The sequence below is a fragment of the Shewanella sp. WE21 genome (assembly GCF_002966515.1).
In the GTDB taxonomy this organism is placed as follows: domain Bacteria; phylum Pseudomonadota; class Gammaproteobacteria; order Enterobacterales; family Shewanellaceae; genus Shewanella; species Shewanella oncorhynchi.
This window is the reverse complement of sequence record NZ_CP023019.1, coordinates 3748644-3806314: the sequence shown is the minus strand read 5'-3', so window position 1 is coordinate 3806314 and position 57671 is coordinate 3748644. Positions and strand designations below refer to the sequence as shown.

Genomic DNA, 57671 nt, shown 5'->3' with positions numbered 1-57671 from the left:
CCGAGTCGAGAAACCATGGAAAAGATCAAAGCAGTATTTGTCCAACAAGGGATTAACGCGATTTATTAATCCACAGTAACAAAAGAGCCAAAAGGGATAACCGCGGCAACAGCCTAAAGTTCTTCCCAATAACTGGCATCTAAACGCTCAAAGGCTATTTTTAAAATCAGTGCCATATCGAGGTAACAGGCTTTAGCGCCTAACGTGTGGCAATTGATACCCATGGATGACAACTTCGCACTCAACTGGTTAATCCAGTCGAACAGCGTTAACGGTAATGGATGGCGAGCTCGCCAGCCTAACCACAGCAGCCCCTGTAACGGTAAGCTGATGAAAAATAAACCGAGAGTGACAGCTTGGGGCAGAAATGCCCAACCGTGAATATACAGCTGGCTCATGCTCACAAAAATCGCCAGCACTGGCATCACCAGTATGGCGAGCTGAGTCGCTCGGACGACCCGATACTCAGGAAAATAAAAACCCAGTTGTCTAACCATAGGCCAAGTCTTCATATACTGATGACCATCACCTAAGGTTTTGAGGATCTTAATGCTCAATCTTAGACACCAACTACAATGGAATACTGCTCTTACCATAGCACAATCTGGCGAATCGCCCCAAGACTGATATGGTAAAAACACCGCAGTTCCTCATTATTTTGAATCGTTATATTAAACACAATGGCAAAGGGTTTACACATGTCAAATAAACTGGTTTTAGTTCTCAATTGCGGTAGCTCTTCTCTCAAATTTGCCGTCATTGACGCGCAAACAGGTGACGACCAAATTTCTGGCTTAGCCGAATGTTTTGGTTTAGAAGACTCTCGCATTAAATGGAAAATCAACGGCGAAAAACATGAAGCAGCCTTAGGTGCATTTACGGCTCACCGTGAAGCAGTTGAATACATTGTTAATAAAATTCTTGCGGAACAACCTGAATTAGCAGCAAAAATTCAAGCCGTTGGCCATCGTATCGTTCACGGTGGTGAGAAATTCACTCGCTCAGTGATCATCGATGAGAGCGTGATCAAAGGCATCGAAGACTGTGCTTCATTAGCTCCACTGCACAATCCTGCTCACCTTATCGGCATCCGCGCGGCAATGGCCTCTTTCCCTAAATTGCCACAGGTTGCTGTATTTGATACCGCTTTCCACCAAAGCATGCCAGACAGAGCTTATGTCTACGCCCTGCCTTACAAGTTATACCGTGAGCACGGTATCCGCCGTTATGGCATGCATGGCACGAGTCATTTATTCGTTAGCCGTGAAGCGGCAAAAATGCTCAACAAGCCAATTGAAGAAACGAATGTAATCTGTGCTCACTTAGGCAACGGCGCGTCAGTCACCGCCATCAAAGGCGGCAAAAGTGTCGACACTTCTATGGGCTTAACCCCATTAGAAGGTTTGGTCATGGGCACACGTTGTGGCGATATTGACCCTTCAATCATCTACCACTTAGTTCATCAACTGGGTTACACCTTAGAAGAAGTGAATAACCTGATGAACAAGCAAAGTGGTCTGCTGGGTATTTCCGAGCTGACCAACGATTGCCGTGGCATAGAAGAAGGTTACGCCGAGGGCCATAAAGGCGCGACCTTAGCCTTAGAAATCTTCTGCTACCGCTTAGCCAAGTACATCGCCTCTTACACTGTGCCACTGGGCCGTTTAGATGCAGTCGTCTTCACCGGCGGCATTGGCGAAAACTCAGATTTAATCCGTGAAAAAGTGCTCAACATGCTGGAAATATTCAATTTCCATGTCGATAGTGAGCGCAACAAAGCGGCGCGTTTCGGTAAGAAAGGTATCATCACCCAAGATAAAGGCACGATTGCCATGGTGATCCCAACGAACGAAGAATGGGTTATCGCCGAAGATTCCATTAAACTTATCAACAAATAAAAAGGCCTAAGCCGTTTGCTCACCCAAACGGCTTTATACCTTACGTAGCCGTACTCACAAGCAAATTTGCAGAAACTATTCTGCCAAAAACCATCGAAACTAGAGGTTTTTATGTCTCGTAATATTATGTTAATCCCCATAGGTACCGGAGTCGGCCTGACCTCCTTAAGCCTTGGGATGGTGCGCGCACTGGAGCGCCACGGGGTTAAGGTTCAGTTCTTTAAGCCTATTTCTCAGCTTCGTCCAAACGATAATGGCCCAGAACGCTCGACCACTATTCTGAGCAAATCGCCAACAGTCAATCCCTTAGAGCCCTTCGACATGGCCCATGCCGAAGCCTTAATTCGCGCCGACCAAATCGACGTCTTAATGGAGCAAATCATCGCCCGTGCGGCCGATTGCGCTAGCAACACAGAGACCTTAATTGTCGAAGGTTTAGTGCCAACACGTAATCATCCCTTCGCCGATGATGTGAACTATGCCATCGCTAAAGCCATGGATGCCGACGTAATTTTTATTGCCACACCAGGCAGTGATACGGCTACAGGGCTAATGAATCGCCTCGAAATCGCCTATAACTCTTGGGGCGGAAAAAAGAACAAACGCCTGATTGGTGCTGTGATCAACAAGATTGGTGCCCCCGTTGACGACGAAGGTCGCGCGCGCCCTGATCTATCTGAAGTCTTTGATCACCAAGGTGTTCAACGCTCAGATGCGGCCAGCATGTTCCAACTGCCGGGTAAGAGCCCACTGCGTATTTTAGGCAGCGTGCCCTACAATCTTGATCTTGTTGCACCTCGTGCATCGGATTTAGCGAAACATTTAAGTGCACGCATTCTGAATGCTGGCGAAATGCATACCCGCCGCCTGCGTAAAGTAACGTTTTGTGCCCGCAGTATCCCGAACATGGTCACTCATATTAAGACTGACTCCTTGCTTGTAACCTCAGGCGACCGCTCAGATGTGATCGTATCAGCCTGTCTTGCGGCCATGAACGGCGTGAAAATTGGTGCCCTGTTATTAACTGGTAGCTACGAGCCAGAGCCGGAAATCCTTAAGCTGTGTGAACAGGCCTTTGAAACTGGTTTACCTGTGTTCTTGATCGACAGTAACACTTGGCAAACCTCGCTCAACATTCAACGTTTCGACCATGAAGTACCCGTCGATGACGCGGTTCGTATCGATCTGGTGCAGGATTATGTGGCCAGCCACATCGACCAAACGTGGATTGAAAGCGTGACTAAAAACTCACCCCGTGAGCATCGCCTGTCACCACCGGCTTTCCGTTACAAACTCACGGAACTGGCGCGCGCCGCCCACAAGACTGTGGTGCTGCCTGAAGGTGATGAGCCGCGTACCATTAAAGCGGCGGCCATTTGTGCCGAGCGCGGTATCGCGCGCTGTGTACTTTTAGGTAAAAAAGATGAAATCCTGCGTATCGCCGCACAGCAAGATGTGGTGCTTGGCGAAGGCGTGATCATTATCGATCCAGAAGAGGTGCGCGATCGTTACGTAGAACCTATGTTGGAACTGCGTCGCAGCAAAGGCTTAACTGAAGTCGTTGCCCGTGAACAGTTAGAAGACAACATGGTGCTCGGCACTATGATGTTGGCGCAAAACGAAGTCGACGGTATCGTTTCTGGCGCGGTTAACACCACAGCCAATACCATTCGCCCACCACTACAATTGATCAAAACGGCACCGGGCTCAAGCTTAGTTTCATCCATCTTCTTTATGCTGATGCCAGATCAAGTGCTTGTTTACGGTGACTGTGCGATTAACCCAGATCCCAATGCTGAGCAGTTAGCAGATATCGCCATCCAATCGGCGGAATCAGCAAAAGCCTTCGGTATCGAGCCAAGAGTGGCGATGATCAGCTACTCAACTGGCAACTCAGGTACAGGTTCTGATGTGGATAAAGTGCGTGAAGCAACCCGTATTGCCAAAGAAAAACGCCCAGATCTGATTATTGATGGTCCATTGCAATACGATGCGGCGGTTATGCCAAACGTTGCACGCTCTAAGGCGCCTAATAGCCCTGTCGCTGGTCAAGCTACCGTTTTCGTGTTCCCAGACCTTAATACAGGCAACACGACTTACAAGGCCGTACAGCGAAGCGCCGATCTGATCAGTATTGGTCCTATGCTGCAAGGTATGCGCAAACCTGTGAACGACTTGTCTCGCGGCGCGTTAGTCGATGACATCGTCTACACTATCGCACTAACGGCAATTCAAGCCGCACAAAACGACGCAGCGAAAGGCTAACAGCATTAAATCTGCATAGCGTTACGCACAAAAAAAGCACTGGTTATTACCGGTGCTTTTTTATGCTCAAATTTAGCGTAAACCATACAGTTGATCGCAAGAATCGCTTAATGGATGAGTCGAAATTGCAAAAGATGAAGAAAAAACGAGAAATATCAAATTATGCAGTGTGAATAAGCTCGGCAAATTGCGAAAAATATCCACAAGTAGAAGTGGAACATAATGGAAAGCAGAAAAGCGTCACTTTTTAACCAGCAAATAAAGCAAGACAATATCAGTGACTTACAAAGTATCACTGAAGTCTTCAACATAGTTTTCCACAGTTTCTGTGGATAACCTTTTTATATGACTCCTAACTATATGCCACACACATGAGGTTTGAGTCAATGCTTTTCACAATAGACAGCGAATCACGACAAGACTTGTACATTACAGCTAAAATCGCGATACTCGGAACAAATTTCAATAACTAAAACTTATGCGAACTCTATTTTTTTTCTCTCTCCTGTTCCTCTTCGGTTGTGGCGATCCCTCAACGCAAGAGCAACGCCAGTTATCACCGGAAGAAGTGAGCTTAGGCTTTTTTAAAGCGATTTATGTTGATCGTAATGTTGAACAAGCCAAGCAATACGTCGACGATCCCATTAAACAAGTGCTCACCCATTACCACATTGCCGCAGCCGTACAGCGTAATATGCTCGGCCTATCTATGACCAATGTTGAAATGGAAATTGATGATATCGATATCGACTTCTTCCGCAAATTTACCAAAGACGTCATTGTTGTGGTCAAAATGAAAGGCCTTAAAGGTGGTCAACCATGGATTGATGACAGGACCATACGCCTACACAAAATTGGTAGCCAATGGATTATCGTCGAACTTCTGCCTGAAAAGCGCAAAGTTAACGGTTAACCCCCTTTCTTGCCTGCTTTCACCGCGCATACCTTGTCATACAATCATCCTGCTTACTTTCAGCCAAAAAAATAGCAACCCTAAGGTTGCTATTTTTTTGTGCTTGTTCTGTTATTTCCGACTCATAAGTACCGTCAGTTTAATCGTTATCGATTAAGCCTGGATCACTTCTTCTTCGCTTTCAGCAGGTAAAGACGTTAGTACATCGTCTTTCACTTGATAATAAGCATTTTCGTATTCATGAACTTCCATAACAACTCCTGCTTGATTGGGTAAGGTCGCAGAGGCTTGCCATTCTATGCTGACATTTTGCCTATGAGGAAAGGGATACATTCCGTGGGCTGGAGTATAACAAAGCAAAAGCCACAATTACAGAAAACTTTCAGTTTTGTATTACCAAGCATAGCATTTAAGGCTGGTTATCATTTAAATAGCTCACAATCAGTGATTCGACATGAAAGACTTTCACTTTCTACGAGGATATTGAGGCCATGCTGACGCCATTTCATCATTCGCTTTATACACAAAAGCGATTAACAGAAATCGCTTACATAAAATGAATCTAGGGAATGCCATTAGATGTTCAGGGCAGGCTTTATGGTGAAATTTCCACCCTCAAACACTTAGACCAACATCAAGTAAGTAAAGTGATTGAAACCTATGGGCGATCGCAGCTATCAGAGCGATTAAGCTACTGAAGAATAAGTGCTGTGTAATAAGCGACAGTGTAGAAAGCTAAACACTCAACCTAAGCCGACAAAAAAGGCCAGTTAAGCTAAATCAGGCCTAGGCTTGAGTCGATAAGCGGTAGCGAAGCACCTTAAGTGACTTCTCTTCCGACACATCCATAAAGGCTAGCGGATTGGCTAAGCGCTCTATGTATTCGAGTGCAGGTGCTGCTTCCGCTACCTGTTGACGCAGGAAAGCGGTATCGAGTTCAGGTGCATTTAGACACAGTAATACTTCGCCATTCTCGGCAAGCAACTCAGGTAACCGCCTAATTAAACGCACATAATCCTTAGTCGCAACAAAACTGCCCTTCTGATTGCTCGGTGGATCGGCAACAACAATGTCGTAGGGACCGAGCTTTTTCAGTTTGCCCCAAGATTTAAAAATATCATGGCCTAAAAAACGGGCTCCCGCGCTAAAGCCATTCAGCAAATGGTTCTGCTTACCTATGCCTAATGCACCTTTGCTCATGTCCATATTCACAACTTCATCGGCGCCCCCTTGTAATGCCGCGACCGAGAAACCACAGGTATAAGCGAACAAATTAAGCACCTTTTTATAACGGGCGTTTGCTCTAACCCACTCGCGGCCATTGGCCATATCGAGAAAGAGTCCGTGATTTTGTCCGCGCATTAGATGCACCTGAAACCGTGCGCCATTTTCGCTAACAATATGCGGCTCAGGCAATTCACCTTGCAATAATTGGGTAAACGTCTCCCCCGCACTACGGTATTGGTAGACTAAATTCAATTGGCTATCTGGCCGAATAGCTTGCCAGCGCGCTGCAATCGCCTGTTGGCAAAGGGTTAAATCCGTATCCTCCAAGGGAGTAAAGCTGGTCAGCAATAGTACGGGTGCAAACCAATCTAAACATAGGTGCTCACAACCCACGTAATGCCCACCGCGACCGTGGAATAACCGCACCGCATCATCACCTAACTCAATTGTCGCTAGCGCTTGTATAAAACTTTGCATCTTCTACTACTTACTCTCAGTTGCACTTGTATTGGCTTCATCGCCATTGGGAATTGAATTTTCCGTGTTACTGGCCAAGTACTTATCTTCGATATCGTCCGATAATAAAATGGCTAACCAATTACCACTCTTACTCGATTCGAGGGCAATTTTAACCACCATAGTCAATGGCACTGACAGCAACATGCCCACAGAACCTAATAACCAGCCCCAGAAAATTAATGATAAAAATACCACTAAGGTCGATAACCCCAGGCCGCGCCCCATAAATTTAGGCTCAATGATATTGCCCATCACCATGTTGGCACCCACGTACAAAAGTGCAGTCCCCCCCGCAGCCGCAGGGCCAAGCTGAATAAAGGCCAACAACACCGCTGGAATGGCGGCAATGATAGAACCAATATTGGGAATGTAATTAAACAGGAAAGCAATCACCGCCCATAACATGGCGTAATCCACGCCGATGAAGGTCAATCCCACACCGACGATGATCCCAGTAGCCAAACTCACTAAGGTCTTGATCACCATGTACTGATTCACAGATTGTAAAAAGCGGTCAATCTGCTTTAAGCGCATATCGGGATCGTCCAATGCCAGATGCAATTTCTTTGGCAGCGACTGAGCTTCAAACAACATAAAGACGATAGTGAGGATGATCAGAAATAAATTCGCCATCACATTGCCGACACCCGATAGCATATTCGTGGTCATGGACAAGGCCATACCTGGGTCAAAATAGGCTAATACCTGATCCTTCGAAATCTGAATATTTAATGCCTGTAATTTATGGATAATCCACGAAAACTGCTCCACCAGCTGATCGCGATATTGGGGCAATTGTTTAGAAAACTCATTGACAGAACTGCCGACGACCGAGGCTAACCATAGGCCCATCAAAACAATAAAACCCATCAAGAGGATCACTGCCAGCCATTTAGGCACACGGAACTTTGTCATCAAACCGATTGCAGGATTACAAATCACCGCAAGAAAACTGGACAGCACAAACGGCACCACAATCGGGCTCGCCGCCTTAATCCCTGCCAAAATAATCACTACAAAGGCCATAACCGCAAAGCCACGATAAGCAGCAGAGGGCGCATTAGGTCGAGTCATTTATTAAAAATCCTTCTTGATCTTAGATAAAATTGTTAGGCTAACCCTTGAAACCACTTAACCTCAGAAACTTTAGCTTAAGATAGCCATTTGTCATTATGAAACCAGAAACCGCGATTATACGCATTAAAAACTTAAGACTTCGTACTTTTATTGGCATTAAAGACGATGAAATCCAAAATCGCCAAGACGTGATCATTAATGTCGTGATCCATTATTGTGCCGAACGTGCCCGCAACAGTGACAATGTCGAGGATGCGCTCAATTACCGCACAATCACCAAAAAGATCATTGAACTGATTGAGAATAACCGTTTCTCATTACTCGAAAATCTCACCAGCCAAACGCTGGCCATCGCCAGTGAGCATCCTTGGGTTGAATTTGCCAGTGTCGAAATAGACAAACCCCATGCACTACGCTTTGCCGATTCAGTCTCGATGGAGTTATGTTATCAAAAATAATCTGGCTAAAAATACTCCGACTAAGTGATCGTTGCACACCGCATTTTGGTATATATCCGCAGAGCTTAACCAATTAAGAGAGGTTCCATGAATATACTGATCACCGGCGCAAGCGGCTTTATTGGTCGCCAATTAGTCGAACGACTGGCGCCATATCATCAACTGACGTTATTAACTCGCTCAGTGCAACAAACACAAAAAGTGCTCGGCAATCAGCACCATTACCTCGAGAGTCTCGATGTGCTAAGCAACTTAAATCACATTGATGCCATCGTAAATCTTGCGGTGAACCCATAGTCGCTAAACGTTGGAGTAAAAATCAGAAGCAACGCATTTGTGATAGTCGCTGGGATATTACGGCAAGATTAACTCAGCTAATACAACAGAGTAGCACTCCTCCTCAGATCATGGTGAGTGGTTCGGCAGTCGGTTATTACGGGCGGCACGATGATAAATTACTCGATGAGTCTAGTGGTGCCCATGTTGAGTTTAGCCATGACATCTGTCGAAAATGGGAGCAAGAAGCGCTAAATGCAACCTCAGAGCACACACGAGTCTGCATTATCCGTATTGGTATCGTGCTAGGTAAAGGTGGTGCCTTAGAGAAAATGTTACCGCCATTTAAACTCGGACTCGGTGGCCCAATTGGCCATGGACGCCAAGGTATGAGCTGGATCCATGTGCAGGATCTCATTTCCCTTATTGATTTTTTACTCACTCAACAACACTGTAAAGGCATATTTAATGCCACAGCACCCAATCCAGTGAGTAACGCTGTGTTTACCAAAGCGCTCGGAAAAGCACTTAATCGCCCAGCGTTAATCACGACCCCACCGCTTGCATTACGCTTAGCGATGGGCGAAATGTCGGAGCTGCTGACGGAAGGGCAATTTGTTTACCCCAAACGTGCCCTCGAAGCGGGTTTTCAGTTTCAATTCAGTGATCTCGATAACGCCTTAACAAACGTGTTAGCCAAATAGGCTAGCACGCTAGCGCCTAAACTCAGCTTTAATATGCTGATAAAATCAGTGGCTAATGCAGGTGGATCTTAGTACTCAAATCCGCTCAACAGCTAGGTATATTGTAACGTCAATCTTGCCATTATTTTAGCAACACTAGAAAAACAAGAATGTAACATCATGATTTATATTATGATTTAGCGACAATCCGTCCATTTTCTGCTAAACTCGCCTCCATTCGGTCATAGGAGGCACGCATTAACCGCCTCAGCCTTGACCACAGATAGACTCAGCAACACCTCATAAATAGACAGTTATTTATGCTCAGGAACAGGCTATTTAATCTGCTGTTCTTGGTCTGTAGACCATAAAACGATACACACTCGCGCCTACTCATCCTTTAAATTTTTTATCGGATTGACACTGATCTGTCCTCGACATCAAGCGCTTAACATCCAGCATTAGCAGGTACTTAATAACAAGATGGGTTACTTCTCATTGGACATTGTGCCCAATGAAATGCCCGCACTAAGACAGTTTGTAAGGAATTTTCATGCACATGACCTATATGATTGGCGAGCTAGAATCATTTTTAATTGCCATTTTCGTGCTGTTTATCGGCCACTCTATCAATCGCCATGTACGTGTCTTCAGGCAATATAATATCCCCGAACCCATAGTGGGTGGCCTTGTTGTCGCCGCGGGAGTCACATTTCTTCACTTTCAAAATATCAGTCTCGACTTCAGCCTATCACTGCAAAATACCTTAATGCTGATGTTTTTTAGCACCATTGGCCTCTCGGCAAACTACAAGCTATTGCTCAGCGGTGGTAAAAAAGTCTTCATCTTTTTAGGTGTAGCCTCAATGTATATTGTGATTCAAAATGCCGTCGGCGTCAGTTTAGCCAGCCTATTGGGGCTCGATCCCATCATGGGACTTATCGCAGGATCAATTACCCTGTCGGGCGGCCATGGTACCGGCGTTGCTTGGTCACAAACCTTTGCTGAGCGCTACGGTATCAACACCTTAGAGTTTGCTATGGCCGCGGCAACTTTTGGTTTGATCATGGGTGGGATCATCGGTGGCCCCGTCGCGCAGCGATTAATCGGTAAGCATAATCTTGTTTCTCGCTATGGGGTTGGCCGCAAGCATCACAGTGAACATCCGCATTTAGTCACTTATGATCACTTAGAAGAAGACCAAGTCACCGCCAAAACCATATTAGAAACTCTGTTTGTGCTGTTGTTGTGTGTTGCAGGATCAAAATGGCTCACGCTGTGGATCAGCCAATCGGGTATTGCATGGCTAAAGATGCCCGACTTTGTATATGCTCTTTTTCTTGGCGTGCTCATCGCTAATCTCACAGAACTCACCCGCGGTTACAAACCCCATACCGAAAGCATCGATGTGATAGGGACTGTCGCGCTGTCACTCTTCCTCTCAATGGCCTTAATGACTTTAAAATTATGGGAAATTTTTGATTTAGCGATCCCGCTACTGGTGATTTTACTGGTACAAACCGCAGTGTTGGCCATTTTTGCCTATTTCGTGACGTTCAAAGTCATGGGCAGTAATTACGATGCTGCGGTGATCACCGGTGGCCACTGCGGCTTTGGTATGGGTGCAACCCCAACAGCGGTAATGAATATGGGCGCGCTAGTATCACGCACAGGGCCATCACCCCAAGCCTTTATGGTAGTACCTATCGTCGGTGCCTTCTTCATCGACATAGTTAACTTAATTGTCTTACAGGGCTATCTGAGCTTTATGAAGTAGTTGTTTATAACTCAATCACTTAAAAAATAGGGCGCCGACTTTGGCGCCCTATTTCATGGTTCAAAATAGTTAAGACTAGAATTCACGCATTAAGCGTTCAGGCCGAGGCAGGTAATAATCATCATAATCAAGGGAGAAAACGACTGAACTTGAACGGCCAACAATCTCATCACGGGGCACGAAGCCAATAACCCGAGAGTCTGCGCTGTTATCACGATTATCACCCAGTGCTAAATAATGCGCATCCGGCACTGTGACAGGTCCAAAATTGGCAAGCCTTGAGGGTACTGGGTTAAGGCGAATACTGTGGACCATACCGAGTAAATTTTCCTGCATTTCTGTCACATCAGCGGGAGCATAAGCACTCAATGCTTGGGATGTGTAGCTAAGCAGTTCGCCGTTTAAATACAAGCGATTATCCAGCATCATCACAGTATCGCCTGGCACAGCTATTACCCGCTTGATCAGTTTTTTATCGGCCTTTTTCGAGTCAAATACCACAATATCGCCGCGAGCAGGATCTGCCAGTTTAACTAATGCAATATGCGTAAATGGCACCCTAAGATCATAAGCCATCTTATTAACAAGAATGCGATCACCCTCGACGATAGTCGGCAGCATAGAACCCGATGGCACAGTATTCCAATCGGCCACAGCGCTCCTGAACACTAACATTAAGCTGATAAACAGAAAAAAGGAGCGATTATCCTTAAGCAGTTTTGTTATTCCTTTGAACATAATATTCCCTCTATGGCATATATAAGCTAGTCGCTGTTCTCAGTTAGATAGACCCATTGCGTTGCACTAAGTTCTGTTGCTACCTGCTTAAGCACAGATCAATTTGTAAGCCGATGTAAAAAGCATATTCAATTCAAGTGCAGCAGAATCAACCCCATAACAAAAAAGCACTGAGCTTATGTCGCATCAGTGCTTTTAATGTTGGCTCAGCTTGTTGTCTTAATAAGCTTTATGTTTTAGCCCATCAACAGAGTTCACAAACCGCCCTAGCTCCCAGCCTTTAATAGCTCAGAGCAAGATTGGCTGAGCAATTGTCGACAACGCCAAACCCCTAGTAAGGCGACGATTAAGGCTCCAGAAACAGGGGCAATACCCCACCAAGGCCAGTGCATGTATACATTAAGTTCAAATACTTGCGTCTTAAGTAGATATAACGCAAATTCGGCCACAATTACGGCTAACACACCCGCAATACCGCCAAGTAAGGCGAACTCTAAACCCGTTGCACTGCGCAATAACCATCCTGAAGCACCAAAGGTACGTAACACCGCCAGTTCACGTTGCCGAGTTGCCATGCCAGCCTCAGTCTGTGCAATCAAGACTAAGGCACTGGCTAATAACACTAAGGCCAGCACTAAAGACAAGGACAGCGACACTTGCTCAATTATCTGCCGCAACTGCCCCACCATAGCGCCAACATCTATGATAGATATGGTCGGAAATTGCTGAATAAGCGCAAGGATCACTGCATCCTTAGGCGTACCATCAGCATTAATAGTCTTATCGTTAGTCGCCTGATCATTCAAATAAAAACTCGCCATCGAGGTATACGCAAAAGGCGCGAGCGCTTCTTGGGTGAAAATCATAAAGAAGTTCGGTTGCAGTGTTTCCCAATGCACGGCACGAATACTGGCAACTTTAACTGTGAGCTCTTGATTATCAATCACGTAAGTCAGCTTATCGCCAAGACCAATACCTAGACGCTCCGCCACGCCGGACTCCACCGACACTTCATCGGCGGCTTGATTAAAATGCCCCTCTAACAGTTCGTTGTTAGCAGGTAGTGTATTGCGCCACGTTAGGTTTAACTCGCGCGAAATGCCCACTCTTCCCTTTTCACCCGCTTCTGACTGTTCATTCGAAATCAGCGCTTCACCGTTAATTTGAGTTAATCGGCCACGGATCACCGGATAAATGTCTGTCGCCACTATCCCCTTCACCGTCATGAAATCATTCAAGGGCTTTGCATCATCAGGCGCAATATTGACAAGGAAATAATTAGGCGCATTTTCGGGCAACTGTTTTTGCCATTCGTTAAGTAAATCTTGTCTTAGCGCCAAAATCGTCAATAACAGTACCAGTGCAGCGCTAAAGCCAACCAATTGCACCGCATTTTGCCGCGCACGACGCCTTAGCCCCGCCAGTGCTAATTGCAAAGGATTGGTAGTCTTCATACCAACACTGTGTCCTGCTCGTATCATCACAAATCCAAGCAGACTTAATAGCACAGCCAGCAATAGCACAGCCGCGACCACAGTCAGAGTCAAAGTCCAACTTTGGGAATACAAATAGCCCAGTAGCGCCATAGCCCCTAGACTCAGTAGCAAATGCAGCCACATACCAAGCTGTAAGCCTTCTAACTGGCGCTGCAACACCCGCAGTGGCGGAATAGCCAGTAAACGCATCAATGGATAAGCCGAAAACATAAAGGCGCTGATGAGCCCAGTGCTGATACCGAGTAATAATGGCCGTGTGAGTGGCGGTGAATAGGCCGCAATTTCGGGTGGCAATAGATAACTGATCCCAAAATCGAGTAACCCTCCCCCAATTAGACCTAGACCAATTCCCAGTAGCGTTACCAACAATAAATGAGTACCAAACAACAGGCGAATTTGCTTTGCCGAGGCGCCAAAGGTTTTCAGCATGGCAACCACATCGTAATGGCGCTGACAATAACGCTGGGCGGCAATACCTATCGCCGCGCAGGCCAATGCAATGCCCATCAAACTTGCCAGCAGTAAGAAGCGCTCCGCTCGCTTAACCGCTCCCGCAATCGGTGAATCACCGGATTGCACATCGACCCAACGTTGGGTGCTATTGAGAAGCGGTTTAACACTTTGCTCAAAGGCCGTAAGCGAGGCTTCATCGCCAGCAAATTGATACAGATAAGTCACGCGGCTGCCTGGTTGAATAACACCTGTTTTGGCGACATCCTCCATCCGCATCAATACCACAGGCGATGAAGCAAAAGGATTAAAACCTGCGTCGGGTAAGCGGCTGATCTCATTGCTGAGCACAAATTCGCTGTTACCTAGTTCGATGGATTTGGGATAACCCAAAAGTCCGCCTAAACGAGTCTCAAACCAGATTTCGCCCGCTTGAGGTAACGCCTTTGTTTTACCGCTGGTGAGTTCAATATCCCCCTTAAGCGGGTAACCCGACTCTACGGCGCGTACAGTGACTAACTGAAACTTATCTCCCGAATAGACCATGGAATTAAATTGCATGTTAGTCACATGCTTAAGCCCAAGCGCTTCGGCTTTGGATAAAATCGCCGCATCAATTTTAACCGGCGAATCGATAATACGGTCGGCCGCAATAAACTGTGAAGCTTGACCACTAATTGCCACTTGCAGACGTTCACTCACCCGCGCCAAGCCACTCACAGACAAAACTGCGAGCGTAATAGCGAGGATAATCAATAACAATTGTCCTTGCTGTAACTCGCGTTTAAACAGGCGCCATGCCAGACTTAACTCCATTATTAAGCCTCCTTAACATCAGCTAGCAGTTCTGTTTGAGTGATATCTTCCTGTAAATGGCCGTTATCCATCACTAGTTGACGCTCACACCGCTTGGCCAGCAGCAGATCATGGGTAACAAGGACTAAGGTTGTATGGCTTTCTTGATTAAGCTCAAACAACATATCGGCAATCTTATGGCCGTTGACGCTGTCTAAATTGCCTGTTGGTTCATCGGCAAACAAAACTGTAGGTTCACAGATAAAAGCGCGGGCAATCGCCACCCTTTGCTGTTCACCACCCGAAAGCTGTTTGGGTAAATGGGTCAAGCGATGGGATAAACCAACACGCACCAACATGGCCTGCGCTTTTTCCTTGGCATTGCTCACGCCCGCAAGCTCGGCGGGTAACATGACGTTCTCGAGTGCAGTTAAGGTATCCACTAACATAAAGGATTGAAAAATAAAGCTGACCTTCTGTTTACGCAGTGCCGCTTTTTGCTCTTCATTCAGTGGTGATAATGCCACACCATCGAGCCAAATCTCCCCCGACGTAGGCGTATCAAGCGCCGCAAGCAATCCCAATAAGGTGGATTTGCCTGAACCTGATGGGCCGAGAATAGCCACACTCTCACCTTGCTTGACATCTAAGTTAATGCCCTTGAGGATAGTGAGCGTTCCTTCCTGAGTAATCACTGATTTTTCGAGGTTAACAACATTAATGGCACTGTTTTTTAAGATGACGTTAGACATAGGATCCTTCTTATATAAATCGTTCTGGTATCAATCGCTAAGATTAAAATCAATGGCGAAGACCCTAGGGGCATTCATCCTACTGAGTGTACTCATGGTCACGCCCGCTCACGCGGCAAAGATACTGATCCTCGGCGATAGCTTAGGCGCTAGCTACGGCATGGCAGAACAGTCAGGCTGGGTAGCACTACTGCAAAAAAATCTGCCCGAACATCAGTTTACCAATGGCTCAGTGAGCGGCGAAACCACAGCGGGCGGCCTACGCCGATTACCCGCCTTGCTCGATTCTGTTGCTCCCGATCTTGTGGTCGTTGAGCTAGGAGGTAATGATGGTTTACGTGGATTCCCCCCAACGCAACTCGAAAATAATCTAATCCAAATCATTACCCTAGCCAAAGATAGCGGCGCAAAAGTGCTGCTGACCGAGATCATGGTACCGCCTAACTATGGCCCTCGCTATACCCAAAAGTTCACCCAAGTGTATCAAGACATATCTAAAACCCAGGATATAGTGTTGATCCCCTTCTTTATGCAGGATATCGCGCCCCATCCAGAATTAATGCAAAGGGATGGCATTCATCCCAACGAAAAGGCGCAAGCTCAGATTGCGGCTTGGATGCAACCATGGATAGAAAATGCGTTAACCCAATAAAATAGCTGCTATTTTAAGCTAACGAACCGCTTACTTAGCTAAACTCATGTTCAACGGATAAAAACGTGTTCTAACGCAAGATTCACCCTATAGATAAACAGTAAAATTCGTGTTAGCAAATGGTTAACTCAAACAAGGAGTCAATATGTCCCTTAGCCATCAGCAAAAAGTGTACATACCCAAGGAAGCCCGTACCAATCAATACATCACAGCCGAAATCAAGGTGACGGATGAGCTACTCAATCAATATCCCGATTATCAAAGCTGTTATCAAACGTTAAGCCGTTTGATATTTAATTTGGCAGAACAACACGATCTCCGTAATGTTCACGTGATCACTAACGATAAACTGCCAGTAGTGCGTTACCATACCGAAGCATATTGCTTCCAAACCACTGAACAAATTCTATTTTTTTATAACCCAGCCTACCACGAAGCCCAAAACTTATTCTCGCAAGAAAACTATCGCGCCCGCAAACTGCGCATTGTGTTTCTTGCCACAGGTGACGATATTCGCAGTAATTCCGCCAGTTTCCATATCAAGGTGCGTGAGTTGCTCACTGAATTAATGCCCTTAATGCCAATAAGCGATCTTAAGGTTAAGGTCCGCGACCATCAGCATTTATCCTATGATCTGTTCGCAAAAGCTAAGGGCTATAAAGAAACCTATGGTTATAAACTGCGCGCCATCGGCCCAAGATATAAAGCCAGAAAATGTGAGTTACAAGAAAACGTTAGCTCTCTTACCTATGTGACGGTGAGCTTGCCGCTGAGTCGCAAACTCAAACAGGGTTTATTACCTGACTCAGCCACTGACTTTACGCCTTTATATCAGCATCTTGAAGACTGCTTCCTCAAAGCGGCAGCTAATAGACAGCTGACACGCCTTGCTATGATAGCGAACGGCTTAACACCGCTTGTGCGTAACAGTAAGTTTGAAAAGCTCGACAGCAAAGCCGAAGTACAAATGATAGGGTTCGATCCTAATGCGACTGAGCAACAAGTGATCCGTCGTTGGGATGCCGATAACTTGGTCGAAGCCGCGCACTTTACCATAGTGGCAGGTACTAAGGACTGTGACGATTCGGGTTTCGGTCGCTTTATGAACAATGTTGAAACAGCCCTGAAGGCCTTTGCTGCGGACATAGGTGTCGATCCGGAGCGTGAAGATCTCATCGTACGCTTCCATCAACATATCAGCTATCAAATCTAACCCACTTCGGTATTAGCCGCGAAAGCTAAGCAAATGAAAACGCCTGCAAATGCAGGCGTTTTTACTTTTATTCACCAATAGACAGAATTACATAGGACGATTTTTTTCTATGAGGCGATTGAAAATAGCGTTCACAGACAAAGAAGCACCGTGGGCAATTTTATCGGCAAGTTTCTTTCTCACCTGATAACGTATCTTGTACACAGTACGCTCTGTGGCGAGTGACATTATCACATCATCGCTGGTCGAAATCGCATCAACTAAACCTAATTCAATAGCTTGCTGACCGTACCAATGCTCGCCAGTAGCGACTTTCACTAAATCCAACTCAGGGCGATACTTACCAACAAACGCTTTAAATAAGACGTGGGTTTCTTCGAGTTCTTCTTGAAACTTCTGTCTTCCCTCATCGGAGTTTTCACCAAATACTGTCAAGGTGCGTTTAAAATTACCGGCGGTATGTTGCTCATAATCAATTTCATGCTTTTTCAGCAGGCGATTAAAGTTAGGCAGTTGAGCAACAACACCAATAGAACCGACAATGGCAAAAGGTGCAGCATAAATTTTATTCGCTACACAGGCCATCATATAGCCACCACTGGCGGCGACTTTATCAACACAGACAGTCAATGGAATATCAGCTTGGCGTAAGCGATCTAACTGGCTGGAGGCTAAACCATAACCATGCACCATACCACCGCCACTCTCTACATTGACAACCACTTCATCGCCTTTTTCTGCGATAGCGATAATTGCACTGATTTCTTCACGCAGTGATGCGACCTCAGCGGCATCAATACTGCCCTTAAAATCAATCACGAACACTTTGCCCGTGCAGGCTTCATCTGCGGCCTTGTCTTTTGCCTTTTCGTCAGCTTTTAATTGCTTTTCATAGGCTTTGAATTGTTTCTTTGACAGAAGTTCTTCTTTTAAGCCATGCTTAAGTTCTTCTAACTCTTCAGACAAGTTAGTGATCCTCAGCTCGCCCTTATCTGATTTGTGTTTTACAGTGGAAGCCAACACCACAATAATAACGGCAACGATTGCGACCACTATTGTGACGGCTTTCGCCAAAAACATTCCATACTCGTATAAAAATTCCAAAGTGTTCTCCGTTAGGGCGTTACATCATTCAGTCAATTGCGCGCTATTCTAACAGCCTAAAGGCCCATAAAAAAACCCAGCAAAGGCTGGGTTTTTCCGATTAAGGCAAGATTAGTTAGGACAAGTCGCAATGACCTCACTGTTTGTCACTAAAATCGTCGCATCGCCCTTACCTGCAGTAGCTGCATAGGTTGCCACTTGAGTCTGCATTTCAACCGTGGCAGCCGCGGCCATACCATCCGTTGATTCCTTTTCTTTAGGATCAACAATCGAACTGTGGTGACCTTTAGCGAAGCGCACAACGCCATGACCTTTGCTCGTGCTATCGGCACAAGGTAGCCCGATGGCAGCGATCAGCGGCTCAGTGCCCGATAATGGGAAGTTATCGACGCGATTAGGCAGCACTTGGTCTGCTAAGTTACCGTTACCATCACCCGCCACTTCAATTAAGTGCACAGGTAAGCCAGTCGCTTTTAACATAGCTGCATGGTTAACAGGATCTGCAGAATCTACCGCTGTTTGAACCGCAAAGGCAAACGTCGGAATAAACTGTGCGTATACCGCCTGCACCAGTGCCGCATATTCAGGGCTACCAGGCTCATAACCTGCTGTATTAGCCGCATCGACCTGTGCTTGGAAAGTTGCAGATGCCGTAATATTACTAAACAGTACTGGGCCAAAGGTTGCAGAACCTGCGAATGATCCTGCTAATCCACCTGCTGGCGCAACTAAGGATACAGCATTGATAGCATAAGCATTTGGCAAGGCATCGCCGGTTGCAGGATTCTTCATACCTGTGCTGGCATAGGCCGCAAAATCAGTGCCCACAATGGCGCCTAAACTCAGACCTTGAGCACTGATTTTAGTCACATCAAATACTTGCGGCTGACCTGCTTGTGCTAAGCCCTGTGCTAAGCCCGTAAGAGCAAGACGCACCCCTAAATGGTCCATCGTCGCTTGACGGAAATTATCTCGCACCGACAAAGTGCTAGAAATATTCACAAACACCAACGGGTTACCATTTTTAAAGGCATCCGGTTTACCGACAACTGCACCGAAGGCAGGATCTGTCGCAGAGACTTCATAAATCCCATCACCGTTAGCATCAAATGAACGCGCACCGTGAAGTGGCATATCAATAGCAACAGTTGCAACCCCCATTGCCGCATACGTGCCGGCATAGGCCAATGACATTTCTTTACCGCCACCTAAACCGTGAAGGGCAATTGTTGTTGGCCAACCAGATGTAGGAGGAATAAACTCACGACCTTGCTGTTGATAAAAAGCGGCCAATTTCGTTGCATTGGGCATAGAAATCAGTACAGATACTGTTTCATAACCTTTGATTGCTGGAATAGGATTGAACTTAGTCAGATGTTTGGTTTTATCAACTGCCGTGCCATCGTCTAAAACCCATGTTTTACCCGCCATTAACGAGGGATTAGCTAAAGCATCAGCAGGGTTAGCAATACCATTAGCCACCGCTTGCATACCAAAATTATTCTGGCTGAGTGTGCCCGCTTGCAGTGCAAGTAGCACAGATACAGGGCTATCACCTTGGGCTTTCCAATGACCATTAATTAATGGTTTACCTTCAGCGGATAAACAACCAACTGAAGAACAATCACCGTAAATAGGCAGTTTAATTTTTGCCGTATACACATCAGCCAAGTTTGCGGCAACATAGGCAGCTCCAGCAGCTGGTGTTAAGCCCGCCACTTGAGCCACAGTCAATCCAGTTGGTGTTGGCATCTGGGCAAAGCTTGGTGCATAGGGAACTCCCTTCGCCATCAGTAATTTGGTGGTTTCATAGACGTTAGCAACAGACTGAGTGGTAAATAAGCCAGAGTAACTGATGGTTAAAGGATCGACCTTATGGGCCGCAGCAATCCCTTTCTCATAACTGTTCACTAAGGTTTGCAGCATCAATTGGTCTGGCGTTTCTAAAGGTAACGTATTGATATCCAGCTTCAACAAACCATAGGTCGTTGAAGGAGCGATACCACGACCTTCAGAATCTTGAATAAGATTCGTTGTCGCATAAATATAAGATTGCCCAGCTTTGAGTGGCTTAAGCGGAATTATTACCACTTTTTTGCCCGAAGCGGTTGATATAAAGTCAACGCCAAACTGCAACTCAGTGCCCACTTTACAGGCTGAAACTGAAGGTTTAGCCTTACATTCGGGATCAGATGATAATGCGCCGCCTACTGTGGCTTCAAACATTCTGACAGCACCCGGTTGTGAAACCGATGCCGCCATTAAGGTCAGCGGTGTACCGTCATGTTTTTTCGCCAAATCGATATCAATAGAAATCGGTGATGTTGTCGACCACCCATCTAACGCCCCAAGCGCTATTTGTGGATCAACATAATTGCCCGAGCTTTCACCCGGAATTGATAATGTGCCATCTTTGGTGCCACTGAACAGCAAATCATTCGGTAATGGAACTTTTGAATTAGCAGGGTCGAACACCATGTGCGATTCAGGGATGAGCACTTCTGTCTTATCCTTGAGTTCATTAAAACTGTCCTCACCACATCCTGTGAGGCCCAGTGCAGATGCAATCGCAACACCCAAAATGAGTCTTTTCATCTTTTTTCCCCAAATCTTGTTGTAATAGTTTTGTTTTCCCCAAGAAATTAGTCACAATAGCTTTTAGATCTGTGACCAATAGGGCTTATGTTAGCCCCTAACTCATTTCAAGTTAACGTAAAAATATTGAGTTAGCCACAAGTTTGTCACAAAGATTTTAGCTATTGATAACAAAGTTTCATTCATTTGTTTGAAACATGCGTTTATCACTTCGGCGACTCTAGAAGTGGCGGGCATTCTCGCCAAGAGGAAAAAGAGACTCATGTTGGAATATCAAGCAGCAAAAGATTTACTCAAGGGCAAGACGATTTTAGTCACAGGCGCTGGTGCTGGCATAGGCCGAACCGCCGCCATTGAGTTTGCAAAACACGGCGCCACTGTGATTTTACTTGGTAAAACAGTGAAAAAATTGGAAGCAGTTTACGACGTAATAGAACAAGCCGGTTATCCCAAACCTGCCATAGTGCCATTGGATCTTAAGGGCGCAACGGAACAAAATTATCGCGATATGGCCGATACCATTGCCGAGCAATTCGATCATTTAGACGGCTTATTACATAACGCTAGCTTACTCGGTGCCTTAGGTCCGTTTGAACACATAGATATTCCATCACTCGAAGACGTGCTCAAAGTGAACGTCACGGCCCAAGTCATGCTAACTAAAGCATTACTACCTGTGATGCGCCAAGCACCCAGTGCATCGATTATCTTTACGTCGAGCAGTGTGGGTCGTCAAGGCCGCGCCTATTGGGGACCTTATGCTTTCTCTAAGTTTGCCACCGAAGGCATGATGCAAGTTCTCGCCCATGAATGCGATGGCACCTCAGTTCGAGTTAACAGCATCAATCCAGGAGCAACCCGCACTGAGATGCGCGCTAAAGCCTACCCTGCAGAGAATCCACTGGATCTCAAAACCGCTGAAGAGATCATGCCGACCTATCTATATTTGATGGGTCAAGATTCTAGTGCCGTCAACGGACAGCAGTTTAACGCACAGTAATCGAATCGCTTATTGAGTTTCTGCCGGTATGATTCAGCAATATTAAAGGGCCTATTTATGGCTCTTTATTATTTTAGATATTCTCAAAATGAAACCCAGAACTTGTCGATGATATTAAGTACGACAAAGATAGCGCACCGCCAATCTTAGCTTAACTGAATTTTTGCAAAATAAATCATCGTTTTAGCTTTGGCGACTCTGTTTGATTCATAAAGCGAATTTTGCGTATCCAGCCGTGAGTCAGCTAACTCATGGCTGGAGTAATAACTTACCCACAACTCATTTCCATCAATAACAACGCCCGCATAACTGGTATCGCCCTTCGATGGCAGTGTCAGTAGTTCTTGAACCACGCCAGTATCTGGATGAATTTCAACTAAAGCCGTGCGAACTTGCTCATCGTATAAACGCACCACAGCCAACAAACGGGATTGATACATCAACATCACTGGCCCACCAATGCGCTTATCGAGTTCTTGCCATTGCCAATCAGTGAATGGCATTTGACTGTGGCCGAGTAAACCGACAAATTCTGGGCCCCATACGGGATCGCGCCTCAATAGACAAAAGCCGTTTTCTTGATGAAAAACAATGGCAGTTTCGTTGACATAACCTTGATTATTAAACACCTTTAACCAAGTCTCAAACTGCACCCCATCCTCACTCTTATACAAACGGGTATCACCATCAGGCCCAGCGCGATAACCCACGCCATAGAGTGCATTTTGATGCTCGGTTAAGCGCCATAACCAATAGCCTTTATCCGCGACTTTTAACGCATCCGACCACGCTAGCCCATTGGCTGAGCGCCAAAGATGTGATTGTAAGCCAGACTTATCGTGTAAAGTCCCGCCGCCGAGTAAGAGTAATTCCCCTTGATACTCAATCAGTTTGCCATCGCGTAAATCCGCCTCATCCGAACGGATCAGCGCCACGCTCTGCCAAGTGTCGCCTAAATCCGCTGAGCGTAGAATTCGTAGCGCACCATCGGGTGACACATGGGCTGTCCCTTCACGGAAAACGCAAAAAAGTGCCCCCTGAAACGTGATTAAATCGGTAAACGCATTATGGGCAGCGTGTTCCCAAATCCGTTTCACTGAAATTAGCTTCATTCATTCACTCCTCAATCCAACTGAGACTTGTTATAACATAGCTGCAAATAACAGAAAGCAAAAAGACCGCTTAGCGGCCTTTTTCATTGGGATAAAACAACTTAGCTGCGCTGACGCGATGGCTTAGGTTTTCCCGATCCGGTCACTTTATGCTTACGTACGGCGCGGCGAATTTTAGCACTCTTCACCTGAGCACGGGCTACGCTGTGTTTATCGGCAGCAAGCATAGTACGAGTTTCGGGCTCAAGACCCGCCAGCTTACGCAAGTAGTTAACTTGCTCTACGGGCAATTCAACCCAGCCACCGCGAGGCAGTGATTTTGGCAGTTCGACCATACCATAACGAATACGGATCAAACGGCTCACTTGCACTTCTTGGGATTCCCACAAACGGCGCACTTCACGGTTGCGACCTTCGCGTAAACACACATGCCACCACTGGTTCATGCCTTCGCCGCCCGCTGGTTTGATGCTATCAAACTGCGCAGGGCCGTCTTCTAACATGACGCCAGTACGTAAACGTTGCACTGTCGCCTCAGGGATTTCACCAAAGGTACGCACTGCGTATTCGCGGTCGACTTCGTTCGATGGATGCATTAAACGGTTCGCCAACTCACCATCTGACGTAAACAACAATAAGCCTGAGGTGTTAATGTCTAAACGACCAACCGCTACCCAGCGTGAATCACGCACTTTAGGTAAGCGATCGAATACCGTTGGACGGCCTTCAGGATCTTTACGACTGCAAATTTCGCCTTCAGGTTTATGATATGCCAGCACACGGCAAATCACGTCTTCGGCAGACTTTAACGAAATGGCTCTGCCATCGATACGTACTTTAGCATCAGCTTCAATACGATCCCCAAGGCTAGCAATTTCACCATCAATACTAACTCGGCCTGCAGCAATCCATGCCTCCATCTCACGACGGGAGCCATGGCCTGCACGGGCCAAGACTTTCTGCAACTTTTCACTCATTAGTATTTTGCTCTTCTGACTGTTCTGGCGCTGATTTCAAACCTGAAAAAACCGCCTGCAATGACTCAGCATCCGACAGCGGCGGTAAATCCGCTAAGGTGTCTAAGCCAAAATATGCTAAAAATTCTAAGGTAGTGGCATATAACGCGGGTCGCCCCGGTACTTCTTTATGGCCAACTACTTTAATCCAATGTCTATCTGACAAACTTTTTATGATATGGCTACTTATAGCCACACCGCGCACCTGTTCAATATCGCCGCGAGTCACAGGTTGACGATAAGCAATCACCGCCAAGGTTTCTAATGTCGCACGCGAATATTTAGGCGCCTTTTCTTGCCACAGGGGCTGCAAAAATGGACTCAAGACTTCTAAGGTCTGGAAGCGATAACCCCCAGCGACTTTCACAAGTTGCACACCTCTGTCTTGATAATCCTGCTGCAGCTCATCCAATGCAGCTTTTATTTTGTCTCTGGAAACCGTGAAATCCACCAATACAGTGTCTTTCAACATTTTCGCCGACAAGGGTTTCCCCAATACAAACAAACTCGCTTCAATAAGCTGTTTTAATTGAGTAGGATTTATCTGCATCAATTAATAGGCCTTAACGTAAATAGTTGAAAACGGCTCTGTTTGGTACAATTCGACCAATAATTCTTTGACTAATTCCATCAAAGCTAAGAAGGTGACAACCACGCCGGCACGGCCTTCTTCTAGGGTAAATAAACGTTCAAATGCCGTAAAATCTTCCGAGTTCAACATGGCTAAAATCTGGCTCATGCGCTCACGGGTCGATAACTGTTCACGCTTAACGTGATGATCTTCATAGGCATCGATACGTTTGAGTACATCACCAAAGGCACGGGCAATTTCAAACAACGAGACTTCTGGCGGGATCATTAACGGCTTAATGTCAGGTGCTGCCACTGCCTTGGCTTGAAACACATCCCGCTCGAGCCGCGGCAAATCATCGAGTTTTTGCGACGCTTCTTTAATCACTTCATAGGCTTTCAACTGACGGATCAATTGCGCCCGAGGATCTTCCTCAACCTCATCTTCAGCCACCATACGCGGCAGCAGCAAACGGGATTTAATCTCGGCAAGCGTTGCCGCCATCACTAAGTAATCAGCGGCAAGTTCGATTCTAGCCTGAGTCAGCAACGTAATATATTCTAAATACTGCGCGGTGATTTGCTGAATGGGTAAATCGACAACGTCTAATTTTTGCTTACGGATCAAATATAAAAGTAAATCCAATGGCCCTTCAAAGGACTCGAGGAACACTTCCAATGCCTCAGGCGGAATAAACAAATCCAGCGGCATTTCGGTCATTGCCTGACCACGAATAACGGCTAAGGGTAAACTTTGTTGCGTGCCCTGCATCCGCTATCTTGCTCCGTTAACACTGCGCTATCCAACCTAGGCTAACGCCAAACGCGCGATTATACCTGTAAATCTACGACGATAAAACTGCCAAATGTTGACTACCACTATCCGAATCACTTACCCGCATCCATTAGCGATAAATCTAATGCGACAGATTTAGAGGAACGGCGTGATATCACCCGCGCCTTCACGTAAAATCTCGGCGCCATCTTCAGACATATCAATCACAGTCGTTGGCTTTTCGCCTAAATAACCGCCGTGGATAATCACATCCACTTGATGCTCGAGCAAATCACGAATTTGTTCAGGATCAGACTCGGCAAATTCTGCATTCGGCATCACTAAACTGGTCGACATCAGCGGCGCATCTAAGGCTTCCAGCAACGCCAGTGCGATCACATTGTCGGGCACACGAATACCTATGGTCTTTTTCTTGTCATTTTGTAAGCGACGCGGTACTTCTTTAGTCGCTTTGAAAATGAACGTATAAGGCCCAGGCGTGCAGCTTTTTAGGATGCGATACGCCTGATTATCGACTTTAGCGTAGGTCGCAAGCTCGGATAAATCACGGCACATCAAGGAAAAGTTATGATCGTTCTCAATTTGACGAATTCTCGCCATCCGCGTCATCGCGTCTTTCTCACCAATCAAGCAGCCTAAGGCATAGCCCGAATCGGTGGGATAAACAATCACACCGCCGCTTTTCAATACGGCGACCGCCTGACTAATAAGCCGCGTTTGCGGATTTACTTCATGTACATAAAAAAACTGACTCATGGTCGTTCCATCCAAGATTCCGATTGCCAGACCCAATCAATACCTTGGGGCTGATACAGATTTTTACCTAATTCTATCCAATTGCTCGGAAAGTGAAAATCACTCCCTATCGATGCAAGCAACTGGTTTTGGACACTCAGCGCCACAAGATTGGCCCTGTCGTCTAATGTTTGCTGGCCAAGCACTACTTCCATGGCATCTCCACCCGCTTCTTTAAATTCACGCACTAAGCGCTTAAGCCACTTAGCCGATAACTTATAACCACTGGGATGCGCCAACACGGCTAATCCACCTGCGTTATGGATGATATCAATGGCACTGGCCATATCACCCCAATTATTAGGCACATAACCGGTTTTACCGCGTGCAAGATAGCGTTTAAAGACGCTAGGCATATCCACAGCATGACCATTTTCAGCCATCCAGCGAGCGTAATGTCCACGGCTCAATGCCGCATCACCCGCCAACGCCTTAGCACCTTCGTAGGCACCTTCAATGCCAGCTTTAGCTAATCTATGACCAATTTCTTGAGCCCGTAATTCACGTAATTCACGCTGGTTTTCTAAAAATGCTAATAACGCTGGATTATCAGCATCGAAGTTAAGCGCCACTATGTGGATATCGTAACTGTTCCAGCGAGTAGAGATTTCCACGCCAGAAATCAATTTCAATGGAGTAGCTTGAGCCTGATTAAAGGCACGGGCTTCAGGTAAACCAGCCACTGTGTCATGATCGGTAATGGCAAATAACTGCACACCCTTTTCAAGGGCTCTTGCCACCAATTCAGACGGTGTTAACTGACCATCGGACGCGGTCGTGTGGCTATGTAGATCAGCCAATATGCTTTGAGTATTCATGGCGCTATTGTACGCGAACTTGTTAACAAATGCGCTGTTATCTCGTATTTTGTGGCTGAGTAACATCAATTTTATGCATCATTGCAGCGAATAAATCGCAGGAAGTGAAAAATATTCAATTGACATTCAGCTCCAGCTAAGGTTTTCTATACACCAATTGACTGAATTAGCGAGACCCTTTTGAATGACACACATTAACGCTTCATTAAACATCATTTGGTGGTGGCACTTCCCAACGTAGCGGGTGGTGTGAAGCTCTGTGCTCATTTGAAAGTGACCAGAATCAACAAGAAGCCCGCAGAAATGCGGGCTTTTTTGTTAGGTGCGAAAAATGTCGGCAGACTCGGGTAAAAAAATTAAGAAAGCGAGATAACTCATGATGTTAAAGACATTTTATAAGGTAGCTGGAATATGAACATGCCCAAACAGACATTCGCACGCTCAAGCACACTCAAGGCGGCATTAACCTACCACAGCGATCCACTACGCTTATATCAGCATATCACCCAAGATGCGCCCCATACTATGTTGCTCGAATCGGCCGAAATCGACAGTAAAGATCACTTAAAAAGCATGGTAATGACCCATGCCGCCATGATGATCCGCTGTGACGGTTATCAGCTGACCTTCACCGCACTGACCGACAATGGCGCGAGCTTACTTGCTCCCATCGCGCTCTTTTTCAGTACTGCTGTCAATGTGGCCCGAGATAACTTGACCTTAGTCGTCACGCTGCAAAAAGACACTCAGCAGCAGGATGAAGATGCACGCTTAAAATCGACCTCGCCACTCGATGGCCTGCGGATGTTTATCCAGCAGATTGATTGTGGCGCTCATACTGACAGCCAGACTAAACCCGCCTTTGAGGCTCTGTTTTTAGGTGGCGTGCTGGCCTACGACTTGATTGATACCGTCGAACCACTGCCAGCCGTACCGAACCGCGATAACGATTGTCCTGATTACTTATTTTACCTCGCTGAAACCTTAATTCTTATCGATCATAAACTGAAACAAGCCGACATCATTACCCATAACTTCAGTCACGATTCAGCTCAATATGCCGCCATCACCGCAACGCTAAGTGAGCGGGTACAAAGTTTAACTGCAGAGTGTAAAACCCTCGGTAATTCACCTGCCGATATACCGACACTGGTCGCCATCGACGCAACTGAGCAAGTCAATATTTCCGATGAGGTGTTCAAACAAACCATTATCGATTTGAAAGAACACATTATTGCGGGCGATATTTTCCAAGTAGTGCCATCCCGTAGCTTTAGTTTACCTTGCCCCAATACTTTAGGGGCTTATCGCGCCCTGCGCCTGACTAACCCTAGCCCTTACATGTTTTATTTCAGGGGCCAAGATTTCACCCTATTTGGTGCCTCACCAGAAAGTGCGCTCAAATTTGATGCCAGCAGTAATCAGGTGGAAGTCTACCCGATTGCAGGCACCCGCAAACGCGGTAAAACCGCCACCGGCGAGATTGATTTTGACTTAGACAGCCGTATTGAACTCGAACTGCGTTTAGATAAAAAAGAACTGTCGGAACACTTAATGCTGGTCGATTTAGCCCGCAACGATATCGCACGCATCAGCCAAAGCGGCAGCCGTAAAGTCGCCGAATTATTAAAAGTTGACCGTTATTCCCACGTCATGCACCTCGTCAGCCGTGTAACGGGTCAACTGCGCCAAGATTTAGATGCGCTGCATGCTTATCAGGCCTGTATGAATATGGGCACATTAGTGGGCGCACCAAAAGTACGCGCATCACAACTGGTACGCCAAGCAGAAAAAGCCCGCCGCGGCAGCTATGGTGGCGCCGTGGGTTACCTTAATGCCCTTGGAGACATGGACACTTGCATCGTTATCCGCTCCGCCTTTGTTAAAAATGGCACCGCCTTTATTCAAGCGGGCGCTGGCGTGGTATTCGATTCGGATCCCCAAAGCGAGGCAGATGAAACCCGTCAAAAAGCCCAAGCCGTGATTTCGGCCATCAAGATGGGCGCTGGACTGCTAGTAACTGAATCGTCAGCTCAATCCACTTCAGCACAATCCTCTTCAGTGCAATATAAATAGGAGCCAAACATGAAACTCTATCTACTCGATAACTTTGACTCCTTTACCTATAACCTAGTGGATCAATTTCGCAGCCTTGGCTGCGAGGTAGTGATTTACCGCAACGATGTTGCCGCCGATTATATCGCGGAAAAACTGCTTAACGAACAAGAGCCTGCAGCCCTCGTGTTATCACCAGGACCAGGTGCCCCCCATGAGGCAGGTTCTATGATGGCACTTATCGCCAAAGTTGCGGGTAAGGTGCCTATGCTGGGTATCTGCCTTGGGCATCAAGCTATGGTGGAATATTACGGCGGCACAGTGGCACGCGCACCTTTTGTGGTGCACGGCAAGGCAAGCCCCACTTTCCATGACGGTACTGGCGTATTTGCCGGTTTGCCCTCTCCCCTGCCCGTTGCCCGCTATCACAGTCTCGTTGCCACTCAAGTACCGGATTGCTTGCAAGTGATCGCAACCACTGACGCTATGCCGATGGCGATTTTGCACGCACAGCATAAAGCCGTTGGGTTTCAGTTCCACCCAGAATCGATTCTGACGACGTTGGGCAGCACACTGCTCATTCAAACCTTAGCATTTCTAACCCAAGACATGACAGCAGGAGTAAATGCATGAGTACAAACAATATTCAGCCTTTACTCGACGTTTTATACCAAGGTAAGAGTTTAAGTCGCGAGCAAACCTTTGAGATTTTTAGCGCGTTAATTCGCGGTGAAATGAGTGAAGCCACTATGGCAGGCATGTTAGTCGCACTCAAGATGCGCGGCGAAACCATTGATGAAATCAGCGGCGCCGCCGATGCCATGCGCGCCGCCGCCAAGACGTTTCCCTACTCGAATGGCGATAACCTTAGCAATGGCATCGTTGACATAGTTGGCACCGGTGGCGATGGCTTTAATACCATTAATATTTCCACCACAGCGGCCTTTGTTGCCGCGGCGGCGGGCGCTAAGGTCGCCAAACACGGCAATCGTAGCGTGTCGAGTAAATCGGGTTCATCGGATCTTTTGGCGCAGTTTGGCATTGACTTAACCATGTCACCAGACACCGCCAGTCGTTGCCTCGACGCATTGAACCTGTGCTTTTTATTTGCGCCCCACTACCACGGCGGAGTAAAACATGCGGGGCCGGTCAGGCAAGCACTGAAAACGCGCACTTTATTCAATGTGTTAGGGCCACTTATCAATCCTGCCCGCCCCGAATTTATGTTACTTGGCGTTTATAGCCCTGAGTTAGTCTTACCGATAGCGAAAGTATTAAAGGCGCTTGGCACAAAACGCGCTATGGTAGTGCACGGCAGCGGTTTAGATGAAGTCGCGCTGCACGGCAATACCCAAGTGGCCGAATTAAAAGACGGCGACATCATAGAGTATCAACTCACGCCCGCCGATTTAGGTGTGCCTTTAGCACAAATCAGTGACTTAGAAGGCGGCGAACCCGCGCAGAATGCCTTGATCACCGAGGCAATTTTAAAAGGTTACGGCACAGATGCGCATGCCAATGCGGTCGCCATCAATGCCGGTTGTGCTTTATATGTGTGTGGGATTGCTGATTCAGTGAAAACAGGAACCTTACTTGCGCTCAGTACCATACAAAGCGGTAAAGCCTTTGAATTGTTAAGCCAATTAGCTAAAGTCAGCAGTGAAACAAAGGAATAAGTGGCAATGACTCAAGAACTGATAACAAATAGCCAAGATATGAGAACTCAGCCACAGGCAGAAACAAACCCTATGCCAAAAAGTAATGTGTTAACCCGTATAGTCGATACCAAAGCGGCCCATATTGCCGCACTGAAGCTGCGTTTCCCCGAGGCAAGCTTGTCGCCAAAAATCTCTGACCGCAGTTTATTTGCCGCACTCAAGGCGCCCAAGGCGAGTTACATTTTAGAATGTAAAAAAGCCAGCCCCTCCAAAGGGCTTATCCGTGATGTTTTTGATGTAGAAGCCATTGCCGATATTTACGGAAAATATGCGGCGGGCATTTCAGTATTAACCGACGAGCAGTTTTTCCAAGGGGATATGGACTATATCCCTAAGGTGCGCGCTCGGGTGAACCAACCTATTCTGTGCAAAGATTTTTTTGTGGACGAATACCAAATTAAACTCGCCGCCCACCAAGGCGCCGATGCCATTCTGTTAATGTTGTCCGTGCTTAATGATGAACAATATCAAGGTCTAGCGAAAGAAGCCGCTAAGTATCAACTCGATGTGCTGACCGAAGTCAGTAACGAAGAAGAACTTAAACGCGCCATAGCATTAGATGCGCCGATTATCGGGATCAATAACCGTAACTTAAGGGATTTGAGTACCGATCTCGCCACCACAGAAGCCTTAGCGCCACACATTGGCAGCGACCGCGTGGTGATCAGCGAATCAGGCATCTACAACAATCAGCAAGTACACCGCCTGAGTCCATTGGTTGATGGTTTCCTCGTCGGTAGTTCGATAATGGCCGAGGCTGATATCGACTTAGCCTGCCGTAAATTGATCTTCGGCCACAATAAAGTCTGCGGCCTCACCCGCATGGAAGATATTCGCGCCGCGGCAACGTCAGGCGCCGTCTATGCCGGGCTGATTTTTGCTGAAAAATCCCCGCGCGCGTTAACCCTTAACGCCGCTGAACAATTGCTCAGGGAATATCGCGCATCCGCGGCTCCCGCCATTGAATTCGTCGGCGTGTTTGTTAACGCCGCGCCAAGCACCATTACGGATACCGCAGCCTGTTTGCAGTTATCTGCCGTACAGTTGCACGGCACGGAAACTGAACTTGAAATCGCACAGCTCGCCGAGCGTCTTGAGCAAGCGGGACTTACAACTCAAATTTGGAAAGCCGTCAGCGTCGATGCGCAAACGGGTGAGCTAGGTAACATTCCTCAGGGTGCACAGCGTTATCTCTTTGATAGTAAAACGGCAGACCAATTTGGCGGCTCGGGCCAAGCCTTTAATTGGCAAAGCATTGATGTGAAATCCCTCTGCCCACAAAAAGCCCATGCCATGTTGGCTGGCGGACTCAACGCCGACAATGCGGCCAGTGCCAATGCCCAAGGATTTTACGGTTTAGATTTTAATTCTGGCCTAGAAACCGCCGCAGGAATTAAATCGGCGCAACTGATCCAAACGGCTTTTGCCCATTTACGTCTCTAGCCTATCGCGCTAAGCAAGAAGCCCTAGATGCTGTTGGTGCAGGACAAGAGTGATGCTCAACAAACAATATGAACCTATTAATGCCAGTGGCCAAATAGATAACGATGCGGTTAACCCCAAGACGCTGTTAGCACCATCAAGCCACTGACAAACTGATTGATAAGATAAGGAAAAAGGTATGTCAAAGTTAAAGCTTAACCCTTATTTCGGTGAATACGGCGGCATGTATGTGCCACAGATTTTAGTGCCAGCCCTTAAGCAATTAGAAACTGCCTTTGTGGAAGCGCAGGAAGATGAAGACTTTAAAGCCGAGTTTACCGATTTATTGAAAAACTATGCGGGTCGCCCAACAGCACTGACCTTAACCCGCAATTTAAGCCCAAATCCTATGGTGAAAATCTACCTTAAACGGGAAGATTTACTCCACGGCGGCGCCCATAAAACCAACCAAGTGTTAGGCCAAGCCCTGCTGGCTAAGCGCATGGGTAAAAAAGAAATTATTGCCGAAACCGGTGCAGGACAACACGGCGTTGCCACCGCCCTTGCCTGCGCGCTATTAGGTTTAAAATGTAAAGTCTATATGGGTGCCAAAGACGTTGCGCGCCAATCACCTAACGTATTTAGAATGCGTTTGATGGGCGCGGAAGTGATCCCTGTCACCTCAGGTTCTGCCACCCTAAAAGATGCCTGTAACGAAGCGATGCGCGACTGGTCTGGCAGCTACGAAAAGGCCCACTATTTACTCGGCACAGCTGCGGGGCCACATCCGTTCCCAACAATCGTGCGTGAATTCCAACGCATTATTGGTGAAGAAACCAAGAAGCAAATGCTGGAACGTGAAGGTCGCCTGCCCGATGCCGTTATCGCTTGTGTTGGCGGCGGTTCCAACGCTATCGGCATGTTCGCTGACTTTATCGACGAACCAAGTGTCGAACTGATTGGCGTCGAACCTGCGGGTAAAGGCATAGACACGCCAATGCACGGCGCGCCGCTTAAACACGGTAAGACAGGTATTTTCTTCGGCATGAAAGCGCCTTTGATGCAAGACAGCGAAGGGCAAATCGAAGAATCTTACTCGATTTCAGCCGGATTGGACTTCCCCTCCGTTGGCCCGCAGCACGCGCATCTTAATGCCACAGGCCGCGCCCGTTATGAATCGGCTACCGACGATGAAGCCTTAGAAGCCTTCCAACAACTGGCGCGCTGTGAAGGTATTATCCCCGCATTGGAATCGGCGCATGCTATCGCCTATGCCGTCAAAATGGCGCGCGAGTGCACCAAAGAAACCATTTTAGTGGTCAATCTTTCCGGTCGTGGCGACAAAGATATTTTCACCGTTTCTGACATTTTGAATGGTAAAGAGGAATAATAAACATGAGTGACACGTCTACCAACACTGGCCGTTACCAAGCCACCTTTGCCAGACTCAACGCCGAAGGCCGTGGCGCTTTTGTCCCCTTCGTCACCCTTGGTGATCCTAGCCCTGAGTTATCGCTAAAAATTATCGATACATTAGTGCAAAACGGTGCCGATGCCTTAGAACTGGGCTTTCCGTTTTCCGATCCCTTGGCCGATGGCCCTGTGATCCAAGGCGCTAACCTGCGTTCTTTAGCCGCTGGCACGACTCCAACGGCGTGTTTTGAATTACTGGCGCAAGTGCGTGCAAAATACCCAGAACTACCAATCGGTTTGCTGCTGTATGCGAACTTGGTGTTTGCTAACGGCATAGATGCGTTTTACGCCAAAGCGCTGCAAGCGGGTGTGGATTCAGTGCTTATCGCCGATGTGCCAGTGGAAGAATCTGCGCCCTTTAGCGAAGCCGCTAAAGCCCATGGTATTGCGCCGATTTTTATCGCGCCGCCCAATGCCGACAGTGAAACCCTGGAGCAAGTGAGTAAAAGTGGTGAAGGTTACACCTATCTCTTATCCCGCGCGGGGGTGACAGGCACAGACACGAAAGCTGGCGTGCCGGTAGAGGAAATTTTATCTAAATTAAAAGCCTTTAACGCCCCGCCACCGCTCCTCGGTTTTGGTATTGCCGAGCCTTCACAGGTAAGCGCCGCCATCAAAGCGGGCGCTGCAGGGGCGATTTCTGGCTCTGCCGTAGTAAAAATCATCGAAACCCACCAGCACGATGAAGTTAAGCTACTTGCAACGCTTGGGGAATTTACTCGCGCAATGAAGGCTGCAACCTAAGCGAGTCTTGATTTAAATAATCCAATATAAATCAAGAATTCAATTACAAATAAAATAAGTGAGGTAGACTCGTCGCCTCGCTTATTTTGTTTGTATTTACCAAGCTCTATGTTTACTCAGCCTTTATCTCCCTCAAACACAATCTATCAAGGCAATACTGACACTCACGCAGTACTACACTGACAGCGTATTTATTTAGTCACAGTTCCTCGATAGAATGCCCTATCGAAGAAAAACGGACTTTTTATGCAGTATCGGATCTATATTCTCGAATTAACGCCTTGGGGCTGTGGTTTTGAAGGTGAAGTTGCAGGTAAATGCGATAATGGTGCACCAATTTGGTTTTACTACCAAGGTAGCGATCAGCAGGCCGAAATTCGCTTTCCGGTTAACCAATGGGTCACAGTTGAATTGCTTGGCCGATTAGCAAGTGCAAGTCTTCAAGCTGATATGATTAAACAAACGCCACACCAGCATCTGAAGTTTCCGCTGCATAACTGTCACTTTGAAGCTTCAGGACAAATCATCGACATCAGCCAAACACCCGAAGATACAATTTACCTGTTGCAATCAAACCTACCGCTCCCCTTTGATAATGAACTTGGGAAATCCCCTATCTCGCTAGGCCATTGGGTTAATGTAACAGGCGAGCTTTGGGTAACAAATTGGATGAATTGAGTCGATAAAAAAAGGTATAGTGCTAGCCTGTAACAAATCATTCGCCTGATACATATCCATTAGAGGATCCGATGACCATTTCTAAATCTTTACCCGATAACAAACCTCGTACTTTTTTGGGGACACCCAAATTACCGGCAAAGTATGCCACTGTGGTGATGCCATTTTTTCTCTCTATTCTCATGAGTTGTATCGTTTCTGGGATCAGCACTTTCAATGGCGTTGGCGCTTCACCGCAATTTCTCGAACTCTGGCTCGGCGCTTGGCTGATCTCATGGGTTGTCGCCTTTCCGACACTGCTGATGGTGTTACCTTTGGTGCGTAAAATCACAGCTCATTTTGTCGATTTACGCTAGTTTTACGACTTAATCTTCCGATTTAACTATTTTATTTCAAAGCCGTTTTAGGACGGCTTTATCTTGAACTCCTTCTCTTATGCGTACAGCGACTAAAAATTACATCGATAATTGCTCGATCTGTTACCCTGCCAATATTCACTTAAACTAAAACAGTACGACCTACATCATACCAATCGTATTAAATCAAAGCGCTCATTGAGCCCCCTGTCCACGCTTTACAATGGATTTACACTGACCGTTTAGCGGCACCTATGTTTATTGTATAAGGATGACATGACTCCCACCTAAATCAATTTTCCTCTGCTCTCGAACCAACTCAAGCATGAATGTAACCCACTGTATTTATATATTTTATAAAAATAGAGATCGTAAAATCCTAAATGATACATCCCCAAAACGCTGCCTAATTATCACTCCTTTATCATTTACTTATTTGTACCATTAACCGTATCTGCCCCCCTTATTTATCAGTTAAAAGTATTAACCTACAGCCCCGCGCAAATGAGAATGGTTTGCATTTGAATATTTTCACATGCTAATTTACCTACCGTTGTCGGGACAGAGACAGCAGGAAATGGCCTAAGGACTGAGCTAAAAATAGCGAGTTGATCAACGCAAGATAAATAGCCAAACAGTCTATTTTGATAACCGCATTCACTTTGGTTTGCGTCCTTAGGTAACTGATTACTGGATCGGCAACGCGCAGTAGCATGTTGCCAAGGAGGCGTAAGTGAGTACACAGCAAAGGGAAATGGATCGCGAAATCTTTGATCTACTTGGCATAGGCATTGGCCCATTCAATCTTGGCCTCGCCGCCTTATCAGAACCTATTCACGACTTTAACTGCTTATTTTTAGATGCTAAAACCAGTTTTGACTGGCATCCAGGCATGCTACTCAAATCCTCAAGATTACAAACACCCTTTATGTCGGATCTGGTGACTATGGCCGATCCCACCAGTCGCTACAGTTACCTTAATTTTGCCAAGCAAACGGGCAGACTTTATCCCTTTTATATTCGTGAGAATTTCTTTTTACCCCGCCACGAATACAACTTGTATTGCCAATGGGTGAGCCAACAACTCAGCAACCTTAAATTTGGTTTTAAGGTCACTCAAGTGGATTACAACGCAGGTGAAAGTATTTATCGAGTTACAGGTTTTGATAGGCGCAGTGGTAAAACCCATTCCTATCAATGCCGAAAGCTAGTGCTAGGCACTGGCACTGAACCTTATCTACCAAAGGATTGCCCAATCCAAGATGCACGGGTCATGCATACCGCCTGTTATATGCAGCAAAAAACCTACCTGCAGAGTCAGAGTGCCATCACTGTAATTGGCAGTGGCCAAAGTGCGGCGGAAGTGTTTTACGATCTACTACAAGATATTGATACCTATGGCTATCAACTCAATTGGATGACACGATCAGCGCGTTTTTATCCCTTGGAATATACCAAGCTTACTTTAGAGATGACCTCGCCAGATTATGTCGATTACTTCCACGAGTTGACCCCTAATCAAAGATGCTCACTGATCGCCAGCCAGAAACAACTCTACAAAGGAATAAATTCTGAGCTGATAAACGACATTTACGATTTGTTATATCAAAAACGTCTATTGGCCGATTTTCAATGCCGACTGATGACGAATGCGGCGCTGACTCATATCGAGCCCCAAGCCAATATGCTCAAGTTGCATTTCCACCACAATGAAAAAAATCACACCTTTGAGCAAGAAACGGGCGCCGTCATTTTAGGCACAGGTTACCACTATCGTTTACCCGAGTTTATCAGTGGTATTAAACAACAAGTCGAATTCGATGACGCCGGACAACTTAGCGTGCAGCGTGATTACAGCATAGATATTCGAGGGGATATTTTTGTCCAGAATGTCGGTTTGCATACCCATGGGATAAGCTCTCCAGATCTGGGTATGGGCTGTTATCGCAACGGCACCATCTTAAAAGCTGTGCTCGGTTATGCGCCCTACCACATTGAGGAACATATCGCGTTTCAAACCTTCGATCCGGCCAAACTTGCCAGTCATCAGCCCTGCGGCGCCAATGCAATTAACACGTTGGATCTTAATCCAAGACATTTTCCTAAGGCGCCACACAGAAAAACTCAAGTTGATGCGCCACAAACTATCCCTCCAACCAAGATTCCAAGTTCTGGCGCAAGTTCAGGCGCGGGAACCAATATGCCGGTCTTAATGGCGCCGAACCAGGAGGCATAATAATGGCAAGCCAATTTAGCAACCATTATTTAACGCAACTATCCGCTATTTCGAGCATTAATGGTTTCCAGTTCAGAGCGTTAGACCTTACACAAGACATTCCAACACTACAGTCTTGGTTTAACCAAGATTACGCCAAGTTTTGGGGTATGCAGGGCTTGAACCTTGATGCCATAAAAAATCTGTTAGCAACAACAGAACACAAGTTTGCCTTGATAGGTGAATGGCAGGCCAAAGCACTATTTATGGTGGAGCTCTACGATCCCGTCCACGATGAAGTCGGTCAGCACTATCGTGTTGCGCCGGGTGATTGTGGTATGCATCTGATTATCGCGCCGCCAGATGGCAAACCCGTCAGCGGCTTATCCTTGAAGGTGATGGATGCGATAGCGCAGCTCGTGCTTGAAAAACTGGCCTTTAATCGCCTCGTGGTTGAACCCGATCAACTCAATAGCAAAATTCATCGCTTAAATAGCCTGATAGGCATTCGCTATGAAAAAGCGATTCAGTTAAACACTAAAGCTGCTTTCCTCGGATTTTGCACTGCGGCCCAGCGCCTTCAACCATCGAGCACGCCCTCTTTGACGAGCCTAGCCCAAACAACCTCAGCCCTGCCAAGCTCAGCTCAGTCAACGTCTGCTCTGCCAAACTTAGCAGAACAATACTTAGCAAGCCCAACCCTAGCAAAGCCAAGCTCGCACGCGGCATCTGCAACCTCTCCAATGACATTATCGACTCTTTAGGTGAATTAGATGAACTTACCCACAAAAGCCTTATTAATTAACCCATTGCCAACGCAAGATCATCATGACCAAGCAGTACATGCTCAGCAAAGCTCGGCGCTGTCGACAACATCGACTTCTATGCCAGAGCATTTAACCCCCGCCTATTGGCAAGCGGCTAATCGTCATTTAGTGAAGAAAATCCTCTGCGAATTCACCCACGAGAAGCTCATTACGCCGACCCTATACGGGCAAAAAGCGGGGCTCAATCACTATGAACTCAGGCTCAAAGACAGCACTTATTATTTTAGTGCACGACATTATCAGCTAGATCATCTCGCGATTGATGCCGATACCATCCGCGTTTCACTTGCAGGCAAAGAACAAACCCTCGATGCGATGTCGCTGATTATTTCCCTTAAAAATGACTTAGAGATCAGTGAAACCTTACTACCAACCTATTTAGAAGAAATCACCAGCACTCTTTACAGCAAGGCATACAAGTTAGCACATCAGGCAATTCCCGCAGCCACACTGGCGCGAGCCGATTATCAGAGCATAGAAGCGGGTATGACAGAAGGTCATCCGGTGTTTATCGCCAATAATGGCCGGATTGGTTTTGATATGCAGGATTACCGTCAATTTGCCCCAGAAAGCGCGATGCCGATGCAGTTAGTCTGGCTTGGAGTCCGCAAAAACAAAACCACGTTTGCCGCCCTCGAAAACTTGAGTCACGACGCGTTACTCAAGGAGGAGCTTGGCCAACAGTTCACTGACTTCCAACAACGTCTTAAAACGCAGCAGCATGATCCACAGGACTTCTACTTTATACCAGTGCACCCTTGGCAGTGGCGTGAAAAAATCGCCCGCGTCTTTGCCGGCGACATAGCCCGTGGCGATCTGGTTTATCTTGGTGAAGGCAATGAGCAATACCAAGTGCTGCAATCGATACGCACTTTCTTCAATCTTGCATCACCGCAAAAGTGCTACGTCAAAACCGCGCTTTCTATCCTAAATATGGGCTTTATGCGTGGTCTATCGCCCCTTTACATGAGCTGCACACCGCAGATCAATGCTTGGGTTGCAAACTTGGTTGAAAACGATCTTTACTTTGCCCAACAAGGCTTTGTGATCCTGAAGGAAATTGCCGCAATAGGTTACCACCACACCTATTACGAGCAGGCTCTCACCCAAGATAGCGCCTATAAAAAAATGCTTTCTGCCCTGTGGCGCGAAAGCCCACTGCCACACATTGAGCCTAAGCAAAATCTGATGACCATGGCTGCGCTACTGCATACGGATCATGAAGATAAGGCCCTTATTGCAGCCTTGATAGCCGCCTCAGGCTTGCCAGCAAAGGATTGGGTCAGTCGCTACTTAAACCTGTATTTATCGCCGCTGTTACATGCCTTTTTTGCCTACGATCTGGTCTTTATGCCCCATGGTGAAAACCTGATTTTAGTGCTCGATGAATATGTGCCAGTCAAGATTTTGATGAAAGACATAGGCGAAGAAGTCGCTGTACTCAATGGCGCTAAGCCGCTACCTGATGATGTAAAACGCCTTGCAGTAAGCCTTGAAGAAGAGATGAAGCTTAACTACATCTTACTGGATATTTTTGACTGTATTTTCCGCTATTTAGCACCGCTGCTCGATGAGCAAACCAGTGTCAGTGAAAGCCAATTCTGGGAGTTAGTGGCGGACAATGTACGTGATTACCAAGCCCAGCATCCACATTTGGCCGACAAGTTTGCCCAATACGATCTGTTTAAGGACAGTTTTGTACGCACCTGCCTCAATCGTATCCAATTGAATAATAACCAGCAAATGATAGACCTCGCCGACAGGGAGAAAAACCTGCGTTTCGCCGGCGGCATCGACAATCCCTTGGCGGCCTTTAGACAAAGCCATGCCTTTAAGCGCCCTATGCTTAGCAGCGCTGAGCAAAGGACACGTTAACACACCACAAAGTGGATAACCCCGAAACTTTAGCATGGGCCAATGTTGGCCCAGCTTGTTTAACCCCCAACCTAAACGGAATTAAAGATCAACATTATGAAGACTTTTCCTCTCTCCAGCATCGCACTCGTCTGTCGGCAAGCCCTCGTTAACCCGAAGCTATTGCTGTGCTCAGCCATGTTAGCTACGGTTCCCCATGCCACAGCTGACACTGTCGATGCGGATAGTAAGACTAAAAAGCACCAGAAAGAAATTGAAGTCATCAATGTCATTGGCGCTAAGGACTTACACGACAACCGTTATAAAACCCAAGCGATGAACACGGCAACTGGGCTCGATTTATCCTATCTAGAAACGCCGCAGTCGGTCACTTCTATCACCCGCCAGATGATGAACGATCAACAGCTTAATAGCGTGATTGATGCCATGACCAGCGTTGCGGGGATCAATGCCCGCCCAATGGATAACGACAGATACAGTATTAGTGCCCGCGGCATTGCCGTGAGCAGCATTTTGTACGATGGCGTGCCAACCACCTACGATACTCGCTTCAACTATGGGGATAATCTGATCGACACCGCCATCTACGAGCGAGTAGAAGTGGTACGCGGCGCGACTGGCCTCATGACGGGAGCCGGTAATCCCTCGGCGGCCATTAACCTTATCCGTAAACGCCCGACTCAAGAGTTTATGGGCAGCACGTCGTTAAGTGTGGGCTCATGGAATAATGCACGCGGTATGGTCGATGTTTCCAGCGGCTTAAATGATTCGGGTTCTGTGCGCGGTCGCGTGGTGGCCGCCTATCAGGATAAAGATTCATTCCAAGACAGGTACGAGCAGCAGCGCACAACGCTATACGGCATAGTCGAAACCGATATTGGCGATAGCACCTTATTTACCCTTGGTGTCGATTACCAAGATGCCACACCGAGCGGCACTATGTCGGGCGGTTTACCGCTATTTTACAGCGATGGCAGTCGCACTAACTATGATCGTGCCACTTCAACGGCGCCCGATTGGGGCTCGGCGCATACCCAAGGCCTCAACACCTTTGCGAGTCTCGAACACAGATTAGATAATGGTTGGAACCTAAAAGGGACTTACACCTACGGCGATAACTCATTGGAGTTCGATGTACTATGGGCCATGGGCTATCCCGATCCTGTAACCAATGTCGGCGCAAAGGCTGGGTCTATCGCCTATGTCGACGGCAGTCGCACCCAACACAATGTGGATTTGCGCGCCGAAGGACAATACCAACTCTTTGGATTAGAACATCAATTGATGTTTGGCTGGAATGGCCAACGCCAAGAGTTCGCCAATCCCTATTATTACCCCACGGCTGCAGTACCGCTTTTAGGGGATTTTCGCGATCCGAACTTCCAATATCCAAAACCTCAATGGAAGGAAACTTATACCACGGGTTCATTTGGCGAAACCAAACAGAGTGCAGCCTATGTAGCAACTCAGCTTAATCTCAGCGACGCGTTAGCTGTCCTCGTCGGATTACGCCTCAATGAGTGGGAAACCGACCAAGATAACTTTGGCGGCCGCTACGATTTTAGCATCAACAACGAACTCACTACTTACTTCGGCCTCACCTACGCCCTGACCGATCAATATTCGCTCTATGCCAGTTATACGGATATTTTTGCACCACAAACTAAGCAAAAAATCGATAAAAGCTATCTAGATCCGGTCAAAGGGAAAAACTACGAAGGCGGAATTAAGGCGAGTTTATTCGATGAGGCCTTAGATATGTCGCTGTCGGTGTTTGAGATCAAGCAAGACAACATAGGCATAGACACTCGCACACTCATTCCCGGCACCACCACTCCTATCTACAAAGAAGTCGATGGCACTAACACTCGGGGTTTCGAATTTGAATCTACGGGTAAAATCACTGATGACTGGAATGTTTACTTAGGCTACACCCAGTTCACCACCGAAGATCCTAAGGGCAAACGCATCAATACCACGTCACCACGTCAGCAGTTAAAACTCTTCACTACTTATACCTTTGGTGGTGATTGGCATAAATTGCAAATTGGTGCAGGGGTTAACTGGCAGAGCCGCGTCTACCAAGATGCCGATAAACCTGTAGGCAATGGTATAGACACGATTAAAGTCGAAGTAGAACAAGGCTCTTACGCGCTAGCGAGTCTAATGGCGAGTTACGCCTTCACCGAGCAACTTAAGCTCAGCGCAAACCTGCACAACGCCTTAGATAAAAGCTACTACAGCCAAGTCGGTCAATATAGTCAATTCCAATACGGTACGCCGCGAAGTGCCAGCTTAACCTTGGACTATCGCTTCTAAGTCAGACTTTTATTGAGATCGTTCGAAAAACCTTGTGAGCCCAAATCTTGGGCTCGCAAGGTAATCATTTACATGGACTTATCGATAACCGCGGGAATCAATCACAACCCTATAAGGAGTGACAATGGCAAGCCAACGGAGAGACACCAGACTGCAAACATTGTGCGATACAGCGCCAAGCCACAACGCGTTGAATCAAACTATTTTGTCACTCAATCAGCTGTTACATCAACGGGCACCCTTCTATGGCGAGCACCTTAGCGCAACGCAGTCCCCTACTGGGTTCAGTTTTGATGAATGGAGCTGCGCCGATACTTATCAAAAACTCATTGCACGTTTTGCCATCGCACACCCTAGCGCAGAAACTCAGAGTGAAACTGAAACTGTAACTGAAGCTGGAACCGAGGCGACTAAAACAGCTGCAAACAGCCGAGCGCACGCTTTCGCCAGTAAAAGCGCTGCGGCCAGTAGAAAAGACACTCGCAAAGCGCTGCATTCACTTTGGGGCCAATGGTATTTTGGCCTTTTAGTTCCGCCTGTGATGGAGTGGATTTTTAACGCCCCAAAAGCCACATTCGAGCCTATTCACTGGCAGCCACAGTCCGTTTTTATGCGGATACACGCAAGTGGCCGAGTGGCAAAATTTGAATTTAAAATAACAAAGCAACAGCCAAATACCGCTTTGACCTTTAAAAAACACCATGGCATCGAACCACTTACCCAAATAAACACTAAGCCAAGTAACAAGATAGACATTGAGGTACACTCGTCATTAATTTCATATAAGCCGCCAGTTGATAAAGAACTCGCCCTACAAGGCTTTATCTTAAACTTACTGCAACCGAGTGTTGAGCGCCTACTCACTTTGAGCCCCGTGCCCGCTAAATTATATTGGAGTCACTTAGGCTATCTGATCCACTGGTATCTAGGAGAGTTGGGATTATCTCAGCAACAAAGTCAGCAACTTAAGCAAGCTCTGTTTCGCCGAACGACCTTTTTTGATGGCACCCAAAATCCACTGTATAACAGCATCAATTTGATTGTTGAACCCAAAGAAGACAGCACAAACATCCAATGTATTCGCCGTACTTGCTGCCTAAGGTATCAACTCGCCAACACTGGCCAATGCCACGATTGCCCACTACTAAGTCGCCCTAACGCTAAGACAAACGCCGCCAAACAAGCACAAGTCTAACTTGCCCATTAAACCCATTTAATGGGCAAGATCGCAATCCTAGGCCCATGGTGCTTTTGCCCTTATGTTGCACATGCTACACTCAAGCCCATGTCTCTTTAACATGATTATTTATGAAACAACTGCTTGATTTCCTGCCCCTCGTCATCTTTTTTGCCGTTTATAAATTTTTCGATATTTATATCGCCAGCGGCGCATTGATCGCAGCCACCGCGCTTCAATTGATCGTGACCTATGCGTTATATAAGAAACTTGAAAAGATGCACTTAATCACCTTTGCGATGGTGACAGTGTTTGGCACACTCACTTTAGTGTTTCACGATGATTCTTTTATCAAGTGGAAAGTGACCATCATCTATAGTTTGTTTGCCATCGCCTTAGGTGTCAGTCAATTGCTCAATAAATCGATATTAAAGTCGATGTTAGGCAAAGAAATGCAAGTAGACGACAAAATTTGGGCTCGCGTAACTTGGTATTGGGTGATCTTTTTCGCCGCTTGTGGCCTAGTCAATATTTATGTCGCCTTTAGTTTGCCATTAGAAACTTGGGTCAATTTTAAAGTGTTTGGTTTAACCGCTTTAACCTTAATTAATACTGTCCTGACCGTATTTTATCTTTATAAACACCTTCCCGAAGATCAACGCAAGGAACTCAAATAATGTGGTATATGATTTCAGCTCAAGATTTTGAGAATAGTTTAGAAAAACGTTTAGCCGCACGCCCAGCCCATTTAGCTCGCCTACAAGCCCTCGCCGATGAAGGTCGTTTACTGATCGCTGGCCCACACCCAGCCATCGACAGTGAAAACCCTGGTGATGCAGGCTTTAGTGGTTCACTGGTTGTCGCAGATTTTGAATCCTTAGTGGCAGCAAAACACTGGGCCGATGCCGATCCCTATATCGAAGCGGGCGTTTACAAAAGTGTTGTGGTTAAACCCTTTAAACGAGTCCTGCCTTAATGAAAATAGTGTCCTTTAACATCAATGGTCTGCGGGCACGCTTGCATCAATTGCAAGCCTTAATCGATAGCCACCAGCCCGACATTATCGGCCTGCAAGAAACCAAAGTGCACGATGAGGCGTTTCCATTAGCCGAAGTCGAAGCTATGGGATATCAAGTGCATTACCACGGCGGTAAAGCTCACTATGGTGTTGCCATGCTGTCTAAAGTCGCACCAGAAAAACTGCAAAAGGGTTTTCCAAGCGATGATGAAGATGCCCAGCGCCGCATGATTATCGGCACATTTACCCAAGCGAATGGTCGTCCATTGACTGTGTTCAACGGCTATTTCCCCCAGGGCGAAAGCATAGACCACCCAACAAAATATCCTGCTAAACGTAAGTTTTATCAGGATTTAATGCACTACTTGCAGACAAATCACAGCAACGATGAAGATATCGCCATCATAGGTGACATCAATATTTCGCCGACCGATTTAGACATAGGTATAGGTGAAGTCAATCGTAAGCGTTGGCTAAAAACCGGCAAATGTAGCTTCCAACCGGAAGAACGTGAGTGGTTGAAAACCTTGCAAGACTGGGGTTTAGTCGACACTTTCCGTCAATTACACCCAGAGCGCATCGAACGTTATTCTTGGTTCGATTACCGCAGCAAAGGGTTCGATGACAACCGCGGCCTGCGAATTGATGTGATTTTAGCAACGCCTTCACTGGCAGCACGTTTAGTCGAATCCGATGTCGATTACGATCTGCGCGGCATAGATAAACCCTCAGATCACGCGCCCATCTGGAGCACGTTCAAAGAGGCTTAATCAGCTAACGTTCGATCATCTTAGTAGACATAAAACATCGGCTTAGGCCGATGTTTTTGTTTGAGAGTGACTTAAGCAGAATGAGATTGGCACAAGTAAGTTAAAAATGAACAGCATACATCGCAGCAAAGTTGTGAGCTTAGCTTCAGCCACAGATTAATCGTGAGCCATGGCATTCACTCGTCGACTCGCAGCCAGTCCATCCTTAGATGCTCGACCGCCCCATCTGATGTGAAAGGATTCACAAATGCCGCGATGGCATGGACGCCAAAGAGCGGCCATGGGGCAGACGGTCGTCTCGCAAATAACCATGGTTCACCTGTTTAGCATCGGCGAAGCCTGTTTGTTTTAAAGAAATAGGTAGCATGCTTTGGGACAAAAGCGTATTAGGTCATCAGCTATAACAAGTGAATTTCGCATAGAAATTTCTATGGTGTAACGCCTTGCTCAGCTGCATTTTTGGAGTAGAAGCTTTTGTGTTATCAAACAAAAAAGAAGGAACGGAAAAATTTCAGATACAGCAATTTGTTATGTTCGCATTCTGATAATACTATCAACATATTGATGGACCATTATTCAACTTTCACATAGAAGCAATTACATTTACAACTGAAAAGACCAATTTGAGGATCTTTAGGTGTAACTCCCTTACGTTTAGCTTGTGAGTTAGCAACTTCTACAGCGTGCTTAATCTCATTAATTTCTTTGCTAGATAGCCTTCTCGTATGCCCATGTACAGGACATCGTTCTCGTTCTCCATCACCCGATATTCGCTCTCCTGACATATTGATGCCCTCTTTCTAATTACTACCGCTTTAAACATAACGCCGCCAGCAACTGCCGGAGTGAGTTGGAAGCTTTTTTACGTCTTTTTGCAAAAAAGAAGACAGTTTACGGAGGTCAGATTGACTGGCCTTGTTAAACATTTTAGAACTTGAGCGAATAACCACTGGAAACCCACTCATTGAAATTTTCCGCCAACAATACCATAGACTCTTTCGTTAAATCGCCGAAAGGTACCCTATAAACTGGCCAGTCTTCTGAACTTATATTATGTGTGGTATCGAAGACAATTGACTCTCCCCCACCATCTGAACCAATAGCAACCAACCCAGGCAAGTATTGCTCGTAGCAATAGGCTTCTGTTAATTCGGATATCTCTTTAGCGCTCCAGAGCACAACTGAGTCATCTGGTTCTTGCACGCCAATCGGAGTTTCTGCCCCATTAGTTTCAAGCAAGAACTTCTTATACTCACTCGGAAGATCTGTTCCTAACCATTTCTCAAGAGCCTGAATGTCTTCAGCACTTGCTGGATTTTCCGGATATTCGAATTTATCTCGATATTTGCTCATAATGCTTAACGCCCATTTAAGGGGCTGATAATCGTTTGCTAAAATTGTGTAGCGAAGCGAAGTCGAGCAAACTGTTAGCAGTCCCGCTTTAAATGCTTGTATGGGTTAACGTTTGGCTAAGGGGCAGGCTTTAACCCATCACTGAGAGCGGAGCGAACGATTTGAACCACTATTTAGGCTATCACAGTTACTCAAGGTCTACACAAACCTGCTTGTGCCATGCAGAAAGATTCGGCCATTCTTCCTTAGTGCTGCCGTTGTGAGACCAATAAATTATCTCACCCGTCTTTGCTATGCAGAAATAGTCGCCATTATCCTCGATGAATGGCAAAAGGTCTCTTGGAAGACCCATGACATTCCAGGCTGTTTCAGCAATGTCAAAGATATCAAGATGGCCAGAGCCGGGTAAAATTACCGCAGGCTCAAAGGTAGCGTTTGCAACATCGCTGCCAGACTTCAAAAATGATCGGTAGTCGTCATGAAAACTGATGCCCAGTTTGCTTTCTGCGCTAGCTATTTCGGTATCTGTCGGGTTTCGAAATGGATCGTTATTCATAATTATTGTTGCCTAACGTTAAGCGGCGTCCCAAGCCAATTTTAATTGACAGAGGCGAAAAAATGATACTCTGGTGAACGTTTATCATCAACAAACAATTTAAAATTGCTTGATATTTTTCTTAAATATTTCCGATAAAGGTTAACACAATCAGCCATATAGAAACCATCAATTTCCCCAAATTCTATTTTTACAAAACACAGATTTCCACCGCCAACCACAGTGAAATACCCTCCGCAAAAAGGACATTTTCAGACATAACTTTCTCCCCTGAAATCTATGACCGTCAATTTAGATAATGTCACGCTGATAGAACGGAATGGGGCAATATAACTAAATAGTTCTTTGGGTACTTCCAAATTAAAATGGCGGAAATCTAAGATTTCCGCCATTGTCGGATGATACGTTACTACTTAACATGAGACTCAGTATCGGGCGTTATTGCTCAACACCCCATGCCGACGACTCACATTAAAGGTGACACATTAACTCGTGCGGTACTGCTTTAAAATGCCATCTAACTCGACCGAGGCATGGTGCAGATCATTGGCTAAGGTCACACTGCGCTGGGCTGTTTGTTTGATAGTTTCCGACTGATGGCGGATTTCATTCAATTGTCCGGCAATGTCGCGAGCGGCGACACTCTGCTCTTCCGCCGAGGCGGCAATTTGGCTGCTCATATCAAATACCGCATTGACCGATTGCGCCATGCCTTGAACATCATCACCGACGGCGATAATCGCACTGCGACCTTCATCGGCCTGATCGACTATCTCCATGGTAATGCTAGATAAACGACTCGTGCCAGATTGTAAGCCTTCAATCATGGCCTGAATTTCTACCGTGGCCTGTTGAGTTCGACCCGCTAAGGTACGCACTTCATCGGCTACCACGGCAAAGCCACGACCTTGCTCACCGGCACGGGCCGCTTCAATGGCCGCATTTAAGGCTAATAAATTAGTTTGCTGGGAAATACTGTTAATGGTTGTGACTACAGCATCAATACTCGCCGCATCCTTAGACAATTGTTCCACCGATGAAAACGCCGCGCCAATCTTAGTTGAAAGTAAGCCAATACTTTCCACTGTGTGGCTAATACGCCCACGACTGGCCAACATTTGGGTTGAATTTTCCTTGGTTTGCAACGAAGTATTACTCGCATTAACAGAGACTTCTTCAATCGCTGAGGTCATTTGCGCCATCGCCACGGCAACGGAATCGAGGAATTGATGTTGGAACCCAATCAGTTTATCACTGGTGGCCGCCTGTTGATTAAATTCATCGGATGCCAATGATAAGGTCTGTGCATTTTTGCCAATAGCTGACACCATTTCACTCATATTGTCGGCGCAGCGATCGATTTCCCGGGCAATCAAACTGAAATCGTCAGTACCAAAGAAGTTTAATCTAAAACTCAAATCACCATCGGCTAAGCGTTTGATGGCTAAGTACATGTCCCATAATCCACCACCGAGTGAAGTCGAAATCCAGTAACTCAGTTGGAATAAAGGCAACAAGCCCACTAATGCTAACCAGAACATAAAGTTAGCATCGCTACGCGCATCGGCTTCCCACTCATGGACATTCTGCGTCAGTTGTAAGGCTTGGCCTGACACACTGGCACTGGCCGTCACTTTATCCCCTTGACGCTGCGCATCACTTTGCCTTGAAGTTACAGTTAACCCGTATTGACTAGCAAATTGAGATAAGGCGTCAGCTTCTAGCTTTTGCGCCGTTGCAACTTGCGCTAGGGTATCGACGCTAGCTTGAACCCGAGCGATAGAGGCCTGCTCAAGGTTACGGTGCGCATGTTGATAGTTGACAAGCGCCACGGCGGCCGTGATCAGCGCCACCATAGAACACACTACCCAAAACTTTCCGTTGAGACTGAACTTGATCAATATGGCATCAATGGTACGAAACTGGATTTGTTTCATCTTGATAATTCCTAAGAACAAAATGCTATTTGGCACTAAATCAGCAGTATAGCTCAGATTGTCACGACAACTATGTCAGTCATAAGATCTGAGCAGGTATTATGCTAATCAGCGCTAGCAACTTGGTTACGTGTGGCGGCAGACCACTTTTGTGTCAGAGTAACCAACTGCCCTGTTAACAGGCTCATGCTAAAACCTAATAAGCCACCAATGATCAACGACGGCACGACATTGGCCACATCACCCGCCATAGCAAAGGTAGTGCAACAGCCAATAAATGCGCCGGGAATAAAGCTAAGCCTTTGATAACTTGCCTGTAAACACATGGCCGAAGTGGCTATGCCGGTAAAAATATACCCAAATACGGGCGAAATAAAAAAGCTGCTACCCGAGATAATGAGCCAAGCCCAAAATACACCGGACAGGTTTGTGCACCACGCCATCATCACGCCCTGAAAGCCAGCCTTAGGTTGAGCAAAAAAAGTGCTGCAACCTAAAAAGCCGATCCAAGTGACCAGATGAAAAGCATCTGCGACGCCACACCAAATAGCCGCCAATAGGCCGGCAGAAATAGCGACTTGCCAACGATTTTCCATGGATGACCCCTTTAGTAATTCTATTCACGGAAGTTTATACCCTTGGGCGCTCTAAAATGTGTATTTTGAGGTAGCTTGGGTAAACATATTGGTTAAATTACCTCTATTTTGGTAACAAAAACCTGATCTATTGCTAATTTTCGGCATTAATGCCCGTAAAATCGCTAACAAGCAAATTTTTTGTGGTAAAAAAACGAAAAAAGCGCTTATTAGGCGCTTTTTTGTTCAAACGGCTTTCAGTTAACCCTCTTGCCGACACTTACACTCGCAATAGTTTATTCACGGGAAGATCACGGATCCTCTGCCCCGTCGCCGCAAAAATCGCATTGGTTAAACTCGGGGCAACGGGCGGCACACCCGGCTCACCCACGCCTGCGGGCGGCGCATCGGATGCAATAATGATGATCTCCATATCGGGGGTTTGGGGAAGTCGCAGCAAAGGATAATCGTGGAAATTCGATTGCTGCACTTTGCCCTCTTTGTAAGTGATTTCCCCCATCAAGGCTAAGCTCAGGCCAAATATAATCGCGCCTTCAGTCTGGGCTTTTACCCTATCAGGGTTAACTATTGTGCCCGCATCGATAGCAGCGATGGCATTCAGCACTTTAAGCTGTTTATCCTCACTCACTTCCACCAGCATAGCCATGGCGACATAACTGACAAAACTGCGATGTACGGCAAACCCCCAGCCCTGATTTTTACCCGCCTTGGGCGCCTTAGCTTGGGCTTTTTCGACCGCGTCGATTACCTCCAAATAGCGACTAACGTCCACGGGATGACGATTGAGCTCTTCGCCATAGTTGCCATATTTAAAGCCTTGGTTATCAAAGGTCTCACGCCTTGATTGCCCAAGTAAGCTGCGCCACATATCGGGACAAGACATCTGAGCTCTGTGAGCCATTTCATCGACAAAGCTACCGACACTAAAACCGTGCTGAATGTTACACACAGAGCGCATCCAACCAATACGGCTGTGCGCCTGCGCTTTTACCGCTTCGTATCTTAAATTTGGCAAAGCAAAGGGCACATCCACAAAGCCTAAATCCAACTCACCGCCAGAGGGATATTCCACCCCTTCGGCAAAGGTTGAACTGATCGATGGGAATCCCGTACGGGCTAAAAGCGCGGTCGGTTTGTTGCTGGCATCAAACAGTGCCTGATAGGACTGGGCGCTGATAGCATGGTAATAACCGTTTTGAATTTCATCTTCGCGGCTCCAACTCACCTTAATTGGACGCTTGAATTGCTTCGATAACAGCGCGGCTTCAACGCTAAAATCAGGTTTAGATTTACGCCCAAAACCACCACCCAATAGGGTGACATTCACTTTAATCGCATCTTCTTCCATACCCAGCGCAGCGGCCACATTTTGCTGGGTACTTTGCGGGGTTTGGGTCGATGCCCAGATTTCACAGCCCTTTTCAGTCACATGGGCAGTAGCAACGGGCGGCTCGATAGAAGAATGAATTAAATAAGGCACGGTATAAACCGCCTTTAACGTATTCGCCTCGGGCCAGTTTTTGATTTCATCACCAGCTTGACGCACGACATTACCGCTTTGCTGTACCCGCTCGACCAGTGACTTCAAATAAAGACTTGAATCATGCTGACTGTTGTCGGCTTGAGTCCAAGTGACTTTTAAGGCTTTGCGGCCTTCGAGGGCACTCCAAGTGTTTGTGGCGATGACTGCAACGCCGCCCAAAGCCTGAAACGCGGGAGCGCCCTTAGCGGCGGGCAAACGATACACATCCACGACACCGGCCACTTTGCGCGCTGCGGTATCGTCCAAGCTTGCCACATCGCTCCCAAGCACGGGCGGGCGCATGATGCTGGCGTAGAGCATGCCCTCGAGTTTGATATCGTAACCATAAATCGCGCTGCCGCTTAACATGGCATCCATATCAACGATTTGGCGTGATGCGCCAATCTGCTTGAAATCTTTAACCTCTTTAAAGGTTAACGACTCAACGGCGGGTACGGGTTGCTCAGATGCGGCTAACGCTAACTCGCCGAACTTGGCCGAGCGGCCCGATTTAGCATGCAACACTTTATGGCTAGCGGTATGCACCTCACTCACGGGAACTTGCCAGCGCGCAGCGGCAGCCTGCTCTAGCATGGTTCTTGCCATCGCCCCCATCTGGCGCATGCGGTCGTAATTTTCGCGAATACTGCGGCTACCGTCGGTGTTTTGGCTGGCATAACGTTTATCAGCTAAACCTTGAATAGGGACGATTTTATCCCAATCCGCTTCTAACTCTTCGGCTAAGACTTGCAGAATGCCGGTTCTGATCCCCTGTCCCATCTCGGAGCGATGGCAGGTGAGATACACTTTGTCGTCTTCACCAATGGCAATAAACAGATTCAGCCGCGCTTCTTTATCCTGCGCCAGCGCCATGGGGCTCCAAGTTAATCCACTCGCCCCTAATGCTAATCCGCCACCCACTGCGCCAAACAGTTTTAACACATCACGGCGGCTGATATTTTCTACGGCAGTAAAAGTACTCATATTAGCCCTCCTGTTTGGCATAGTTTTGCAGTGCGGCTTTGATCCTAGGATAGGTGCCGCAGCGGCAGATATTGCCCGACATGGCAGAGTTGATTTGTTCTGCAGAAGGTTTCGGATGCTGCGCAACTAACGCCGCAGCCGACATCAATTGTCCCGCCTGACAATAGCCGCACTGGGGCACGTTATGTTCGGCCCAAGCATTTTTAAGCTTTTGATTATCCAGCCCTTCAATTGTTGTCAGACGTTTTCCCTGTGCCTGCCCCAAACTGGTTAAACAGGCGCGCACAGGTTGGCCGTCTAAATGCACAGTGCAAGCACCGCATAGCCCTGCACCACAACCATATTTAGTGCCCGTGAGCCCTAAAATATCCCGTAACGCCCACAGGATTGGCATCTTAGGATCGGCATCTAAGGTAAATGATTTACCGTTGATGAAAAGTGTTTGGGTGGAAGCGGCGGTACTGACTTCCTTGATAACTGCAGTGGTTGATAATACTTCTGCCATAACTCACTCCTTAAGTGCCAACCACGACGCAAGATCGGCTTGGGTATCAATATCAATTGCGGCGCGGGGTAGTGTTATAGCGACTAACGCTCCCTGCTGTGCTTGTTGTTTTAGAATCGATTTCGCCCCGCGATCACCACTCAAGTGAGTGAACTGCGGTAATGTAGAGGCATTAAAAATAGCAGGTACGCCTAAATCATCCAAATAATGGGCGGCAACGTCTTTACCAGTTTCATGCCATGTCAAAATCAGTTGTCGATAATCGTCTGCACTCAAGGCCACTTGGTCTGCCAATGTCAGCAGCATGGCATCAAAGCCCTGCTCCTTGGCATAGCTTGCCGCCAAACTCACTGAGGATGCCAAGCCTGTTTGCCACTGTGGATTAACTAAAATATCAAAGGGTTGGCGAGAATGAAGCTCGACTAATAATGGCTGCAATATGTGCTGATGAGCACCGAGTATGATTAACAAAGGCGTATGCTGGAGCGAATGAGCGTCTTTGCGATCCAAACCTAAATCTTGGCAACTAAGCTGCTGTAAACGCTCAACATGAGTGCAAATGATGGTTTGTTCGCGAATTTCCGTAGCACTATGTGATGGCAGAAGTTGCGCTAACTTTACCCCATCAAAGCGCTTACTCTCACCCGCCGCAAGTACCACAATCAGCAGCCGCTTGGATGAGCATGGCGCCTGCGCTGCCGACTTTGGCACTGCCGAACTGGGCTGTCTCGAACCGGGCAGTGTCGACGTTAGCGCAGTGGGCTTTTGCACTGGCGGCAATGTCATCAACGCATTATCTCATCGAGATGTTTTAAGGTTGCGCCATGGAGCACACCGTGACACTGGGCCAAAATACTTAACGCCACAGCACTCGGTAACTCGCCGCCAAGGGCAAGCCCCGCGGGAGCAGAAAATACCCCAGAAAAAGATTCAGCATTGAGCCCTGCCATTCCAAGCACTTTATCCCGTCGATGGGCAGGGCCAAGCAAGGCGATATAGGCTAGCGGATGCGCTTGAATAACCTTTAATGCCGCAGCATCTAAGCCCAAGTTATGGTTCATCACCACGGCGCAATCCAATTGAGCGATATGATTCGCGGTTAATTCCCCCGCGGTCAGTTTCACTATATGGGCATGGGGAAAATCCGCCGCTCTGGCATAGGCGGTACGACCATCGAAAACAGTCACTTGCCAACCTAAAGTGTGGGCCATGGCGGCAACAGGCTTAGCATCGATACCACCGCCAAAGATCCCAAGATGGAATCTTGGTCTCAAGGGAATAATCAGTGATTCTCCCGCGTCTTGGGTGAAGACGCCCGTGCGTACAAAATCGCTGGCGGGGAACGGCGTCAACTCCTCAGAATAAAACGCAGCGTGATACTGGCGCGCATCCGTCCCCGCTTTGACTAAAGGCAATTGGTAAAAACCCGACCGACCGTGGCGAAATGCCTGCACTAGCTCAACTAAGCCAAGATCATGATTCTCTTTTAGCAGAGGGATCAACATGATATCTACTATGCCACCACAACCAAGTCGATAGCTGGCATCGGACTCATCGCTTGCATCATAGGTGACGCACATGACTTGCTTAGTCTGCATGGCATTTTGAGCATGGCGACGTAAATCGGCTTCTAAACAGCCGCCACTTAACATACCCACGCCTTGACCAAACTCATGGAACAACATCATGGCGCCGGGTTTGCGATAGGCCGAACCTTGAATTTGGGTGATCACCGCAAGCACCCAAGCGTCATCCGCCAGCGGTAGCCAATGCTCTAGTAAATCTTCGATTTGGTGATCCATCCGCAAGGACTCCATTGGGTTAGGGAGATTTAAAAATTTAATGCGCTTATCGCTATTGAAACGATCAGCCGTTAATAACGCAGCTATCGACGTCTATTTGTCATCAAAGCTTGACGCAAGTTTTATCAGCAAATAAAACCGCTTCGTCAAACGCTCGCATTAAACATATGGACAACCAAGTTAGCAAAGGCGTGTGCGTATTGAAAGGAGTAATAGATTTCAAAAAGTGTTGAAGCATAAAATATGTTCAGGGGAAGCTAAAGATGAAGAATTGACGTCCATGTCTGAGTGGCGTTTGTTCGCAAATCAATCACATTTATCTAAAACTGGTATTCCCCCGCCTTAGTGCGCAGTATCTGAGATTGGTTGTCTAGACTAATGGATGTCGATTCAATCTGTTCGATAATCTGTGATACTTCACGGGAATTATCGCGGATCACCATCATGCTCGAAGCTATTTCTTTAGAAACTAAGGATTGTTCTTCGGTTGAAGCGGCAACCTGAGTATTGATCCCATGAATCGCTTCCGTACTATGGCGGATATCCTCAAATACTGCCACGATACGTTGCAGTTCTACCCCCGCCTTTTGCATTAGCGTCGCCGCTTGAGTCACAGATGTACCCACTTGATTCGTACGGCTTTGAAGGCTTGCGACAATATCATCGATTTCCTTGGTGGAATCTTGAGTGCGCTGGGCTAATGATCGAACCTCATCAGCTACCACAGCAAAGCCTCGTCCTTGCTCACCGGCCCGAGCTGCTTCAATCGCGGCATTCAGTGCCAGCAAATTCGTCTGCTCTGCAATCGCCTTAATCACACTCAACACATTGCTGACTTGGGTACTTTCGTTCACTAGATGCGACATAGAGTCTTGAGTATTCCTAAACTCAGTTTCTAATACCGACATGGCTTTCAACGCTTCCGATACTGTCTGTTTACCTACAGTGACATGCGTTTCATTTTCGGCGGCGCGGCTTTCAGCATTCGAGGTGCTCTCACTCACATGCACTAAGGTCGTGGTCATTTCTTCCATCGCACTGGCGCTGGCGTCCAGTTCTCTCGCCACTCGATTTGAGCTTTCACGCGAAATTTGAATTGATGCTTTAGTTTGCTTAGCTAAATCAGCCACCTCTTTTGCAATGCCATCCGTCGTCGATAATGAACTAGCAAGGGAGGATATAAACAAGTTGATTTGATTAACGATTTCGCCAATTTCCCCCTGAGTCGTAACAGAGATCCGCCGCGCAAGATTTTTAGAGCGCTGAATATCGAGCAATTCAACACAGGTCTGCACTAAGGGAGTCACAATCCTGCTCTTAACGATAATAAATCCGCCAACGGCGGCTAAAATCACGATAAATAACACCAGTTGGGACCAGTTTAATGCAGCATGCAGGGAGTCGAGTCGGTTATTCACATCACCATCGGTACGTTTATCCAATGCTGTAAAAAACTCATCAATCGGCTGCATGATCTTAGCTTTTTCTCTGTGGTATTGGTCGCTATGTAATAACTCCCTCGCCATGGTTAAGTTAGGCTCACCTTTGATCGTGTAAGTTTGGGTGTTGGGGTCCATAAAAATACCTTTGACGGCATTCATGGCTTTCACTTCGAGGGCGACTAACGCATCTGAGTTTTGCTGAGCTTGTTCAAGGTAACGGAATTCTTCATCAGAAAAACCGAGGGACTTCATTTGCGTGTTTATCGCAATGCTAGCACCGTCGGGCTTTGGCTTATCGCCATAACTCAACACCAAATCCCAGTAAATCTGGTGATATTTTTCAGGTCTAGACTTCTCACCATTACGGATAGCCAAAATATCCATATACATTTTTTCGTATTTTTCATCACCCGTAACAGCGTAAGTTCGAGCGAGACGCGTTAGGTCATCGGAACTTTGTCTTAACTCATCGGCAACTTGATAGGACTGATATCGGACGCTAGCCGCATCATTAAAGAGATCGATTTTAGACTTAACATTGAAGCTCAATACCGCAGAAATCACGGCACTCGCGACTATGGTCGAAAAGACCACGCTCATCATTGTTTTTGTTTTCATACTTACCCCAGTAGACGGAAGAACTGCTTTAAGTCTAGAAGGAAAAACAGAAAACATAAAAAAGGTTGGTTTATTAGTTGAAATAATCATTTGATTTGCGAGTGATTATCGCTCACAAATCAAGCAATGCTGAATGGCGTCTTAATTACAGTAAAAGTTGGTCCGCGACAAAGGGGTTATGCTCGCGCTCTTCGCCAAAGGTAGACATAGGACCATGCCCAGGAATGAATTCAACCTCGGCGCCTAAGGGCCACAGTTTTTCGGTGATCGAGTGAATTAAATCCTGATGATTTGATTGGGGAAAATCGGTACGGCCGATAGAACTTCGAAACAAAATATCCCCCACCCACGCCAACTTAGATTGGGCAGAAAAAAGTGCAATGTGTCCCGGCGTATGCCCAGGGCAATGCAGCACAGATAAACTTTGCTCGCCCATTTTAACAATATCGCCATCCTGCAGATATTGATCCGGTTCAAAGGCATCGCAATGGGGAAAACCAAAATTTTGGCTTTGCTTAGGTAAGTTATCAATCCAGAATTTATCGGCAATATGCGGGCCAATAATCGGCACATTGGCGGCTTTCGCTAAGGCTTTTGCACCACCGACATGATCGATATGCCCATGGGTAAGGATGATTTTTTCGAGGACGAGTCCAAGTTTCGTCACTTCGTTTTGGATCCTGTCAATATTCCCGCCGGGATCCACAACCGCAG

Annotated in this window: 49 protein-coding genes, 1 pseudogene and 1 other annotated feature (2 of these 51 cut by a window edge); of the genes and pseudogenes, 26 read left to right on the top strand and 24 right to left on the bottom strand. The window is 46.8% G+C overall.

The window, feature by feature from the left end; translation table 11 throughout:
• Positions 1-69 carry the 3' portion of a pyruvate formate lyase 1-activating protein gene (gene pflA / locus CKQ84_RS16930; protein WP_105252135.1) on the top strand. Its footprint begins 672 nt before the window's first position, so 69 of the gene's 741 nt are visible here — the last part of the coding sequence; the start codon falls outside the window, past its left edge; its stop codon occupies positions 67-69.
• A gap of 44 nt (positions 70-113) precedes the next feature.
• Here pflA and yfbV read toward each other — a convergent pair whose 3' ends face one another.
• A complete protein-coding gene (yfbV, locus tag CKQ84_RS16925) occupies positions 114-557 on the bottom strand; it encodes a terminus macrodomain insulation protein YfbV (RefSeq protein ID WP_081729091.1) in 444 nt (147 codons plus the stop codon).
• A 141-nt stretch (positions 558-698) separates the two neighbouring features.
• On the opposite strand from yfbV, the gene ackA reads away from it, so the two are divergent.
• The 3 genes from ackA to CKQ84_RS16910 all read left to right on the top strand — a co-directional run bounded on the left by ackA (position 699) and on the right by CKQ84_RS16910 (position 5076).
• Complete coding sequence (gene ackA, locus CKQ84_RS16920) at positions 699-1898, top strand: acetate kinase (RefSeq protein WP_105252134.1); 1200 nt, start codon at positions 699-701, stop codon at positions 1896-1898.
• 111 nt (positions 1899-2009) lie between these two features.
• Positions 2010-4163, top strand: coding sequence for a phosphate acetyltransferase (pta, locus tag CKQ84_RS16915; RefSeq protein ID WP_028760976.1), 2154 nt, complete (start codon positions 2010-2012; stop codon positions 4161-4163).
• A 478-nt stretch (positions 4164-4641) separates the two neighbouring features.
• A complete protein-coding gene (locus CKQ84_RS16910) occupies positions 4642-5076 on the top strand; it encodes a hypothetical protein (protein ID WP_105252133.1) in 435 nt (144 codons plus the stop codon).
• 786 nt (positions 5077-5862) lie between these two features.
• Here the strand turns inward: CKQ84_RS16910 and CKQ84_RS16900 are convergent.
• Together CKQ84_RS16900 and CKQ84_RS16895 are read right to left on the bottom strand one after the other, a co-directional pair.
• Positions 5863-6780 carry a class I SAM-dependent methyltransferase gene (locus CKQ84_RS16900; protein WP_028760978.1) on the bottom strand — a complete coding sequence of 306 codons (918 nt, stop codon included), beginning with the start codon at positions 6778-6780 and terminating at the stop codon, positions 5863-5865.
• A gap of 6 nt (positions 6781-6786) precedes the next feature.
• Positions 6787-7896 carry an AI-2E family transporter gene (locus tag CKQ84_RS16895; protein WP_105252132.1) on the bottom strand — a complete coding sequence of 370 codons (1110 nt, stop codon included), beginning with the start codon at positions 7894-7896 and terminating at the stop codon, positions 6787-6789.
• Between the two features lie 98 nt (positions 7897-7994).
• Here CKQ84_RS16895 and folX point away from each other — a divergent pair, with 98 nt between their 5' ends.
• The 3 genes and pseudogenes from folX to gltS all read left to right on the top strand — a co-directional run bounded on the left by folX (position 7995) and on the right by gltS (position 11093).
• Positions 7995-8357: a dihydroneopterin triphosphate 2'-epimerase gene (gene folX, locus CKQ84_RS16890; RefSeq protein ID WP_105252131.1), complete on the top strand. Its 363-nt coding sequence runs from the start codon at positions 7995-7997 to the stop codon at positions 8355-8357.
• 87 nt (positions 8358-8444) lie between these two features.
• Positions 8445-9337: pseudogene (locus CKQ84_RS16885) on the top strand (TIGR01777 family oxidoreductase).
• A 532-nt stretch (positions 9338-9869) separates the two neighbouring features.
• Positions 9870-11093 carry a sodium/glutamate symporter gene (gltS, locus tag CKQ84_RS16880; protein ID WP_105252130.1) on the top strand — a complete coding sequence of 408 codons (1224 nt, stop codon included), beginning with the start codon at positions 9870-9872 and terminating at the stop codon, positions 11091-11093.
• Between the two features lie 75 nt (positions 11094-11168).
• Here the strand turns inward: gltS and lepB are convergent, their stop codons facing one another.
• From lepB to CKQ84_RS16865, 3 genes are all read right to left on the bottom strand, one after another.
• Positions 11169-11831: a signal peptidase I gene (lepB, locus tag CKQ84_RS16875; RefSeq protein ID WP_105252129.1), complete on the bottom strand. Its 663-nt coding sequence runs from the start codon at positions 11829-11831 to the stop codon at positions 11169-11171.
• Positions 11832-12097: 266 nt separating this feature from the next.
• Positions 12098-14593 carry an ABC transporter permease gene (locus CKQ84_RS16870; RefSeq protein ID WP_105252128.1) on the bottom strand — a complete coding sequence of 832 codons (2496 nt, stop codon included), beginning with the start codon at positions 14591-14593 and terminating at the stop codon, positions 12098-12100.
• Positions 14594-14595: 2 nt separating this feature from the next.
• Complete coding sequence (locus CKQ84_RS16865) at positions 14596-15324, bottom strand: ABC transporter ATP-binding protein (RefSeq protein WP_028760984.1); 729 nt, start codon at positions 15322-15324, stop codon at positions 14596-14598.
• A gap of 52 nt (positions 15325-15376) precedes the next feature.
• Here CKQ84_RS16865 and CKQ84_RS16860 point away from each other — a divergent pair, with 52 nt between their 5' ends.
• Both CKQ84_RS16860 and CKQ84_RS16855 read left to right on the top strand, forming a co-directional pair.
• Positions 15377-15976, top strand: coding sequence for an arylesterase (locus CKQ84_RS16860; protein WP_028760985.1), 600 nt, complete (start codon positions 15377-15379; stop codon positions 15974-15976).
• A gap of 145 nt (positions 15977-16121) precedes the next feature.
• The gene (locus CKQ84_RS16855; protein WP_105252127.1) at positions 16122-17189 is read left to right on the top strand and encodes a DUF3083 family protein; all 1068 of its coding nucleotides are present in this window, start codon (positions 16122-16124) and stop codon (positions 17187-17189) included.
• A gap of 87 nt (positions 17190-17276) precedes the next feature.
• Here CKQ84_RS16855 and sohB read toward each other — a convergent pair whose 3' ends face one another.
• Positions 17277-18293 (bottom strand): protease SohB, encoded by a 1017-nt coding sequence (gene sohB, locus CKQ84_RS16850; RefSeq protein ID WP_105252126.1) that lies wholly within the window; start codon positions 18291-18293, stop codon positions 17277-17279.
• Between the two features lie 111 nt (positions 18294-18404).
• Entirely contained in the window at positions 18405-20888 is a 2484-nt protein-coding gene (locus CKQ84_RS16845) for a VolA/Pla-1 family phospholipase (protein WP_105252125.1), read from the bottom strand.
• A 262-nt stretch (positions 20889-21150) separates the two neighbouring features.
• Here CKQ84_RS16845 and CKQ84_RS16840 point away from each other — a divergent pair, with 262 nt between their 5' ends.
• Positions 21151-21888 carry a YciK family oxidoreductase gene (locus tag CKQ84_RS16840; protein ID WP_105252124.1) on the top strand — a complete coding sequence of 246 codons (738 nt, stop codon included), beginning with the start codon at positions 21151-21153 and terminating at the stop codon, positions 21886-21888.
• Between the two features lie 146 nt (positions 21889-22034).
• Here the strand turns inward: CKQ84_RS16840 and CKQ84_RS16835 are convergent, their stop codons facing one another.
• The 6 genes from CKQ84_RS16835 to CKQ84_RS16810 form a co-directional block, all read right to left on the bottom strand.
• Positions 22035-23000 carry a hypothetical protein gene (locus tag CKQ84_RS16835; protein WP_105252123.1) on the bottom strand — a complete coding sequence of 322 codons (966 nt, stop codon included), beginning with the start codon at positions 22998-23000 and terminating at the stop codon, positions 22035-22037.
• 101 nt (positions 23001-23101) lie between these two features.
• The gene (rluB, locus tag CKQ84_RS16830) at positions 23102-23977 is read right to left on the bottom strand and encodes a 23S rRNA pseudouridine(2605) synthase RluB (RefSeq protein WP_028760991.1); all 876 of its coding nucleotides are present in this window, start codon (positions 23975-23977) and stop codon (positions 23102-23104) included.
• The gene (scpB, locus tag CKQ84_RS16825) at positions 23970-24566 is read right to left on the bottom strand and encodes an SMC-Scp complex subunit ScpB (RefSeq protein WP_105252122.1); all 597 of its coding nucleotides are present in this window, start codon (positions 24564-24566) and stop codon (positions 23970-23972) included. Before scpB ends, rluB begins: the two co-directional genes overlap by 8 nt.
• A 3-nt stretch (positions 24567-24569) precedes the next feature.
• Positions 24570-25358 (bottom strand): ScpA family protein, encoded by a 789-nt coding sequence (locus tag CKQ84_RS16820; protein WP_105252121.1) that lies wholly within the window; start codon positions 25356-25358, stop codon positions 24570-24572.
• 159 nt (positions 25359-25517) lie between these two features.
• Positions 25518-26138: an L-threonylcarbamoyladenylate synthase gene (locus CKQ84_RS16815; protein WP_028760994.1), complete on the bottom strand. Its 621-nt coding sequence runs from the start codon at positions 26136-26138 to the stop codon at positions 25518-25520.
• The gene (locus tag CKQ84_RS16810) at positions 26135-26995 is read right to left on the bottom strand and encodes a PHP domain-containing protein (protein ID WP_105253095.1); all 861 of its coding nucleotides are present in this window, start codon (positions 26993-26995) and stop codon (positions 26135-26137) included. The genes CKQ84_RS16815 and CKQ84_RS16810 overlap by 4 nt, the downstream gene beginning before the upstream one ends.
• Positions 26996-27206: 211 nt before the next feature.
• Positions 27207-27314: a sequence feature (Trp leader region), on the top strand.
• A gap of 98 nt (positions 27315-27412) precedes the next feature.
• Here CKQ84_RS16810 and CKQ84_RS16805 point away from each other — a divergent pair.
• The 16 genes from CKQ84_RS16805 (at position 27413) to xthA (ending at position 45642) form a co-directional block, all read left to right on the top strand.
• Positions 27413-29071: an anthranilate synthase component 1 gene (locus tag CKQ84_RS16805; protein WP_105253094.1), complete on the top strand. Its 1659-nt coding sequence runs from the start codon at positions 27413-27415 to the stop codon at positions 29069-29071.
• A 9-nt stretch (positions 29072-29080) separates the two neighbouring features.
• Entirely contained in the window at positions 29081-29683 is a 603-nt protein-coding gene (locus CKQ84_RS16800) for an aminodeoxychorismate/anthranilate synthase component II (protein WP_105252120.1), read from the top strand.
• The gene (gene trpD, locus CKQ84_RS16795; protein WP_105252119.1) at positions 29680-30726 is read left to right on the top strand and encodes an anthranilate phosphoribosyltransferase; all 1047 of its coding nucleotides are present in this window, start codon (positions 29680-29682) and stop codon (positions 30724-30726) included. The genes CKQ84_RS16800 and trpD overlap by 4 nt, the downstream gene beginning before the upstream one ends.
• A gap of 6 nt (positions 30727-30732) precedes the next feature.
• The gene (gene trpCF / locus CKQ84_RS16790) at positions 30733-32211 is read left to right on the top strand and encodes a bifunctional indole-3-glycerol-phosphate synthase TrpC/phosphoribosylanthranilate isomerase TrpF (RefSeq protein ID WP_105252118.1); all 1479 of its coding nucleotides are present in this window, start codon (positions 30733-30735) and stop codon (positions 32209-32211) included.
• A gap of 178 nt (positions 32212-32389) precedes the next feature.
• Entirely contained in the window at positions 32390-33580 is a 1191-nt protein-coding gene (gene trpB, locus CKQ84_RS16785) for a tryptophan synthase subunit beta (RefSeq protein ID WP_105252117.1), read from the top strand.
• Between the two features lie 5 nt (positions 33581-33585).
• Positions 33586-34407, top strand: a complete 822-nt coding sequence (gene trpA / locus CKQ84_RS16780; RefSeq protein ID WP_105252116.1) for a tryptophan synthase subunit alpha — start codon at positions 33586-33588, stop codon at positions 34405-34407.
• Positions 34408-34653: 246 nt separating this feature from the next.
• A complete protein-coding gene (locus CKQ84_RS16775; RefSeq protein ID WP_105252115.1) occupies positions 34654-35085 on the top strand; it encodes a glycerate kinase in 432 nt (143 codons plus the stop codon).
• A gap of 71 nt (positions 35086-35156) precedes the next feature.
• Positions 35157-35441 (top strand): DUF2798 domain-containing protein, encoded by a 285-nt coding sequence (locus tag CKQ84_RS16770; protein ID WP_028761002.1) that lies wholly within the window; start codon positions 35157-35159, stop codon positions 35439-35441.
• A gap of 733 nt (positions 35442-36174) precedes the next feature.
• On the top strand, positions 36175-37677 hold the full coding sequence (locus CKQ84_RS16765; RefSeq protein ID WP_105252114.1) for a lysine N(6)-hydroxylase/L-ornithine N(5)-oxygenase family protein: 1503 nt from the start codon (positions 36175-36177) through the stop codon (positions 37675-37677).
• Between the two features lie 2 nt (positions 37678-37679).
• Entirely contained in the window at positions 37680-38420 is a 741-nt protein-coding gene (locus CKQ84_RS16760) for a GNAT family N-acetyltransferase (RefSeq protein WP_105252113.1), read from the top strand.
• Between the two features lie 9 nt (positions 38421-38429).
• The gene (locus tag CKQ84_RS16755) at positions 38430-40358 is read left to right on the top strand and encodes an IucA/IucC family siderophore biosynthesis protein (protein ID WP_105252112.1); all 1929 of its coding nucleotides are present in this window, start codon (positions 38430-38432) and stop codon (positions 40356-40358) included.
• Between the two features lie 96 nt (positions 40359-40454).
• Positions 40455-42677, top strand: a complete 2223-nt coding sequence (locus CKQ84_RS16750) for a TonB-dependent siderophore receptor (protein WP_105252111.1) — start codon at positions 40455-40457, stop codon at positions 42675-42677.
• A 124-nt stretch (positions 42678-42801) separates the two neighbouring features.
• Positions 42802-43872, top strand: a complete 1071-nt coding sequence (gene fhuF, locus CKQ84_RS16745; RefSeq protein ID WP_105252110.1) for a siderophore-iron reductase FhuF — start codon at positions 42802-42804, stop codon at positions 43870-43872.
• A 113-nt stretch (positions 43873-43985) separates the two neighbouring features.
• Entirely contained in the window at positions 43986-44531 is a 546-nt protein-coding gene (locus CKQ84_RS16740) for a septation protein A (protein ID WP_028761007.1), read from the top strand.
• Positions 44531-44830, top strand: coding sequence for a YciI family protein (locus CKQ84_RS16735; protein ID WP_006082200.1), 300 nt, complete (start codon positions 44531-44533; stop codon positions 44828-44830). Before CKQ84_RS16740 ends, CKQ84_RS16735 begins: the two co-directional genes overlap by 1 nt.
• Positions 44830-45642, top strand: a complete 813-nt coding sequence (xthA, locus tag CKQ84_RS16730) for an exodeoxyribonuclease III (RefSeq protein ID WP_105252109.1) — start codon at positions 44830-44832, stop codon at positions 45640-45642. The genes CKQ84_RS16735 and xthA overlap by 1 nt, the downstream gene beginning before the upstream one ends.
• A gap of 927 nt (positions 45643-46569) precedes the next feature.
• On the opposite strand, the gene CKQ84_RS16720 is transcribed toward xthA, so the two are convergent.
• The 10 genes from CKQ84_RS16720 to CKQ84_RS16675 form a co-directional block, all read right to left on the bottom strand.
• Positions 46570-46995: an SMI1/KNR4 family protein gene (locus CKQ84_RS16720; RefSeq protein ID WP_105252108.1), complete on the bottom strand. Its 426-nt coding sequence runs from the start codon at positions 46993-46995 to the stop codon at positions 46570-46572.
• Positions 46996-47182: 187 nt separating this feature from the next.
• Positions 47183-47551, bottom strand: a complete 369-nt coding sequence (locus tag CKQ84_RS16715) for an SMI1/KNR4 family protein (protein ID WP_028761011.1) — start codon at positions 47549-47551, stop codon at positions 47183-47185.
• Between the two features lie 485 nt (positions 47552-48036).
• Entirely contained in the window at positions 48037-49488 is a 1452-nt protein-coding gene (locus CKQ84_RS16710) for a methyl-accepting chemotaxis protein (RefSeq protein WP_105252107.1), read from the bottom strand.
• Positions 49489-49592: 104 nt separating this feature from the next.
• Positions 49593-50084, bottom strand: a complete 492-nt coding sequence (locus CKQ84_RS16705) for a DUF1097 domain-containing protein (protein ID WP_105252106.1) — start codon at positions 50082-50084, stop codon at positions 49593-49595.
• A gap of 259 nt (positions 50085-50343) precedes the next feature.
• Positions 50344-52590, bottom strand: a complete 2247-nt coding sequence (locus CKQ84_RS16700; protein ID WP_105252105.1) for a molybdopterin cofactor-binding domain-containing protein — start codon at positions 52588-52590, stop codon at positions 50344-50346.
• Position 52591: 1 nt separating this feature from the next.
• A complete protein-coding gene (locus CKQ84_RS16695) occupies positions 52592-53095 on the bottom strand; it encodes a (2Fe-2S)-binding protein (RefSeq protein WP_105252104.1) in 504 nt (167 codons plus the stop codon).
• A gap of 3 nt (positions 53096-53098) precedes the next feature.
• A complete protein-coding gene (locus CKQ84_RS16690; protein WP_254053109.1) occupies positions 53099-53881 on the bottom strand; it encodes a nucleotidyltransferase family protein in 783 nt (260 codons plus the stop codon).
• Positions 53881-54897: an XdhC family protein gene (locus tag CKQ84_RS16685; protein WP_105252103.1), complete on the bottom strand. Its 1017-nt coding sequence runs from the start codon at positions 54895-54897 to the stop codon at positions 53881-53883. Before CKQ84_RS16685 ends, CKQ84_RS16690 begins: the two co-directional genes overlap by 1 nt.
• A gap of 320 nt (positions 54898-55217) precedes the next feature.
• Entirely contained in the window at positions 55218-56957 is a 1740-nt protein-coding gene (locus tag CKQ84_RS16680) for a methyl-accepting chemotaxis protein (RefSeq protein WP_028761018.1), read from the bottom strand.
• Positions 56958-57102: 145 nt separating this feature from the next.
• On the bottom strand, positions 57103-57671 hold the 3' portion of the coding sequence (locus CKQ84_RS16675; RefSeq protein WP_105252102.1) for an MBL fold metallo-hydrolase. The gene runs 76 nt beyond the window's last position; only the last 569 of its 645 coding nucleotides appear in the window; its start codon lies off the right edge, out of view; the stop codon is at positions 57103-57105.

Excerpts from the sequence above, each read along its gene's own strand:
- ackA (WP_105252134.1), top strand. The coding sequence starts at position 699 with ATGTCAAATAAACTGGTTTTAGTTCTCAATTGCGGTAGCTCTTCTCTC.
- pta (WP_028760976.1), top strand. The coding sequence starts at position 2,010 with ATGTCTCGTAATATTATGTTAATCCCCATAGGTACCGGAGTCGGCCTG.
- CKQ84_RS16910 (WP_105252133.1), top strand. The coding sequence starts at position 4,642 with ATGCGAACTCTATTTTTTTTCTCTCTCCTGTTCCTCTTCGGTTGTGGC.
- CKQ84_RS16900 (WP_028760978.1), bottom strand. The coding sequence starts at position 6,780 with ATGCAAAGTTTTATACAAGCGCTAGCGACAATTGAGTTAGGTGATGAT.
- CKQ84_RS16895 (WP_105252132.1), bottom strand. The coding sequence starts at position 7,896 with ATGACTCGACCTAATGCGCCCTCTGCTGCTTATCGTGGCTTTGCGGTT.
- folX (WP_105252131.1), top strand. The coding sequence starts at position 7,995 with ATGAAACCAGAAACCGCGATTATACGCATTAAAAACTTAAGACTTCGT.
- gltS (WP_105252130.1), top strand. The coding sequence starts at position 9,870 with ATGCACATGACCTATATGATTGGCGAGCTAGAATCATTTTTAATTGCC.
- lepB (WP_105252129.1), bottom strand. The coding sequence starts at position 11,831 with ATGTTCAAAGGAATAACAAAACTGCTTAAGGATAATCGCTCCTTTTTT.
- CKQ84_RS16870 (WP_105252128.1), bottom strand. The coding sequence starts at position 14,593 with ATGGAGTTAAGTCTGGCATGGCGCCTGTTTAAACGCGAGTTACAGCAA.
- CKQ84_RS16865 (WP_028760984.1), bottom strand. The coding sequence starts at position 15,324 with ATGTCTAACGTCATCTTAAAAAACAGTGCCATTAATGTTGTTAACCTC.
- CKQ84_RS16860 (WP_028760985.1), top strand. The coding sequence starts at position 15,377 with ATGGCGAAGACCCTAGGGGCATTCATCCTACTGAGTGTACTCATGGTC.
- CKQ84_RS16855 (WP_105252127.1), top strand. The coding sequence starts at position 16,122 with ATGTCCCTTAGCCATCAGCAAAAAGTGTACATACCCAAGGAAGCCCGT.
- CKQ84_RS16845 (WP_105252125.1), bottom strand. The coding sequence starts at position 20,888 with ATGAAAAGACTCATTTTGGGTGTTGCGATTGCATCTGCACTGGGCCTC.
- CKQ84_RS16840 (WP_105252124.1), top strand. The coding sequence starts at position 21,151 with ATGTTGGAATATCAAGCAGCAAAAGATTTACTCAAGGGCAAGACGATT.
- CKQ84_RS16835 (WP_105252123.1), bottom strand. The coding sequence starts at position 23,000 with ATGAAGCTAATTTCAGTGAAACGGATTTGGGAACACGCTGCCCATAAT.
- rluB (WP_028760991.1), bottom strand. The coding sequence starts at position 23,977 with ATGAGTGAAAAGTTGCAGAAAGTCTTGGCCCGTGCAGGCCATGGCTCC.
- scpB (WP_105252122.1), bottom strand. The coding sequence starts at position 24,566 with ATGCAGATAAATCCTACTCAATTAAAACAGCTTATTGAAGCGAGTTTG.
- CKQ84_RS16820 (WP_105252121.1), bottom strand. The coding sequence starts at position 25,358 with ATGCAGGGCACGCAACAAAGTTTACCCTTAGCCGTTATTCGTGGTCAG.
- CKQ84_RS16815 (WP_028760994.1), bottom strand. The coding sequence starts at position 26,138 with ATGAGTCAGTTTTTTTATGTACATGAAGTAAATCCGCAAACGCGGCTT.
- CKQ84_RS16810 (WP_105253095.1), bottom strand. The coding sequence starts at position 26,995 with ATGAATACTCAAAGCATATTGGCTGATCTACATAGCCACACGACCGCG.
- CKQ84_RS16805 (WP_105253094.1), top strand. The coding sequence starts at position 27,413 with ATGCCCAAACAGACATTCGCACGCTCAAGCACACTCAAGGCGGCATTA.
- CKQ84_RS16800 (WP_105252120.1), top strand. The coding sequence starts at position 29,081 with ATGAAACTCTATCTACTCGATAACTTTGACTCCTTTACCTATAACCTA.
- trpD (WP_105252119.1), top strand. The coding sequence starts at position 29,680 with ATGAGTACAAACAATATTCAGCCTTTACTCGACGTTTTATACCAAGGT.
- trpCF (WP_105252118.1), top strand. The coding sequence starts at position 30,733 with ATGACTCAAGAACTGATAACAAATAGCCAAGATATGAGAACTCAGCCA.
- trpB (WP_105252117.1), top strand. The coding sequence starts at position 32,390 with ATGTCAAAGTTAAAGCTTAACCCTTATTTCGGTGAATACGGCGGCATG.
- trpA (WP_105252116.1), top strand. The coding sequence starts at position 33,586 with ATGAGTGACACGTCTACCAACACTGGCCGTTACCAAGCCACCTTTGCC.
- CKQ84_RS16775 (WP_105252115.1), top strand. The coding sequence starts at position 34,654 with ATGCAGTATCGGATCTATATTCTCGAATTAACGCCTTGGGGCTGTGGT.
- CKQ84_RS16770 (WP_028761002.1), top strand. The coding sequence starts at position 35,157 with ATGACCATTTCTAAATCTTTACCCGATAACAAACCTCGTACTTTTTTG.
- CKQ84_RS16760 (WP_105252113.1), top strand. The coding sequence starts at position 37,680 with ATGGCAAGCCAATTTAGCAACCATTATTTAACGCAACTATCCGCTATT.
- CKQ84_RS16755 (WP_105252112.1), top strand. The coding sequence starts at position 38,430 with ATGAACTTACCCACAAAAGCCTTATTAATTAACCCATTGCCAACGCAA.
- CKQ84_RS16750 (WP_105252111.1), top strand. The coding sequence starts at position 40,455 with ATGAAGACTTTTCCTCTCTCCAGCATCGCACTCGTCTGTCGGCAAGCC.
- fhuF (WP_105252110.1), top strand. The coding sequence starts at position 42,802 with ATGGCAAGCCAACGGAGAGACACCAGACTGCAAACATTGTGCGATACA.
- CKQ84_RS16740 (WP_028761007.1), top strand. The coding sequence starts at position 43,986 with ATGAAACAACTGCTTGATTTCCTGCCCCTCGTCATCTTTTTTGCCGTT.
- CKQ84_RS16735 (WP_006082200.1), top strand. The coding sequence starts at position 44,531 with ATGTGGTATATGATTTCAGCTCAAGATTTTGAGAATAGTTTAGAAAAA.
- xthA (WP_105252109.1), top strand. The coding sequence starts at position 44,830 with ATGAAAATAGTGTCCTTTAACATCAATGGTCTGCGGGCACGCTTGCAT.
- CKQ84_RS16720 (WP_105252108.1), bottom strand. The coding sequence starts at position 46,995 with ATGAGCAAATATCGAGATAAATTCGAATATCCGGAAAATCCAGCAAGT.
- CKQ84_RS16715 (WP_028761011.1), bottom strand. The coding sequence starts at position 47,551 with ATGAATAACGATCCATTTCGAAACCCGACAGATACCGAAATAGCTAGC.
- CKQ84_RS16710 (WP_105252107.1), bottom strand. The coding sequence starts at position 49,488 with ATGAAACAAATCCAGTTTCGTACCATTGATGCCATATTGATCAAGTTC.
- CKQ84_RS16705 (WP_105252106.1), bottom strand. The coding sequence starts at position 50,084 with ATGGAAAATCGTTGGCAAGTCGCTATTTCTGCCGGCCTATTGGCGGCT.
- CKQ84_RS16700 (WP_105252105.1), bottom strand. The coding sequence starts at position 52,590 with ATGAGTACTTTTACTGCCGTAGAAAATATCAGCCGCCGTGATGTGTTA.
- CKQ84_RS16695 (WP_105252104.1), bottom strand. The coding sequence starts at position 53,095 with ATGGCAGAAGTATTATCAACCACTGCAGTTATCAAGGAAGTCAGTACC.
- CKQ84_RS16690 (WP_254053109.1), bottom strand. The coding sequence starts at position 53,881 with ATGACATTGCCGCCAGTGCAAAAGCCCACTGCGCTAACGTCGACACTG.
- CKQ84_RS16685 (WP_105252103.1), bottom strand. The coding sequence starts at position 54,897 with ATGGATCACCAAATCGAAGATTTACTAGAGCATTGGCTACCGCTGGCG.
- CKQ84_RS16680 (WP_028761018.1), bottom strand. The coding sequence starts at position 56,957 with ATGAAAACAAAAACAATGATGAGCGTGGTCTTTTCGACCATAGTCGCG.